This is a genomic window from Neorhizobium sp. JUb45, from assembly GCF_004343585.1.
In the GTDB taxonomy this organism is placed as follows: Bacteria; Pseudomonadota; Alphaproteobacteria; order Rhizobiales; family Rhizobiaceae; genus Neorhizobium.
The window spans coordinates 1-56,965 of the sequence record NZ_SLYW01000015.1; the positions used below are offsets into that span (position 1 = coordinate 1).

General features: G+C 58.5%; 54 protein-coding genes and 5 pseudogenes. 31 read left to right on the top strand and 28 right to left on the bottom strand.

The window, feature by feature from the left end; translation table 11 throughout:
* A partial coding sequence (locus tag EDF70_RS30120; RefSeq protein ID WP_165932168.1) for a hypothetical protein occupies positions 1–225 on the top strand: 225 nt, incomplete at its 5' end.
* A gap of 400 nt (positions 226–625) precedes the next feature.
* Here the strand turns inward: EDF70_RS30120 and EDF70_RS30775 are convergent.
* Positions 626–868 carry a hypothetical protein gene (locus EDF70_RS30775; RefSeq protein WP_132281005.1) on the bottom strand — a complete coding sequence of 81 codons (243 nt, stop codon included), beginning with the start codon at positions 866–868 and terminating at the stop codon, positions 626–628.
* Between the two features lie 220 nt (positions 869–1,088).
* Positions 1,089–1,250, bottom strand: a complete 162-nt coding sequence (locus EDF70_RS30125; RefSeq protein ID WP_165932167.1) for a hypothetical protein — start codon at positions 1,248–1,250, stop codon at positions 1,089–1,091.
* Positions 1,251–1,299: 49 nt separating this feature from the next.
* Here EDF70_RS30125 and phrB point away from each other — a divergent pair, with 49 nt between their 5' ends.
* The 4 genes and pseudogenes from phrB to EDF70_RS30520 form a co-directional block, all read left to right on the top strand.
* Positions 1,300–2,823: a (6-4)DNA photolyase gene (gene phrB, locus EDF70_RS27935; RefSeq protein ID WP_132281007.1), complete on the top strand. Its 1,524-nt coding sequence runs from the start codon at positions 1,300–1,302 to the stop codon at positions 2,821–2,823.
* Between the two features lie 47 nt (positions 2,824–2,870).
* Positions 2,871–3,023, top strand: coding sequence for a DUF2256 domain-containing protein (locus EDF70_RS27940; RefSeq protein ID WP_132281010.1), 153 nt, complete (start codon positions 2,871–2,873; stop codon positions 3,021–3,023).
* 87 nt (positions 3,024–3,110) lie between these two features.
* Positions 3,111–3,803, top strand: a complete 693-nt coding sequence (locus tag EDF70_RS27945; protein WP_132281184.1) for an SDR family NAD(P)-dependent oxidoreductase — start codon at positions 3,111–3,113, stop codon at positions 3,801–3,803.
* Between the two features lie 41 nt (positions 3,804–3,844).
* A pseudogene (locus tag EDF70_RS30520) lies at positions 3,845–3,946 on the top strand (TrmO family methyltransferase); the annotation flags it as partial.
* 307 nt (positions 3,947–4,253) lie between these two features.
* Here the strand turns inward: EDF70_RS30520 and EDF70_RS27955 are convergent.
* The gene (locus EDF70_RS27955) at positions 4,254–4,583 is read right to left on the bottom strand and encodes a hypothetical protein (protein WP_132281016.1); all 330 of its coding nucleotides are present in this window, start codon (positions 4,581–4,583) and stop codon (positions 4,254–4,256) included.
* 202 nt (positions 4,584–4,785) lie between these two features.
* Between EDF70_RS27955 and EDF70_RS30130 the strand changes: the two genes are divergently transcribed.
* From EDF70_RS30130 to EDF70_RS27965, 3 genes are all read left to right on the top strand, one after another.
* On the top strand, positions 4,786–4,947 hold the full coding sequence (locus tag EDF70_RS30130) for a hypothetical protein (RefSeq protein ID WP_165932169.1): 162 nt from the start codon (positions 4,786–4,788) through the stop codon (positions 4,945–4,947).
* A gap of 296 nt (positions 4,948–5,243) precedes the next feature.
* Complete coding sequence (locus EDF70_RS27960) at positions 5,244–5,783, top strand: hypothetical protein (protein WP_132281020.1); 540 nt, start codon at positions 5,244–5,246, stop codon at positions 5,781–5,783.
* 43 nt (positions 5,784–5,826) lie between these two features.
* Positions 5,827–6,336: a lipocalin family protein gene (locus tag EDF70_RS27965; protein WP_245519411.1), complete on the top strand. Its 510-nt coding sequence runs from the start codon at positions 5,827–5,829 to the stop codon at positions 6,334–6,336.
* A gap of 210 nt (positions 6,337–6,546) precedes the next feature.
* Here the strand turns inward: EDF70_RS27965 and EDF70_RS27970 are convergent, their stop codons facing one another.
* Entirely contained in the window at positions 6,547–7,779 is a 1,233-nt protein-coding gene (locus tag EDF70_RS27970) for a Xaa-Pro peptidase family protein (RefSeq protein ID WP_132281026.1), read from the bottom strand.
* On the opposite strand from EDF70_RS27970, the gene EDF70_RS27975 reads away from it, so the two are divergent.
* The 3 genes and pseudogenes from EDF70_RS27975 (at position 7,759) to EDF70_RS27985 (ending at position 10,490) form a co-directional block, all read left to right on the top strand.
* Positions 7,759–8,073 carry a hypothetical protein gene (locus EDF70_RS27975; RefSeq protein WP_132281029.1) on the top strand — a complete coding sequence of 105 codons (315 nt, stop codon included), beginning with the start codon at positions 7,759–7,761 and terminating at the stop codon, positions 8,071–8,073. The two genes, EDF70_RS27970 and EDF70_RS27975, sit on opposite strands and share 21 nt — an antisense overlap.
* Positions 8,074–8,160: 87 nt before the next feature.
* Positions 8,161–8,972, top strand: a pseudogene (locus EDF70_RS27980) (aminoglycoside phosphotransferase family protein).
* A 375-nt stretch (positions 8,973–9,347) separates the two neighbouring features.
* Positions 9,348–10,490 carry a Fic family protein gene (locus EDF70_RS27985; RefSeq protein WP_132281032.1) on the top strand — a complete coding sequence of 381 codons (1,143 nt, stop codon included), beginning with the start codon at positions 9,348–9,350 and terminating at the stop codon, positions 10,488–10,490.
* A 235-nt stretch (positions 10,491–10,725) separates the two neighbouring features.
* On the opposite strand, the pseudogene EDF70_RS30525 reads toward EDF70_RS27985, so the two are convergent.
* A pseudogene (locus tag EDF70_RS30525) lies at positions 10,726–10,914 on the bottom strand (TetR family transcriptional regulator); the annotation flags it as partial.
* Here EDF70_RS30525 and EDF70_RS27995 point away from each other — a divergent pair.
* Positions 10,891–11,415 carry an FCD domain-containing protein gene (locus EDF70_RS27995; protein ID WP_245519407.1) on the top strand — a complete coding sequence of 175 codons (525 nt, stop codon included), beginning with the start codon at positions 10,891–10,893 and terminating at the stop codon, positions 11,413–11,415. The pseudogene EDF70_RS30525 and the gene EDF70_RS27995 sit on opposite strands and share 24 nt — an antisense overlap.
* A 452-nt stretch (positions 11,416–11,867) precedes the next feature.
* On the opposite strand, the gene EDF70_RS28000 is transcribed toward EDF70_RS27995, so the two are convergent.
* The gene (locus EDF70_RS28000; protein ID WP_132281038.1) at positions 11,868–14,150 is read right to left on the bottom strand and encodes a molybdopterin-dependent oxidoreductase; all 2,283 of its coding nucleotides are present in this window, start codon (positions 14,148–14,150) and stop codon (positions 11,868–11,870) included.
* Between the two features lie 19 nt (positions 14,151–14,169).
* Complete coding sequence (locus tag EDF70_RS28005) at positions 14,170–14,862, bottom strand: FCD domain-containing protein (RefSeq protein WP_207908349.1); 693 nt, start codon at positions 14,860–14,862, stop codon at positions 14,170–14,172.
* A gap of 167 nt (positions 14,863–15,029) precedes the next feature.
* Between EDF70_RS28005 and EDF70_RS28010 the strand changes: the two genes are divergently transcribed.
* From EDF70_RS28010 to EDF70_RS28035, 6 genes are read left to right on the top strand one after another with little or no spacing between them, the layout of a single operon-like run.
* Positions 15,030–16,517, top strand: coding sequence for an ABC transporter substrate-binding protein (locus tag EDF70_RS28010; protein WP_132281041.1), 1,488 nt, complete (start codon positions 15,030–15,032; stop codon positions 16,515–16,517).
* Between the two features lie 6 nt (positions 16,518–16,523).
* Positions 16,524–17,363 (top strand): ABC transporter permease, encoded by an 840-nt coding sequence (locus EDF70_RS28015; RefSeq protein WP_132281044.1) that lies wholly within the window; start codon positions 16,524–16,526, stop codon positions 17,361–17,363.
* 3 nt (positions 17,364–17,366) lie between these two features.
* On the top strand, positions 17,367–18,287 hold the full coding sequence (locus tag EDF70_RS28020; RefSeq protein ID WP_132281047.1) for an ABC transporter permease: 921 nt from the start codon (positions 17,367–17,369) through the stop codon (positions 18,285–18,287).
* Entirely contained in the window at positions 18,284–19,633 is a 1,350-nt protein-coding gene (locus EDF70_RS28025; RefSeq protein ID WP_132281050.1) for a M20/M25/M40 family metallo-hydrolase, read from the top strand. The genes EDF70_RS28020 and EDF70_RS28025 overlap by 4 nt, the downstream gene beginning before the upstream one ends.
* Positions 19,630–20,613, top strand: coding sequence for an ornithine cyclodeaminase (locus tag EDF70_RS28030; protein ID WP_132281053.1), 984 nt, complete (start codon positions 19,630–19,632; stop codon positions 20,611–20,613). The genes EDF70_RS28025 and EDF70_RS28030 overlap by 4 nt, the downstream gene beginning before the upstream one ends.
* Before the next feature lie 25 nt (positions 20,614–20,638).
* Entirely contained in the window at positions 20,639–21,460 is an 822-nt protein-coding gene (locus EDF70_RS28035) for a rhodanese-like domain-containing protein (RefSeq protein WP_132281056.1), read from the top strand.
* A gap of 51 nt (positions 21,461–21,511) precedes the next feature.
* Here the strand turns inward: EDF70_RS28035 and EDF70_RS28040 are convergent, their stop codons facing one another.
* On the bottom strand, positions 21,512–22,213 hold the full coding sequence (locus EDF70_RS28040) for an SDR family NAD(P)-dependent oxidoreductase (protein WP_245519408.1): 702 nt from the start codon (positions 22,211–22,213) through the stop codon (positions 21,512–21,514).
* A 24-nt stretch (positions 22,214–22,237) separates the two neighbouring features.
* Entirely contained in the window at positions 22,238–24,082 is a 1,845-nt protein-coding gene (locus EDF70_RS28045) for an ABC transporter ATP-binding protein (RefSeq protein ID WP_132281062.1), read from the bottom strand.
* 172 nt (positions 24,083–24,254) lie between these two features.
* Between EDF70_RS28045 and EDF70_RS28050 the strand changes: the two genes are divergently transcribed.
* On the top strand, positions 24,255–25,259 hold the full coding sequence (locus EDF70_RS28050) for a D-cysteine desulfhydrase family protein (RefSeq protein WP_132281065.1): 1,005 nt from the start codon (positions 24,255–24,257) through the stop codon (positions 25,257–25,259).
* Positions 25,260–25,370: 111 nt separating this feature from the next.
* Here EDF70_RS28050 and EDF70_RS28055 read toward each other — a convergent pair whose 3' ends face one another.
* The 5 genes from EDF70_RS28055 to EDF70_RS28075 form a co-directional block, all read right to left on the bottom strand.
* A complete protein-coding gene (locus EDF70_RS28055; protein WP_132281187.1) occupies positions 25,371–26,693 on the bottom strand; it encodes an FAD-binding oxidoreductase in 1,323 nt (440 codons plus the stop codon).
* Positions 26,694–26,725: 32 nt separating this feature from the next.
* Positions 26,726–28,558, bottom strand: coding sequence for an ABC transporter ATP-binding protein (locus EDF70_RS28060; RefSeq protein ID WP_132281068.1), 1,833 nt, complete (start codon positions 28,556–28,558; stop codon positions 26,726–26,728).
* Positions 28,558–29,376 (bottom strand): ABC transporter permease, encoded by an 819-nt coding sequence (locus EDF70_RS28065; RefSeq protein WP_245519409.1) that lies wholly within the window; start codon positions 29,374–29,376, stop codon positions 28,558–28,560. Before EDF70_RS28065 ends, EDF70_RS28060 begins: the two co-directional genes overlap by 1 nt.
* Before the next feature lie 11 nt (positions 29,377–29,387).
* Positions 29,388–30,335 carry an ABC transporter permease gene (locus EDF70_RS28070; RefSeq protein WP_132281074.1) on the bottom strand — a complete coding sequence of 316 codons (948 nt, stop codon included), beginning with the start codon at positions 30,333–30,335 and terminating at the stop codon, positions 29,388–29,390.
* Between the two features lie 118 nt (positions 30,336–30,453).
* Positions 30,454–31,983, bottom strand: coding sequence for an ABC transporter substrate-binding protein (locus EDF70_RS28075; RefSeq protein WP_132281077.1), 1,530 nt, complete (start codon positions 31,981–31,983; stop codon positions 30,454–30,456).
* Between the two features lie 418 nt (positions 31,984–32,401).
* Here EDF70_RS28075 and EDF70_RS28080 point away from each other — a divergent pair, with 418 nt between their 5' ends.
* The 3 genes from EDF70_RS28080 to EDF70_RS28090 all read left to right on the top strand — a co-directional run bounded on the left by EDF70_RS28080 (position 32,402) and on the right by EDF70_RS28090 (position 36,973).
* Positions 32,402–34,453: a hydantoinase/oxoprolinase family protein gene (locus EDF70_RS28080; protein WP_132281080.1), complete on the top strand. Its 2,052-nt coding sequence runs from the start codon at positions 32,402–32,404 to the stop codon at positions 34,451–34,453.
* Positions 34,453–36,093 carry a hydantoinase B/oxoprolinase family protein gene (locus EDF70_RS28085; RefSeq protein WP_132281083.1) on the top strand — a complete coding sequence of 547 codons (1,641 nt, stop codon included), beginning with the start codon at positions 34,453–34,455 and terminating at the stop codon, positions 36,091–36,093. The genes EDF70_RS28080 and EDF70_RS28085 overlap by 1 nt, the downstream gene beginning before the upstream one ends.
* Positions 36,094–36,223: 130 nt before the next feature.
* Positions 36,224–36,973: a helix-turn-helix domain-containing protein gene (locus EDF70_RS28090; protein WP_132281086.1), complete on the top strand. Its 750-nt coding sequence runs from the start codon at positions 36,224–36,226 to the stop codon at positions 36,971–36,973.
* 643 nt (positions 36,974–37,616) lie between these two features.
* Here the strand turns inward: EDF70_RS28090 and EDF70_RS28095 are convergent.
* Genes EDF70_RS28095 through EDF70_RS28120 form a run of 6 tightly spaced genes read right to left on the bottom strand, consistent with a single transcriptional unit; the run spans position 37,617 to position 44,031 of the window.
* Positions 37,617–38,495 (bottom strand): ribokinase, encoded by an 879-nt coding sequence (locus tag EDF70_RS28095; protein WP_132281089.1) that lies wholly within the window; start codon positions 38,493–38,495, stop codon positions 37,617–37,619.
* Positions 38,492–39,367 carry a MurR/RpiR family transcriptional regulator gene (locus EDF70_RS28100; RefSeq protein ID WP_132281092.1) on the bottom strand — a complete coding sequence of 292 codons (876 nt, stop codon included), beginning with the start codon at positions 39,365–39,367 and terminating at the stop codon, positions 38,492–38,494. Before EDF70_RS28100 ends, EDF70_RS28095 begins: the two co-directional genes overlap by 4 nt.
* The gene (locus EDF70_RS28105; protein WP_132281095.1) at positions 39,364–40,338 is read right to left on the bottom strand and encodes an ABC transporter permease; all 975 of its coding nucleotides are present in this window, start codon (positions 40,336–40,338) and stop codon (positions 39,364–39,366) included. The genes EDF70_RS28100 and EDF70_RS28105 overlap by 4 nt, the downstream gene beginning before the upstream one ends.
* The gene (locus EDF70_RS28110; protein WP_132281098.1) at positions 40,331–41,869 is read right to left on the bottom strand and encodes a sugar ABC transporter ATP-binding protein; all 1,539 of its coding nucleotides are present in this window, start codon (positions 41,867–41,869) and stop codon (positions 40,331–40,333) included. The genes EDF70_RS28105 and EDF70_RS28110 overlap by 8 nt, the downstream gene beginning before the upstream one ends.
* A gap of 58 nt (positions 41,870–41,927) precedes the next feature.
* Positions 41,928–42,989, bottom strand: a complete 1,062-nt coding sequence (locus tag EDF70_RS28115; RefSeq protein WP_132281101.1) for a substrate-binding domain-containing protein — start codon at positions 42,987–42,989, stop codon at positions 41,928–41,930.
* A gap of 52 nt (positions 42,990–43,041) precedes the next feature.
* Positions 43,042–44,031, bottom strand: a complete 990-nt coding sequence (locus tag EDF70_RS28120) for a sugar phosphate isomerase/epimerase family protein (protein ID WP_132281105.1) — start codon at positions 44,029–44,031, stop codon at positions 43,042–43,044.
* A 455-nt stretch (positions 44,032–44,486) separates the two neighbouring features.
* Between EDF70_RS28120 and EDF70_RS28125 the strand changes: the two are divergent.
* A pseudogene (locus EDF70_RS28125) lies at positions 44,487–44,705 on the top strand (SOS response-associated peptidase); the annotation flags it as partial.
* Positions 44,706–44,841: 136 nt separating this feature from the next.
* Entirely contained in the window at positions 44,842–45,945 is a 1,104-nt protein-coding gene (gene dinB, locus EDF70_RS28130; protein ID WP_132281108.1) for a DNA polymerase IV, read from the top strand.
* A gap of 265 nt (positions 45,946–46,210) precedes the next feature.
* Here the strand turns inward: dinB and EDF70_RS28135 are convergent.
* Both EDF70_RS28135 and EDF70_RS28140 read right to left on the bottom strand, forming a co-directional pair.
* Positions 46,211–47,110, bottom strand: a pseudogene (locus EDF70_RS28135) (3'-5' exonuclease); the annotation flags it as partial.
* A 273-nt stretch (positions 47,111–47,383) separates the two neighbouring features.
* A complete protein-coding gene (locus tag EDF70_RS28140) occupies positions 47,384–47,692 on the bottom strand; it encodes a hypothetical protein (RefSeq protein WP_132281114.1) in 309 nt (102 codons plus the stop codon).
* A gap of 137 nt (positions 47,693–47,829) precedes the next feature.
* Between EDF70_RS28140 and EDF70_RS28145 the strand changes: the two genes are divergently transcribed.
* From EDF70_RS28145 to EDF70_RS28160, 5 genes are all read left to right on the top strand, one after another.
* The gene (locus EDF70_RS28145; protein ID WP_132281117.1) at positions 47,830–48,300 is read left to right on the top strand and encodes a hypothetical protein; all 471 of its coding nucleotides are present in this window, start codon (positions 47,830–47,832) and stop codon (positions 48,298–48,300) included.
* 51 nt (positions 48,301–48,351) lie between these two features.
* Entirely contained in the window at positions 48,352–48,564 is a 213-nt protein-coding gene (locus EDF70_RS30530; protein ID WP_132281120.1) for a hypothetical protein, read from the top strand.
* Between the two features lie 40 nt (positions 48,565–48,604).
* The gene (locus EDF70_RS30135) at positions 48,605–48,748 is read left to right on the top strand and encodes a hypothetical protein (RefSeq protein WP_165932170.1); all 144 of its coding nucleotides are present in this window, start codon (positions 48,605–48,607) and stop codon (positions 48,746–48,748) included.
* 218 nt (positions 48,749–48,966) lie between these two features.
* The gene (locus EDF70_RS28155; protein ID WP_132281123.1) at positions 48,967–49,470 is read left to right on the top strand and encodes a ferritin-like domain-containing protein; all 504 of its coding nucleotides are present in this window, start codon (positions 48,967–48,969) and stop codon (positions 49,468–49,470) included.
* A gap of 58 nt (positions 49,471–49,528) precedes the next feature.
* Entirely contained in the window at positions 49,529–49,696 is a 168-nt protein-coding gene (locus EDF70_RS28160) for a DUF2934 domain-containing protein (RefSeq protein WP_132281126.1), read from the top strand.
* A 185-nt stretch (positions 49,697–49,881) separates the two neighbouring features.
* Here EDF70_RS28160 and EDF70_RS28165 read toward each other — a convergent pair whose 3' ends face one another.
* Entirely contained in the window at positions 49,882–50,808 is a 927-nt protein-coding gene (locus tag EDF70_RS28165) for a manganese catalase family protein (RefSeq protein WP_132281129.1), read from the bottom strand.
* Between the two features lie 100 nt (positions 50,809–50,908).
* Positions 50,909–51,301, bottom strand: coding sequence for a hypothetical protein (locus EDF70_RS28170; RefSeq protein WP_132281132.1), 393 nt, complete (start codon positions 51,299–51,301; stop codon positions 50,909–50,911).
* Here EDF70_RS28170 and EDF70_RS28175 point away from each other — a divergent pair, their 5' ends adjacent.
* A complete protein-coding gene (locus EDF70_RS28175) occupies positions 51,302–52,009 on the top strand; it encodes a Crp/Fnr family transcriptional regulator (protein ID WP_132281135.1) in 708 nt (235 codons plus the stop codon).
* 10 nt (positions 52,010–52,019) lie between these two features.
* Here the strand turns inward: EDF70_RS28175 and EDF70_RS28180 are convergent, their stop codons facing one another.
* Positions 52,020–52,520, bottom strand: coding sequence for a sigma-70 family RNA polymerase sigma factor (locus tag EDF70_RS28180; protein WP_132281138.1), 501 nt, complete (start codon positions 52,518–52,520; stop codon positions 52,020–52,022).
* 203 nt (positions 52,521–52,723) lie between these two features.
* Here EDF70_RS28180 and EDF70_RS28185 point away from each other — a divergent pair, with 203 nt between their 5' ends.
* The gene (locus tag EDF70_RS28185; RefSeq protein ID WP_132281141.1) at positions 52,724–53,257 is read left to right on the top strand and encodes a DUF4142 domain-containing protein; all 534 of its coding nucleotides are present in this window, start codon (positions 52,724–52,726) and stop codon (positions 53,255–53,257) included.
* Positions 53,258–53,436: 179 nt separating this feature from the next.
* Here EDF70_RS28185 and EDF70_RS28190 read toward each other — a convergent pair whose 3' ends face one another.
* The 3 genes from EDF70_RS28190 to EDF70_RS28200 are packed head-to-tail and all read right to left on the bottom strand — an operon-like array spanning position 53,437 to position 56,944.
* Positions 53,437–54,267: an SMP-30/gluconolactonase/LRE family protein gene (locus EDF70_RS28190; RefSeq protein ID WP_132281144.1), complete on the bottom strand. Its 831-nt coding sequence runs from the start codon at positions 54,265–54,267 to the stop codon at positions 53,437–53,439.
* Complete coding sequence (locus tag EDF70_RS28195) at positions 54,264–56,045, bottom strand: glycoside hydrolase family 15 protein (RefSeq protein ID WP_132281147.1); 1,782 nt, start codon at positions 56,043–56,045, stop codon at positions 54,264–54,266. Before EDF70_RS28195 ends, EDF70_RS28190 begins: the two co-directional genes overlap by 4 nt.
* Positions 56,045–56,944 (bottom strand): SDR family oxidoreductase, encoded by a 900-nt coding sequence (locus EDF70_RS28200; protein WP_132281190.1) that lies wholly within the window; start codon positions 56,942–56,944, stop codon positions 56,045–56,047. The genes EDF70_RS28195 and EDF70_RS28200 overlap by 1 nt, the downstream gene beginning before the upstream one ends.
* Between the last annotated feature and the right edge of the window lie 21 nt (positions 56,945–56,965).

Genomic DNA, 56,965 nt, shown 5'->3' on the forward strand with positions numbered 1-56,965 from the left:
ATAGGCATGGCCAAATACAGCTTGCAAATCGGCGTGGGCGGTATTGGAGATGATCCGCTTTTATCAGTCCAGCACTCAGTTGACTTCCATGCGGAGGACGACAGCAGTGCTGTCGCGCAAACTATGCAAACGATCGAAGCCGACAATGCATATATGGGCCCCGAGCGAGCTGTCCTCATCGCCGAAGACGGCAGTGTCATATGGTTCCGTCCGGCAGGTGGTTAAAATAGCAGCCAGAATCTACTACTTCGGGCATCCTACGCGGCTGCCGCATACCGCAGCGATTTATTAACCACGTACGTTTACCATCCGTGTTATGTCCTGAGAACCTGTCGCGCTTCTCTCAGGCTCTCCACAGCACTTATTCCGGCCCGCCTCGGCGGGCCTTAAGGTCCGGACGTTCTTGAGCCGGGCCCCCAATTCACAGGATATCTTCGAGCTACAGGCCTACTTCGCGGAAACGGGTCCATACCAGCGCCTCAGGCAGTACCAGCCGCCGGGACAGACGTACCGCCTTGGGGGATACCGGGATCGAGTAACTTTGGTGCTATACTAGCAGCACAGCTCACCCTACCTTAGGCCTTCGCCTCGCCTTTCGCGTCCGACTACTTCCGGCTCTCAAAACCTACCGGAATGCCTTCCAGCCTTCCGACCAACTCGACCGTCCGTACGCGGCCATCGGAATCAACATTACCGCCGCCGATACGGATGCCGAGGCGCACAGGCTGGCGACATGCCAGCAGATGTCCTTCGTCGGCATGTTCCGAGGCAGCCGCGAGCTCACCCTTCCGCCGATCGACGACATCGAGACCTTCTGGTCGCCGTCGGAAAAGGCCCAGGCAGGGAGGATGTTGGAAAGGTCGATCATTGGATCGCCCGAAACAGTCCGCAAGGGTATCGCAGCGGTAATAGCCGAAACTGAGCTGACGAGTTGATGATAGTCTCGGACGTCTTCGAGCACTCTGCGCGTGTGAGATCGCTTGAACTCATCGCGCAGGCAGCTGCCCAATGAAAAAATCATTGGGTTATCGTCAGAGCATGGCGAATGCGATCCCTCAAAGGCGTGCAACGCTCCAAACGTCGGCATTTCAGGCCTCGTACTTATAGAGCGCTGCCCGGTTGAACGGGCTGATCTTCAGATCGGCAATGGCGCGACGGGCTTCACCGCGCCAGTCGCTCGCGGTTTCGCACTGATCGAAACCAAGAAAAATTCGTAATTCAAGGCGCCAGCATTCAGTTTTGACGAACAAAATGCTCTTCTCACCTACAACGGAATGGAAATTCGGAAAGGCGGTGGTTTTGACAACCCTGGTATTAATTTTGGGCGATCAGCTCTCTCCGCAGATATCGTCGCTCGATGGCGCCGACAAGAAGCGCGACATCGTGCTGATGTGCGAAGTCATGGCGGAAGCAACCTATGTGGGCCACCACAAGAAAAAGATAGCTTTCGTCTTCTCGGCCATGCGTCATTTCGCCGAAGAGCTGCGAAACTCTGGATACCAGGTCCATTACACCAGGATCGATGACTGGGATAACTCGAATTCCTTCACCGGTGAGCTGAAACGCGCCATCCAACAGGTCAATCCGAAATCGATATGCGTTACCGAGCCGGGCGAGTGGCGCGTGCTCGATGAGATGAAACTTTGGTCCAAAACTTTGGGCCTTCCTGTCGATATCCGCCCCGACACACGGTTCCTCTGTTCCCACGAGGAATTTGCGCGCTGGGCTGTCGGCCGAAAGTCGCTGACCATGGAATTTTTCTACCGAGACATGCGGCGCAAAACCGGCCTGCTGATGCAAGGTAATGAGCCATCCGGTGGCAAGTGGAATTTCGATGCGGATAACCGGAAGCCGGCTGCGCCGGACTTACTGCGGCCAAGGCATCTTCGCTTCAAGCCCGATACGATCACGAGCGACGTCCTTGCCACCGTAGACAGAGTTTTTCCGGATAATTTTGGGACGCTTGATAATTTCGGCTTCGCCGTGACGCCCTCCGATGCTGAAAAGGTCCTGGACAGTTTCATCGCCGACTTCCTGGCGGGTTTCGGTGCGACACAGGATGCGATGCTGCAAGACGACCCGTTCCTCAACCATTCCCTCTTGTCGTTCTACATCAACATCGGGTTTCTTGACGCTCTTACCGTCTGTCGGGCCGCCGAGCGCGCCTATCTTGATGGCAGTGCGCCGCTAAATGCCGTCGAAGGCTTTGTCCGCCAGATCATCGGCTGGCGAGAATACATGCGCGGTATCTACTGGCATGCGGGGCCTAGTTACGTCGACAGCAACTTCTTCGAGAATACGCGACCCCTGCCATCGTTTTACTGGTCCGGGAAAACGGAGATGAACTGTCTTTCGACGGTGATCAACGAGACGATTGAACATGCCTATGCCCACCATATCCAGAGGCTGATGATCACCGGCAATTTCGCCCTGCTGGCGGGCATCGACCCCAAGGCGGTGCATATCTGGTATCTTGAAGTTTATGCCGACGCCTATGAATGGGTCGAGTTGCCCAACGTCGTCGGGATGAGCCAGTTCGCCGATGGCGGATTTTTGGGAACCAAGCCCTATGCGGCAAGCGGGAACTATATTAACCGCATGTCCGATTACTGCGGCACCTGCCGTTTCGATCCCAAAAAGAGGGTTGGCGAAGACGCCTGCCCGTTCAATGCACTCTATTGGGATTTTCTGGCTCGCAACCGGGGCAAACTCAGCTCGAACCGCCGCCTGGCACAGTCCTACTCCAGCTGGGATGGGATGGACAACGATACTCAACAGGCGTTGCGTCGACAGGCGGCGGGATTTTTGGCTGTCTTGAAGTGATCGAGCGTCAGCGTGTGCTGGGCATCGCAGAGACCTGAGGAGTATCCATGCCAAAACACATCAAGAAGCCCGACCTTCCGACCAAGCAGTGCGCAGCTTGCGGCTTGCCTTTCACGTGGCGACGTAAGTGGGAGAGAAACTGGTCCGAGGTCAAATTCTGTTCAGAGCGATGTCGCCGGACCCGCTCGGCGCTAAAATGATGCCTGGTCGAGCCGTTGGCCGCCGCTTACGGTCAGCCCTTCACAAAGCTAGAACTTAACACAACCGGTGGATTTTCGATGCAAGAGATGTCTTCTCTTCCCGACGGGTACAACGCTTTGTTGATCGGTGCGAGCGGCGGAATCGGCTCGGCCATGCGGAAACTTTTGGAAGAGGATCGGCGCTGCAGAGAGTTGGTCGCGCTTTCGCGAAAACACGACGGGCTGGACATTACCGAAGAGAACTCAGTAGCGATGCACTCGGAGAAGCTCTTGAACAAGAACTTCCATTTGCTGATCTGCGCGACTGGCGCCCTGACCATTGATGGCATTGGCCCGGAGAAAGCGCTGAAGCAGTTCGATCCGAATGCGATGGCAGCGCAGTTCCGTTTGAATGCGATCGGACCAGCCCTTGTGATGAAGCACTTCCTGCCGCTCCTCGATCGCAAGACCCATGCGATCTCTGCGTTTCTGTCGGCAAGAGTCGGATCCATCGGCGACAATCGTCTTGGCGGATGGATCTCTTATCGATCCTCGAAGGCCGCGCTCAACCAGATCATCCGCACGGCTTCGATCGAGCTGCGGCGTACCCATCCCAAGGCTATTCTTGTCGGCATTCATCCCGGAACAGTCGAAACTGACCTATCGGAACCGTTCTCGCGTGGGCATGATCGGATGCCGCCGCTGGGCGCAGCATCGAGGATGCTGAAGACGCTGGACCTGGTCACAAGCGATCAAAGCGGAAGCTTCATTGCCTATGACGGATCTTCAATTGAGTGGTAGTAATTGGGATCACGGGGCTGACGCGAGCTTTAGTGTATGCAACATTATCGCTGCGATCGCCTGTCAGACCGAACTCAATCGGCACTTCGATCGTCAAGCTCGAAGGCGTGAATGGCAATGTTCTTCTGCTGCGCGGCCTGGACTCCTCGAAGGCATGCCGCTTCTCGACCTGAGCGTCCTACCCCCTGCCAACCGGTTGCTCGAAGTTGACCGCTTGATGGGGTGTCGAACCTTCGGGCTCATAGCAGAAAACCCAAGACTCTCTTGGGAACTGGAGGGAAGATAGGTCTCAGGTCAATTGCCCAGCCGATTACACGACGCGAATAGCGGTCAAAGACGACAGCCAGATATGTGCGCAATAGCAGGCTGGAGACGCTGCAACTGCTGGCAGTCTGAAACAGAAAACCCCGCCATTTCTGACGGGGCTTCTGCGTTGTTATCAAGATCTGACTAGCGGATCATCAGCCGGAAAACAGACGGCGCGTAATAGTAGCCGTCGCTATGTTGGCGATAACCGCGGCGGTGCTCGCGATAGCCCCGGTGACCGTTCCAGTAACCGTGCCGTTCGCGCCTGTGTTCAGCGTGGTCTCTGCGATCCCTGCGGTCCCGATCGCGGCGGACATGCGGCCTGCGCTCTTCGCGGTACTGCGCGAGTTCGAAATTCGAGGCAATTTGCGCTGGCTGAACTCCGATTGGCGCGGCAGTCGCCATGCCGAAACTCGATGCCGTCATGATGACCGCGGCGACGGCTGCGCCGACACCTGAGAGAAATCTGTTCATGTTCACGCCTTTCCAGTGGTGAGGCGCGACCATGCTCTTTGGCCTATGAACTGAATATGAACCCTATTTGGGTCTGATTGCCAGCGTGCTGCTCGGTGCCACATTGCTTGAGAGACTGCGCGACCATACCCATATATAGGGTCTGAGAGGAGCTGTCGCCGCGTTCGGCGCGTGTCAGCCGCCTCATCTCAAGGAGCTACTTATGACAGAACAGCAAGGTGCTTCGGCGTCAACGCGAGCGTACGAACCCAAGATTCTGGCGAAAAAGCACAGGATCTCTGTCGAGGATGCTGCAAAGATCATCGCTGAGCATGGGTCGGACCGTAAAGCTGTAGACAAGGCTGCACGCCGGATCGCGGCGTAAAATGGAAAGTGCCGGATCGCAACCAGATACAAAAATCCGGCGCAATCTATCTGTTCGAAGGAAGTGGAAGGTCTGTTTCCGCCGCAAATTTCAGCTTATGCGAAACTAACTTTCCTTCTTGTGCGTAATAGTCTTTCACCAACCGGGCTGAGAGACCTTATGGATTTGACTTTCTCGCGCATCGTAAAAAATGGGCTTGTTACAGCCACCCGGACGTCGCGACGCGTCACACCTGGGATTGGCTTCTTGGCCTGTGGCTTCGTTGCCCGCAGCGGCGGCCGACTGGCTTTTACGCCATGACCAGCGCAGCGCGACCGCCACTCGATGCCCGAACGCGCATGACCGTCACGGTGGCCTGGGTGATCGTCATGAACAAGCCGTTTTATCCGATCTATGTCTGGTATCTGGTCGGGAATGGCGTGATGGCCTCGGTCGCCACGTTGGTTTCCGTGCCGTTCTTCCTGGCCATACCGCTCTTAGCGCGGCGGTTTCCTCTGTGTACGAGAACTACGCTCCCGCTTGTCGGAACGGTCGATACGCTGTTCGAAACCAAACTTTTCGGCCAAGGCTCCGGCACCGAGCTGTTTTTTGCCGCTTGCATGATGCTCGTCGCCCTTTCCTTCAGGCCGGAAGAAAAGTGGCTGCAGCGCGGTCTGGCTGTGTTCGTTTTCGCAGCCTTCGCCTTTTCTCGCAATTTCGTCGGCTTGCCATTTCACGCATGGGCGGAACTCGACCTGAAGATCCTTTTCAATCTGAATGCCTTCGCCGTCGCAAGCCTTATGGCATTCATCGCGCTCAACTCTGCCGGTATCGGCAGGGATTCCGAAATCCGATGACAAGACCTGCTTAACGGAGGACACGATGAGCATTTCTTTCAACATGAAGCGCATTCTAGTCGTCATACTCTTTCTGGGCGGCGCAGTTGGCGCATCTGCCGCGCCTGAAGTGGTGAAGGTCGGGCCGGACCATTACCGAGGGACCTGGCTGGAAATCGGAAGAACGCCGATGTTCCTGACTGACGGCTGTGTCGCAGGCTACTCGACATATCGCAAAGGCAAGGCGCCAAGGAAGGTGCTGGTCGAAGACGGTTGTCGCGTCGATACGCCCAAAGGTCGCCTCAAGACGATAAACGGGACCGGAACGATCCAGGACTTTGGATCTACGAATGCAAAAATGCGCGTCCGCTACCCGCTGCTGATCACGTTCAATTACTGGGTTCTCTACAAGGCGCCGGACAAGTCCTGGTTTATCAGTGCCAATCCGTCGATGACCGACCTCTGGATCTACTCGAGAACCATCCCCTCGAAGCAGAAGCTCCAGCGCATGATACGAAAAGCAAGCGAACTCGGTTATGACGTCCGCAAGCTTGAGTTTCCGCCAGCGCGCTGACCGCAGCCGAAGGAAAGCGGATCATAGAATCGACCTGCTTTCGATATCAAGCCAGATCAGCCAGCTCGTATGCGCCAAATCCCTTTAATTCGGCGCCTAAAATTGTTTGCAGGTTTTGGCAACGCCCTAAGTCAGCGTGAGCGGATCGACGAGACCGAACCGGTTGTACGTCTGAAACGAAGTATATCGAATGCAGTGAGATCTGATCGATCACCCCGCATCTATCTGCTGCAAGCCCCGAGGCAGGGTGTTCATGCATTCCACGCCGCCTGACGTAACAAGGAACTGGTCCTCGATCATCAGCGCACCTAGCCCCTGGCCGTAGAACGGCGCTTCCAGCGCAACGACCATATTCTCCTCGATGATTTCCGGATTGTCGGTGGAAAAGAACGGCCATTCCTCGATGCCGACGCTGCCGCCGACCGAGTGTCCGAAATGGCCGCGATAATATTCGCCGAAACCGTCCTTGCGCATCGAATGCAGCATGGCGGCATGCACGGCCCCAAAACTTTTACCGGGCCGGATCTGTTGCAACCCTGCCTCGAATGCGGTTTCGAGGGCATTGAAGACCTCGATCGCAAGACCTGATGGTCGACCAAACGTGAATGTGCGCGCGCCATCGGAAGAATAACCATCGATGAGCGTCCCTACATCCGCCTTGATGAGCGCACCGGGCGTGACGACCGCCGCCATGTCGGAAAGGTCGGGGCCAACCGAAATGTAATCCCAATGACCGCTGAGCGAAAAGCCACCCGCTGCAGCGGCGGCTTGCGCTCCGACCTTCCATGCGGACGAAAGTGCGGGCAGCGCTGCACCCGGACCGATGGCCTGCGCCATATGTCTCAAACCGGCTTCGGCCGCCTGCGCGGCACGGCGCAAGCGTTCGATTTCCACAGGGGTTTTCACTGCCCGCAACCTGCGCAGCACAGCTGAGCCATCCACCCATTCGGCCTGCGGGAGCGCGATCTTCAAAACCTCGAAATCGGCCGCAGGCATGAACTCGAGATCGACGCCGATGCGCGCATTAGAAAGGCCGCGCTCGTGAAGAAGGTCGCCCAGCAATCCGAAAACCGCTGCCCTGTCGAATGTTTCGGGGCGTGACCCGCCAGAACCGGAACCCCGATAGGCCTTGTCCACATCAGGCACCGTTTTGGCACCGCCCACGTCAACCATGTCGATCCAGATGCGATGAGTACGAATATCAGCATTCGGCATCTGTCGGCGAATAGCCGCGGCCGCATGATCGCTGACGATGGCAGCAAGCTGCGCGTCCACCTGTCCCGGCACGAGTGCGACCGCGGCCCCTGCCCGGCCCCACATGGTGGCGACGCCGGCGGGTGCACCGATCGCATAACGGAAGGCTTCGGGCTGGAAGAGGACAAGCGCATCAATACAAGCGTCATGCATCAGCCGGTTTGCACGGTGTCTATCGATGTCGCTCATGGCCTGTTCCAATCCCTGATGTCTATGAAGGACTTAATCGGAGCAGGTGCGAAGTTCCAGCACCAGAACGAAATTCTTCACCAGGTCGCGCGGATGAGCGGCACATTCCCTTCGCGCTGGGTTATTGCCGAAGTTGATGACTGGCCAGCGCCGATCTCGCACTTCATGCTGGCTTCGCCGACGCACAGCCCAATGGCGCTAAAAAGCCAAACTTCCGAGTATGATAATTACTTATTCGGCCCTACAGTGTCTTATAGAAAGCTGCCCCCCGCTGTTCAGATGTCGCTCGGCTAAACAGGGCTAGCACTCCACGACCAAAGCAATCGTCCCTTGGACTTCCTCACATGGCAGCCGAGTTCTTACTGGCTTATAGATGACGACATGTTTGAAACCTACTTGGCTCGTTGGAAATTACGCGTCGATGGCGACCCAATTTCCACCTCGACCGCGCATATCCTTCCTGTGCTGTGGCAGGAAAAGCCCGCAATGTTGAAGCTATCTTCTCAACCGGATCAGCAGCGGGGATCGGCGCTTATGGAATGGTGGGCTGGCGATGGGACAGCCGATATCTTTGCACGAGACGACAACGCACTGGTGATGGAACGAGCCATGGGTAAGCGGTCGTTGGCAGAAATGGCTCGTGTCGGTGAAGACGATGATGCATGCCGCGTTCTTTGTACCACGGGTAACCAACTGCATCGCCAGCGCTCAGGAGATCCGCCACCGTTGATCCCACTGAACATTTGGTTTCGTGATCTCGAGACTGCCGCTGAACAGTATGGAGGTATACTTTTGCGAAGTCGCAAGGCAGCAAGGGACCTGCTGGCCGAGCCGAGGGAGCAGTCAGTCCTGCTAGTGACCTCCACCACGACAACGTGCTCGACTTCGGTGAACGAGGCTGGCGCGCCATCGACCCGCATGGTCTAATCGGGGAGCGCGGGTTTGACTTCGCCAATATATTCTCCAATCCTGATCTTAGCGATCCAGCCCGCCCGGTTGCTACCAATCCGGAACGCTTCCGACGCAGGCTAACCGTCGTGGCGGATGCGGCATGCTTGGAACACTCCCGTTTACTTCAATGGATCCTTGCGTGGACAGGTCTGTCCGCAGCATGGTTTCTCGAGGACGATGATCCGCTGGCTGAAGTGGACATAGCTATCGCGACTTTAGCGGCTTCCGAACTTGATCTGTGACCGCCTGCGACGAGTGGCTACATCAGGCCGAGCTCGGATGTTGACCTCAGAGCTATTGATGGGAACCGAACCCGCAACATACTAATGGAAAATCGTAATGTTTCAGTAGCATAGCCCGCAGTAGGCTACTTACATTATTGGTCCGCCAGCATCTTCATCCCCACGGACCGGACCGTTGTGAGTTCGGCCGCCTCGAAGTAAGGCTCAGTCAACGGGTCGCATTCCTCAAAACTTGAGACATCAATCGCGTGTGGCTGAGCCGGCGCTGTTTGGCGCGCCCAAGTTAAGACGAGTGCGGAGATTACCGGTAACAATCTCCGCAATCATGCGGAGATTGGTCTTGCTATTCTCCGCAGATGAGCTCTATCGTGGGATATGACTTACATCTGGCAGTCCACACTATGGCCCAAGTTCGAGTGGCAAATTGACGGCCTCACATCGAGGATTGCGACCGTCCGCCTTGATCAAGGGCGACTTATTGGCCGCGTCGAGAGCTTGGGTTTTCGCACGCGCGAGGCGACATTACTCCGAGCATTGACGGATGACGTCGTGAAGTCGTCGGCGATCGAGGGCGAACAACTGGACGAGCAACAGGTTCGATCCTCACTCGCCAGGCGTCTTGGTATCGACATCGATGGATTTGTTACTCCAAACCGTTCAATAGAGGGCATCGTGCATATCACGCTCGATGCCACGATCAATTGCGCGGAGCCACTTACGGCAGAGCGATTGTTCCAATGGCATGCGGCCCTGTTCCCGACTGGCCGCAACGAATGGGGACATAAGCTTCGTGTCGGCGATTGGCGTAACGACGCTGGCGGTTGTATGGAAATCGCTTCTGGTGCATTTGGGCATGAGAAAGTCCACTATATTGCTCCGCCGGCAGACCGCGTGGAAGCTGAGATGTCGGCGTTTCTTGAGTGGTTTAACGGATCGCACCAACTGGATCCCCTCATTAAATCTGCTATTGCCCACCTCTGGTTTGTTGCGATCCACCCTTTCGGCGATGGCAACGGCCGAATAACTCGTGCAATAGCTGACATGACGCTTGCACGCGGTGGTGGCGGCGCGCAGCGGCTCTACTCCATGTCCGCAGCAATCGAGCGATCCCGCATCGGATATTATGAAGCTCTGCAATCAATCACCAGCAAGGAAGGCCTCGACATCACAAGCTGGATCGAGTGGCTCCTCGATCGTCTGGGCAACGCTGTTGGCGAGGCGCTGCTGACCCTCGACAACGTCATTCTGAAGAATGATTTCTGGCAGACGCATGCTGCAAGCGACCTTAATCCGCGACAAGCGAAGGTCCTCAACCGGCTTCTAGAGGGAAATTTCCAAGGCAAGCTTACATCTACAAAGTGGGCAAAATTGACGAACGCATCCCAGGACACTGCATCACGCGACATTGCAGACCTGATGGCGAAAGGCCTACTGCAAAAAGGCGAAGCTGGCGGACGCAGCACGGCCTACGAGTTGGTTTTAAACTTTTCTGCGAGCACCCCTCCTCGATCCGGATAACATCCAGCCGTCGGTGATGGTCGCAAGACCACATCTTCCGGGTAAGCCGCTCCGCGCTCTTATCAGAAGGACTCTGGCCCTTGAATGGGGGCAGATTGCCAGCCTATGGTTAACCGCTCTTGAAAAGAATCGAACCGTCGGCCCTGTCTTTAAGGCAGAGATTTCGAGAGCGAAATGAGCGCCATAAACGCCACGGGCTATAACCGATCGGGACCAACTGCGCCGGAGGGCCACGGACCGGCTGCGATCGCATGCGCGCGACTGCCACGTCGGCCAGAAGATCAGCAAGGTCGCCCCAACGGCGGTGAATGGTTGACGGCGTCACGCCGGCTTTTTCTGCGATCATCGGAACTGTCACTTCGGCGCGATCCATCGCCGTAAGAAGTTCCTGCACGGCGCCGTGCACTACTGTCTGGATCCGCACACTACACCCCCTGCCTCTCTACATGGTCGGCGTGATCTTCATGCTCGGCGCCGAATTCAACGCGGCGACCCTCAAATACGCAGCACGCTGGAGCCCGCCGGGCTGCTTCTGGGTAGCTTCCAGTTCGACCCGGGCGCGCTTGACCGCTCGCGGCTCGAACATCTCTATCTCGAGGAGCATCCTGATATTGCCAGCATCGATCCGCGACAGCTGTTCGAAACAGACGCACAGTTTCATGAGATGATTGCGGCCTTCAGCGGCAATATTTTTTTCCTCCAGGCCATTCAGCAGCAGAACCGGTTAAGACGGCTTCTGGAGTTCGGTGGCTATTCAAACCGTCGCCGCGTGCGTGACTGGTACCGCGAGCATCTTGTTATCATCGATTCTATTCTGCAGGGTGACAGAATCCAGGCCTCCAAGCTGATGGCGACGCACCTGAAGGCTGCGCGGGGAGCGGCCAGATTCTATCCGAAAAGCGATGTCAGAGCCGAGAATTTTTGAAAACACGTCCAGAAAATGAGAGTGAGGCGAAGCTGGCGTCACCCTCCTTCGCTGGGAGCAGCGTTTACATATAACGTTTCAGGAAACCTCTCTTTTTGCCGGGGCTTCGTAAGGAATCCAATGTGGATTGCCCATAATGTGAGGGTCAGGATCTTCTTGAGACAGGTCCGGAGAGATAAAGCGGCAAGGCACGAAGCATGATCAACCCGAGGAGATGCCTCGATGGTGATCAGACCGTCTGGCTCAAGGCGCGCTTGACCGCGCGAAAATGATCAGGCGATCCGCATCACAGATCTCATCGCCGCCAGCGGTCGATGACCGTGCTCAAATGCCGGGCATATGACTGCGGCGTCCGACGCCGATTCACGCGGAAAATCTCGCCAACCGGGCCGCTCCATATCTGAGTCAGACCCTGATATTGGTCACCGATAAGGGGCAACATTATGAGCTGATTAACAAATTTCCAACTCCGGCTGTGCAAACGCCTGCACAGAGGCCGCATAATCATCGTCGACCTTGCGAAGGCGCACCATACACGTTTGGGCGCTGCAACCTTGCGACAGCGATGATGACGGAACATCCAACGTCACAGTGTTGGGATTGCCATGGCGTTCCAGATTGCGCTCGTAGTCCATATCGAACCATGCGCCGGTCGAAAGCCTGACGACACTAGGCATTATGGCATCTGAAATCAGCACGGCGGAAATGAGCCGGCCACGCTCGTTATGTATCTCGACGAGATCTCCTTCGGCCAGATCGCAACGTTTTGCGTCCAACGTGCTGATAAGAACCGGCTCGCGACCTTTGATCTTTCCCGCCTTGCTGTGAGGGCTTGCATCGAGCTGACTATGCAAACGCCTGACCGGCTGGTCGGATATCAGATGAAACTCGTCTTCGCCTTTCCGATTGCCCAGCCATTCCGGCGGCTCGAACCAGGCGGGATGCCCAACGCAGTCTTCGAGATCAAAACTATCAACCGTCTCGGAGAAAATCTCGATCTTGCCGGTGGGCGTCGGAACCGGATGAGCATGAGGGGCTCCCCGAAACTCCTGCAACATCACCACAGGCAAGGCAGCGGGCTTGAGATCGAACAGACCGCCCTGCCAGAACTGATCGAAACTCGGCATCTCAACGCCCTTTTCGCGGGCATTGGCAGACGTTACGCCATAGAGACGCCGCAGCCAGCCTTCTTCATCGAGATTTTCGGAAAAGTTGACGTCCATGCGCAATGCCAGTCCGCAGAAAATATCGAAATCGTTACGCGCCTCGGCGTAAGGCTCGGACACCTTGCGCATCGCCACGATCAGGTCCTCGCCACCGGAAGCCGCAATATCGTTACGCTCAAGAGGCGTCGTTACCGGCAACACGATATCCGCAAGCTTGGCGGTCGGCGTCCAGTAGGGCTCGTTAATGATGATCGTTTCCGGCTTCTGCCACGCCTTCAGCAGCCGGTTCAGGTCCTGGTGATGGTGGAACGGGTTGCCGCCAGCCCAATAGACAAGCCGTATATCCGTGTAGCTGTAATCCTTGCCGTTATAGGTGAATCCGGCACCCGGATTGAGCAGCATGTCGGTTATGCGTGCCACCGGAATGAACGCCTTGACCGGATTTTCTCCTTGCGGAAAGGCACCCGACTTGAAGCGTACATTGTCGTGGCCGACGGAATTCAAAGCACCGTAGCCGACACCGAAGCCGCCGCCTGGCAATCCGATCTGGCCCAACATCGCTGCCAGCGTCACCAGCATCCAGAAGGGCTGTTCACCATGGACGGCACGCTGCAGCGACCATGAGATATTCAGCATCGTTCGATTGGACGCCATTTCGCGGGCAAGCAATGCGATGCGATCTGCATCGACGCCGCAGATTGCGGCGGCCCATTGCGGTGTCTTGGGCATCCCGTCGGCGTCGCCCATCAGATAGGCAGAGAAACGATCATATCCGACGCAATGGCTTGAGAGGAAATCTAGATCCGCCAGACCTTCGGCATGTAGAACATAGGCCAGCGCCAGCATCATCGCGACATCGGTATTCGGCCGGGCGGCGATCCACTCGCTATCCACCGGCATATTGTCCGAAACCGGACCGATATTGATGAAGCGCGTGCCGTTCTTTTCCATCTCGCGCATGCCGGCGACGACCCGGTGTCGCCCTGCCCCGCCCGCTGACATCTGCGCATTCTTTACCGGCACACCACCGAACGTGACGAACAGCTCGGTATGCTGCGCCATCACATCGAAAGATGTATGACGATCCAAAAGAAATTCAGTCGAGCCGATCGCATGCGGCAAGATTACCCGTCCGGCTGCGAGGCTGTAATTGTCGACCGATGACACATAGCCGCCGATCAGGTTGAGGAAACGGTGAACCTGGCTCTGCGCATGATGGAAACGCCCCGCGCTCGCCCACCCATAGGAGCCGCCGAAAATGGATTCGTTGCCGTGGTCGCGCCGCACACGGTTCAGTTCGGCGGCAAGCAGATCCAGCGCCGTATCCCAATCGACTTCGACGAAGGGCTCGCGCCCGCGCAAATGCGGATCGGAACCTGGCCCCTTTTCGAGCCAGCTTTTTCGGATTGAAGGTCGGCTGATCCTCACATCCGTCAGATCCTTTGCTGCCATGTGCAAGCCGATAGGAGACGGATCGGCATCTTCAGCAAAACCTTCAAGCCTCAGTTCGGCTTGGTCGAGGTCTACTTCATAAACGCCCCAATGGGCTGCCGTGAATGTCTTGCCCATTGATATTGCCGCCTTCTCTTTACTTGATCACAACCGGCTGCGCCTGGCGCCGCTGCAACGCGTCGATGACGATACGCGCACCGTCCTCTATCGCATGTTCGATAGCCTGACGCGCGGCATCTGCCTGGCGACCATGCAGCGCGGTCAGGAGATCGTCGTAATTGTGATGCTCTCCCGTGCCCGATTGGGTTTCCGGGTACAGGTAGTTGAACCCTGGCCCTGCCTTCAGCCAAAGCAGTTCGATCACGCCAAGAAGCGTTGGCATCCGGGCAGCAGCATAAAGCACAAAGCGGAACTCCTTGTTCAGCGTCAGGGCGAGATGCTGATCTTTTGCCGCCTTTGCGACCAGATAACGCGTGAGGAGATCTTTCATCGCCGCAATCTCTTCGGCGGTGATCTGCGATGCCGCATTAAATGCTGCGAGGCCTTCCACGGATTTGCGGATCTCGGATATCTCCGCATATTGCGCAACCGTCATCGTCGGCACTCTGAAGGATTGTGCCGGCTCGGCTGTCAGAACGCCGGAAGCGGCAAAACGCACGAGTGCCTCGCGCACCGGCGTGATGCTCATGCCAAGAGAATCCGCCAGTTCCTTGGTGACAAGCCGCGTGCCTGGCTCCAGCCGTCCCTCGACAAGAGCAGCGCGAATTTCATCCTCGACATGGGTGACCAAGCTCTTTCGCGGAGCCGCACTGAACAAAGCTGTACTCACTTGGACCTCACTTTTGGAAAAAATGCCCGTTTTTTGGTGCGGAAACGAAACTGCACATATCTTGCCCACTCAGAATATATCATATATCTTTAGGGATAATAATAGCCCCCCTGATGACTACACTGACAGGGTATCAAATACCAACTCCAGAGGAAGTGAAGGCCCACATGAAAAGACTCGCTGCCATTGCGCTCGCTGCAACCATGCTGCTGCCAATCACCACAGCCATCGCTTCGGCGGCCGACATCGTCGTTGGTCGCGGTGCCTCGACCACGGCGATGGATCCCGGCTTCCTCAAGGAAAGCGCAACGATCGTCGACAACATCTTCGACACGCTCGTCATGCGCGACAAGGAGATGAAGCTCGTTCCGGGTCTCGCCACCTCCTGGACGGCGATCGATGATACGACCTGGGAATTCAAGCTGCGCGAAGGCGTCAAATTTCACAATGGTGAAGCAATGGACGCGGAGGCGGTCAAGTTCACCATCGATCGCGTCATCGACCCCACCGCCAAGTCCCCGACCGTCTCCTATATCCGCACGGTGGAAAGCGTTGAGGTCGTTGATACGCTGACCGTTCGCATCAAGACAAAGGGCGCCGATCCGCTTCTGCCGACCCGCATGAGCCGTTACCCGGCCTATATCGTGCCACCGAAATATGTGAAGGAAGTCGGCAACGACGTCTTTGCGCGCAAGCCTGTCGGCACCGGTCCATATAAATTCGTCGAATTCGTTCCCGACCAGCACGTCATTCTCGAAGCCAACAAGGATTACTGGCGCGGCGCTCCGTCGATAGACAAGGTGACCTGGCGCGCAATTCCGGATGGCACGGCACGCATCACCGCGCTGCTGACCGGCGAAGTCGATCTGATCGAAAACGTGCCGGTCGATATTGCCCCGATGATCAAGGACAGCCCGGATTCCGATCTTGTTCAGGTCAAGAATGGTGGCCTTACCATTTATCTCGGCCTCGTAATGAGCGAAAAGCCGCTCGACAACGTCAAGGTCCGTCAGGCACTCAACATGGCGATCGATCGCCAGTCGATCGTCACCAACATCCTGCAGGGCATGGCGTCACCACGCGGCACGCAGGTCGGCGCCGCCGACTTCGGCTACAAGGATTTAGCCGTCACACCTTACGATCCGGCCAAGGCAAAAGCTCTTTTGACTGAGGCCGGTCTGCCGGACGGCTTCTCGATCAAGATGCAGTCCACCCATCGCTACATGAAGGACAGCGAAGTCGCCCAGGCGATTGCCCAGCAGTTCGGCGATATCGGCGTAAAGATCGATCAGGAAGTGCTCGACTGGTCCGTCTATACGCAGCAGGTACCGCGCAAAGGCCCGATCTTCATGCTCGGCTGGGGCTCAACCCAGACGCTTGATGCCGATGCCGCCGTCTATGCTATCTTCAAGACCGGTGAGCCCTATTCGACCGCCTCAATTCCGGAACTCGACCAGCTGCTCGATGAAAGCCGTACGATCGTCGACCCGGCAAAGCGCGAAGCGGTGCTTGCTCAGATCCAGGATCTCGCCGCAGAGCAGGTGCCGGTCATCCCGCTCTACCAGGAGGATGCTCTTTACGGTAAGGCTAAGTCCGTCACCTTCGAAGGACGTCCGGACGCCCGTATCCCCATCTTCGATATCAAGAAGCAGTAATCGCGCATGACCCGGTTCTGGAATGTCAGGGACAACGCAGATGCGATATTTGCCACGTTCCTTCTGATCGCGGTTCTGGTGCTTTGCGTCGTCGTGCCCCTTCTCTGGCCGATCGACCCTGTGCGCGGAACCCTGACCGCGACATTCAAACCACCGCTCTCCGTCATCGGCGGAGAGCTTCATCCTCTGGGAACAGATCAGCTCGGGCGGGATCTCCTCGCCCGTCTCGGCCTTGGCACGGCGATCTCGCTGTCGATCGTTCTTGCGGCCTCGGCCATCTCCGTCGTTCTCGGAACCACGCTCGGCATGATCGCCGGATATTACCGCGGCTGGTTCGACATCATCATCATGCGCGCCGTTGATGTGCAGCTCGCCATTCCCTTCATCCTGCTGATCCTGCTCATCGTTGCCGTCATTGGGCCGAGCATGGGCAATCTCGTCGTCGTGCTCGGGGTCACCGGATGGGCCGTGTTTGCCCGCGTCGCACGCGCCAAGACGCTAGAAATCCGCGAACTGGAATATATCGATGCGTCGCGATCCATCGGCCTGTCCGACATGGTCATCATCTTTCGCCATGTCCTGCCCAACATCACCGGGCCAATCACGGTGCTGATGACGCTCGACCTGCCCCGCCTCATCATTCTCGAAGCCTCCGTCGGCTTTCTCGGCCTTGGCGTGCAGCCGCCGACGCCCACCCTCGGCAATCTGATCGGCGAAGGCCGCTCCTTCATCCTTCTCGCCAACTGGCTCGTGCTCTATCCGGGCCTCGTCATCGGCGCAGTGGTGATCGGCTGCAATCTGATCGGTGACTGGCTCGTGCGCCGTGCAGACAGCAGGAATACATAAGACATGAAGACCTTGAGCTTTATAACAGGCCGCGCGCTTCAGGGCCTTGTCGTCATGTTCGGCGTCTCGGCCATCGTGTTCTTCGCGCTTTTCCTGACCGGCGATCCGGCTGCCCTCATGATGTCGCCCGAAGCGTCGCGCGAGGAGATCGAGGCATTCCGGCAGGCCATGGGTTTCAACGATCCGATCTGGGTTCAATACGGACGATTTCTGGCAAGCGCGATAACTGGCGAACTCGGTGTATCGCTGCGCTTCCAGCGCCCGGCGCTGGACCTACTGATCGAACGTCTGCCGGCAACCGCACTTCTGACCATGACTGCACTCGTCTGGAGCTCTCTCCTCGGATTCTTGCTCGGTACGATCGCTGCAGTGCGCAAAAACAGCGCTATCGATTTCGCAATACGCGTCATCTCGCTGCTCGGACAGGCCATCCCGGTCTTCTGGCTGGCGCTGCTGATGATCATCTTTTTCTCGCTGAAAATGCGCTGGCTGCCTTCAAGCGGCATCGGCTCGGCCTGGCATCTGATCATGCCGTCGATTGCGCTCGGGGCCTATTATCTCAGCGCCATCACGAGGCTGGTGCGGGCAAGCCTCATCGAGGTCTTGGGCGAAAACTATATCCGCACAGCCCGCGCCAAGGGCATCTCGTCATGGCGCATCATCGTGCATCACGCGTTGCGCAACGCGCTGATCCCCGTCATCACCGTGCAGGGCATGTATTTCGCCTCGCTGCTCGGTGGCGCGCTGGTGACGGAAATCATCTTCGCCTGGCCCGGCATCGGGCGGCTGGCGGTCGAAGCGATCCAGAACCGCGATTTCCCGGTCGTTCAGGCCGTCGTTCTGTTCGCTGCAGCAGTCTTCGTCATCGTCAATTTCCTTGTCGATCTCGCGTATGTCTGGCTCAACCCGAGGATCAGGCTGTGACTTCGGATGCCACCTACGAAGCGGCTCTCGACCTCACCCGAGAGTGGTGTAAAATCCCGTCGGTCAAGGGCGATGACCGACAGATCGCACGACAGGCGGACGCCCTCGCCACTTGGCTTAAGAACGAACTCGGCGCGACCATCGTCTCGGCGAGTTCCGCGAACGGACGCCCGCCGGTTATCCATGCCCGCATCGACGTCGGCGCTGAAAAAACCGTCATCCTCTACAACATGTATGACGTGATGCCCGCGTCGCCGGAGGGTTGGTCTGTCGATCCGTTCAAGGGCGGCATCGTTGACCTGGAAGGGATCGGTGAAAGCTTTGTTGCCCGCGGAGCTGAGAACAACAAGGGGCCGCTCGCCGGCATGCTTTTCGCGGTCAAGGCGCTGGCGGATGCCGGGAAACTGCGCGTCAATGTCGAGATTTTGGTTGATGGCGAAGAGGAAAGCGGCAGCGGCGCGATGCGCGACTATCTTGCCGCCCTGGATTGCCCGGTGCGCAACAGCGTTTCCGCGCTCTTTCCGTCCTTCTGCGAATATGGCGGCGGCGCACCACGCGTCTATCTCGGTTTTTCGGGCATCGCCAAGGGAGAGGTCCGGGTCGATGCTGGCGCATGGGGCGGTCCGAAAGCGGCCATCCATTCCAGCAACGCCCCGTGGATCGGCAACCCAGCAAGCCGGCTGGTCGAAGCCCTGTCCCTGATCGGCAAGCCGCCAACCGGAGAACTGGCAAGGACGGCAATCGACGCGGAAGCCGCCTCGATCATCTCGGAGCTCGCAAAAACCTTCGATCCGGCAGCCGAACTCCGCTTCCGCAAGACGGAAACCTTTTCTCTGGGAGGCAATGCGCAGGCGCTGCTGGAACACGTACTCTCGACCGCATCCTTCAACATATCGAGCCTCGAAAGCATGCCGCTTGGGTCCGACGGGGTGATCCCGCATGCTGCACGCGCAGCTTTCGAACTGCGCACACCGCCGTCCCTCAATCCGGCTGATTTCCTGAAACAATACCGGATGACGCTCGAAACGGCGCCGGGTGCGATCCTCAATGTTGCCGATAGCTATCCCGGATTCCGTTTTTCTGCCGATGCGCCTGGCGTCTTGGCACTCATAAAAAGCTACAAGACAACGGCCAATGCTCCACCCCAGATCTGGCCATGGGCAATCGGTGCAGCCCCCGCTTATGCTTTTGCCCGCCATGCAAGCTCCTTCTTGCTTGCTGGCGCCGGTCGCGGCGGCAACGCGCATGGCATTGATGAGTTCATGACGACTGAGGGATTTCGGCGCTTCATCCAGTCGATAACGCTCTGGCTCGAACACGTTGCAGACGAAACGGAGGCCGCGTGAGTACCATCCGCCATCTTTCCCGCCAGGATGCAATCGAAGCCGGCGCTCTGGATTGGGCCGCAGCAATCGAGGATGTCCAAGCCACGATTCAGCTCGTGGGCCGTGGCGAAGCCGGCATGGTCGCAGAAAGCGTCATGCCGCTCGGCACCGATCCCCGTAATAAGGCTTATGGCCTGCCCGCCTTCGTCGGTGGTTCGTATGATGCCGCCGGTCTGAAATGGACCGTGCATCGGGCAAAACCGATCGGCGACCTGCCGAGCATCAGCAGCACGACGATCATCAACCGCTTGTCTGACGGCGCACCGGTCGGCAGCGTCGAAAGCGCGCTTCTGACACGCATGCGCACCGCGACCGTCTCCGCGGCAGCGATCAGATCCCTGAAGCCCGCCGGCATAAGAACAGTTGCGCTGCTTGGCGCCGGCGCGCATGCGCAGACCCATCTGGACATGCTGCTCGCCCTCTTTCCGGACGTCGAAACGATCCATCTCTGGAACCGGACACGCGCCAACCTCGATCCCCTGATCGAAAAGGCTAGGCAGGTTTCCACCCAAATCCTCCCCCATGTCGATTGGCGTGATGCTCTGGCCGATACGGATGTCGTCATCTGCTGCACCTCCGCACCGCAGCCCTTTCTGGACAGATCCGCCGTGCGGCCCGGCCGGTTGATCATGCAGATCGGCTTTCATGAAGTCATGTTCGAAACGATCGCGGCGACCGATCTCGTCACCGTCGATCTCTGGGGCGATTTTGCCGAGAAGAGCGCCAAGAGCCTGTTCCAGATGTATCGCACTGGTGAGTTTTCGCCCTATCGCGTAGCAGCCGATCTCTCGGCCCTGCTGCTCGACGGATGGCGCCCCCCGGCTGACGCATCGCTCTATTTCTCCAGTTTTGGCCTCAACGTCTTCGACATCGCCTTTGCTGCGCGTGTGCTGGCCCGAGCCAACGACCTGAACATCGGCACTCTTCTGCCGTCCATCTGATACGCATTCCCGAAAGGATCCGGCCATGATCATCACTGCCGCCGAACTTATCAAGCGACTTCCGGAAGGCAAGTTCGTGCCCGTCGACGTGCGTCCCGAGGCGACATGGCGCGAAGCCACCATTCCCGGTGCGGCGAGCCTGAATGTCTACGATTATTTCATTCCTGAAAGTAACGAGGCAGGCATCACAGGCATGGCCGCCGGCGCCCGCGAAGCCTTCGACAGGCTGGACCTCGGCGGTGATCGTATCCCCGTCTTTTTCGAGGAACAGACCGGCATGATCTCGCCGCGCGGCCTCTGGTTTTACGAACTCGTGGGGTTGGAAGGCGGACTGATCCTCGATGGCGGAATTCAGGCGTGGAAAGCCGGCGGCGGCGACACCGCTTCAGGAATAGGCTTGCCAGAGGTGATTGCACAGTCAGATACCGGCGACGTCTCGTTCGATCGGACCTTGGTCGCCTCCACGGAGGACGTCTTGAACCATGCGGATCAGAATGCCGATATCTTCGACGTGCGCCGAAAAACGGAATTCGAAGGCACGTTCCACCACGCCTGCTGCGCCCGCCCGGGCCGCATTCCGCATTCGCATTTCGCTTTCTACGAGGATGTACTGAAGGATGGAAAATACCGCCCGGCCGAAGAGATCCGCCGGATCGCTGAAGAAGCAGGCCTGTCGCCGGATCGCGAGATCATCACCTATTGCCACCGCGGTGCACGCGCTGCGACCGCACTTTACGGGCTGAAACTCGCAGGTTTCGACAAGCTGAAAATTTATGTCGGCTCATGGCATGAATGGGCCGGCAATGCCGCCCTGCCAATCGAAATAGGTCCGGCCGAAGGGGTTTAACCCGCGTCAAGCCGGGCCGCATGATGCGGCTCGGCAAACGATCTCGGATCTTCAGTAGCAGTCTTCGACGGTGTAATGGACCGGGATCTCGGCAACGCTTGCCGTCTTCGGCAGTTCGAGAACCATGTGCACGATATTGGCAATGTCCTCCGGCTGCGTCAGTTCGGTGCTGTCGCGGCTTGCCAGCGCATTGCCCATGTCGGTCGCCACGAAGCTCGGGCAGATGATCGTCGAACGGACACCGTTCTCCTTGCCGCACTGGCGCAGGCCATGCCCGAGCGCCACTGCCGCAAATTTCGACATGGCATAAAGCCCTGAACCTGCGGATTTGACCCGCTTGCCCGAAAGTGATGCCAGTGTCACGATCCGTCCGTGCGGTGCCTTTTCGAGATGCGGCCAAGCCAGCTGACTGAGGCGCATCGGTGACTTGACGTTGACATTGAAGATCAGGTCGAAATCATCGTCACCGGCCTCAAGCACGCTCTTCGGCGTCATGATCCCGGCATTGTGCACCAGGCCATCGAGACGGCCGAAACGGGCAATCGTCTCTTCCATCCATGACCGCTCGCTGTGAGGATCGAGCGCATCGAAACGACAGACAAGCGCGTTGGCATTGTCCTTGAATGCTGAAGCTTCCGGGCTTCTGACGCCAAGGCTCACCGCCCAGCCTTCGGAAAGCAGCTTTTCCGCAATCGAAGCACCGATGCCGCGCGATGCGCCACTGATCATTGCCACCCGGTTCGACACCGTCATCATTCATTCCCTTGTCAATTCACATTACGCCGCTGCAGTGGCATTGCCCCACTCGTCACCCCAGGACTGCACGAGATGCCCCAGCGATACCTCGACATGATACCGCTTCGGCGGAACATAAGAGAGCGGCCGGATCGGGCTTTTGATCTCTTCGTTGCTCAAACCACGGCGAATGCCCCGGCGTGCCGGGTCAGGTATGGGAACGGCAGCGAGAAGCCTCTTTGTATATGGATGCTGCGGGTTTTCGAAAATAGCCTGCCGCGGACCGATCTCGACGATTTCGCCCAGATACATGACGGCAACGCGATGGCTCATCCGCTCCACCACCGCCATGTCATGGGAAATGAAGAGGTAGGAAAGCCCCATGCTTTCCTGCAGGTCGAGCATCAGATTGATGACCTGCGCCTTGATCGACACGTCGAGAGCCGATACAGCCTCGTCCGCCACGATAACCTGCGGCGCCATGGCGAGCGCGCGGGCAATACACAGGCGCTGCCGCTGGCCACCGGAAAACTCGTGCGGAAAGCGGCTGGCCATATCCGGCTGCAAACCGACCTTCATCATCAGATCCGCCACACGGTCGCGGGCATCGCTTCTGCTGGATGCGATACGATGCGCAAGCAGCGGCTCCGCCACCGCATCGCCCACCTGGATGCGCGGATTGAGGCTGGCGAACGGGTCCTGAAAGATCATCTGGATATGCCGGCGCATGGCGCGCATGTCCTGACCCGTCAGATCGAGCACCTCCTTGCCATCGAGCTTCACCGAGCCGGAAGTCGCATCCTGCAAACGGATGATCGTGCGGCCGGTCGTCGATTTTCCGCAACCAGATTCACCGACCAACGCCAGCGTTTCTCCAGCCTTCAAATCGAAGGAGACGTTTTCTACCGCATGGACGCGGCCGGATGTGGAACCGAGAAACCCGCTGCCGATATCGAAACGCGTCACCAGATCGCGCACCTGCAGAAGCGGTACCGGCTCTGCAGACACGGTGTCCTTCACCTCCGGCATATCCACCGGCACGCCCGTCTCGACATCCACCAGCGGGAACCGCGCCGGGCTGGCCTCACCCCGCATCGATCCGAGCTTCGGCACGGCAGATAGGAGCGCCTTGGTATATCCGCGCTGCGGCTGCGCAAAAATCTGCTCGGTCTCACCGCGCTCGATCGCCTCGCCCTTGTACATGACGAGTGTCCGGTCGGCGATTTCGGCAACCACGCCCATGTCATGGGTAATGAAGAGAACGGCCATGCCTTCCTCTTCCTGCAGCAGCTTGATCAATTCGAGGATCTGCGCCTGGATCGTCACGTCGAGCGCCGTTGTCGGTTCGTCGGCAATCAGCAGTTTCGGGCGGCAGGCAAGCGCCATGGCGATCATGATGCGCTGCCGCATGCCGCCGGACATCTGGTGCGGATATTCTTCGAGGCGCTTGGCAGCGGATGGGATGCGGACCTTGTCCAGCAGGCCGCGTGTTTCTTTCATCGCGTCCGTCAGGGTCAGGCCGCGATGTGCAATCAGGACTTCGGAAATCTGGTCGCCGATGGTCAGCGACGGATTGAGGCTCGTCATCGGCTCCTGAAATATCATTGCGATCCGGTCGCCGCGAACGTCGCGCATTTTTCGCTCGGGCAGCGTTGTCAACTCCTGGCCCTCGAGCTTGACGGATCCTTCGATCCGGCAGTTCTCGGCGCCATAGAGGCGCATGACAGACATCGCCGTCACGCTCTTGCCGGAACCGGATTCGCCCACCAGCGCCAGGGTCTCGCCTGCATGGATATCGAAGGACACGTCACGTACTACGGGAAGCCAGACACCCTTGCGGCGGAAGGAGGTTTTCAGGCCCGACACGGTCATCACAGGTGCGCTCATGGACGGGTCCTTTTTCTCTGAATTCAGGTCCGAATACAATAATTTGCCTCTTTATATTGCATGCCACAAATGAAAGCACGTTGCCAGTATCGATATAGGATATATTATATATCTAATGGTCATTAAGGGTCGCTTTCGACCCGCCGCACCTATGTTTCAAAAGGAAATCTGCATGAAACTCGAAGCGATCCCCCGGCTCTCCCTCGGCTATCTTCCGACGCCGATTGAAAAGATGGAGCGACTGAGCGCCGAGCTCGGCATTTCGCTTTCCGTCAAGCGGGATGACTTCACCGGCTTCGGTGGTGGTGGCAACAAGGTGCGCAAGCTCGAATACCTGATGGCCGATGCCGTCGCTCAAGGCGTCAAGGTTCTGATCACCACCGGCGGCCATCAGTCCAACCACGCCCGCATGACCGCTGCTGCGGCCCGCAAATATGGCATGAAGCCCATTCTCGTTCTGCGCGGCAATCGGCCGGATCTCTATCAGGGCAACCTCCTGCTCGACCATCTGTTCGGCGCCGAAATCGATTTCCTCGATCCCGACGCCTATTTTACGGAGATCAATCCGCGCATGGAGCACCATGCCGCCGAGGCAGAGGCGCGTGGCGAAAAGGCCTATATCATCCCACTCGGTGGCGCGAGCGCACTCGGCGCCATGGGTTATGTCAACGCGATCAAGGAACTCTCCGAGCAATATGCTGCAGCCGGCACGCCCGCGCCACGCTATCTCGTAGCCCCTGTCGGTTCGGGCGGCACGCTTGCCGGTATTCATATCGGTTGCTCGCTGTATTGGCCGGAAACAGAAGTCGTCGGCATTGCCGTAACCGGCAGCGCCGTTCCTTTCAGTGAACGTATCGCCGTGATGGCCAATGCGGGAGCGGAACTTCTCGACCTCGAAAAGCGCTGGACCGCCGACGATATCCGTATCGAGAACGACTATATCGGTCCCGGTTATTCCATCCCGTCGGATCAGGGCAATGCGGCCATCAAGCTCGCCGGCAATCGCGAAGGCATGCTTCTCGATCCGGTCTACACCGGCAAGGCTTTCGCTGGCATCATCGGTTGCGTTGAAAAGGGCAGCATCCAGAAGGGCAGCTCCGTGCTGTTCGTCCATTGCGGCGGCTCCCCTGCCCTCTTCCCCTATGCGGGTCTCCTGACGAACGATCTCGCCGGCTGATCACCAGCCAGGGTGTCGGACATCACGCCAAACATCCTCCCCAACTAAACCTCCCATATGCCCAGGCGCATGGGAGGTCTTTTTTTGACCGAACGGTATCAAAGACGACTGTCAGGCAGCAATCGCGAGCTTCGGCCGAAGTCTTGAAACGTGGAATGGCGCGGGATCGACCAGCGTATCCCCGCCCATAACGATATCGGCCATCAGATGGCCGGCCCCCGGCCCGATTCCGAACCCGTGGCCGGAAAAACCGGAGGCGATAAAGAAGCCCGGCGTCGAGGGCACATTGCTGATGACGGGAACCGCATCCGGCGTTACATCCATCATGCCGGCCCACTCATTGACAATGCGAGCCTTCGCGAAGGCCGGATAGGCACGTGACAAATTGGCGAGTGCCTTGCGGTTGAAGGACTTCGTCGGTAGCGGATCGAGCGTGCGGATCGCCTCGAATGCGGTCTTTTCATCGAGCTGCCAGCTTCGTGGCATAACCAGTTCATCGACGAAGGATTTGCCGACGCGGAGCTTCAGCTCCCGCCATGTTTGCACGAAGGACGGCATGTATTCGGCAAACAGTCGAAAACTGTCCGGCACGATATTGGCGATATTGGCGTTGCGCAGCGCCACCGAATAATCGCCGTCCAGCCGCTTTCTGTAAGCGAAGTCACCGGCGCCAACCGGCATGTCGGAAATGCCTTCGATACCGGTCACGCGGGCAACCGTGCCCATCACCTTCAACTGCGGAAAATCGATGCCCATATTGCCGGCGAACAGCCGCGACCAGACACCGCCGGCCAGCACGACCGACGAGCATGCGATCCGCCCACGTTCAGTAACTACCGCCGAAATCCTGCCGGCCGAACGTTCCACGCCACGCGCGGCGCACTGGGTCAGAATATGAGCGCCGGCCCGTCTCGCCGCATTCGCCATGGCGACCGTCGCCAGTGCCGGCTCGGCACGACCATCGCTCGGCGTGTGAAGACCGCCGATCAAGCCGCCCGACGATCCCGGCAGCAGCGCCTCGACCTGAGAGCCGGTCAGCATTTCGGAGTTAAGTCCGTAGGCCTTGCCCTTGTCATACCAGCCGCCCCAGATCTCCATGTCGCGCTTGTTGTAGCAGAGATAGGTGATGCCGGTGCGCCGCCAGCCGGTTTCCTCGCCTGTGCGCTCGTTCATCTGCGACCACAATCGAAGGCTTGCCATGGTCAGTGGAATTTCCGCCGGATCGCGGCCCATCTGGCGTGTCCAGCCCCAGTTGCGTGCCGACTGCTCGCCGCCGATCACACCCTTTTCGACCACCGCGACGGAGACGCCTCGTTCGGCCAGGGTAAGCGCCACGTTGATGCCGATAATGCCGCCGCCGATGACGACGACATCGGCATGCGCTGGCAGTTCGGCATCGCCTTCAAAAGGGGAAACGGGAATAGAAAGTGACATGGCTTTTGCCTCGATCGTCGATTTCAGAAAATTCAAGCTGCCCATTCCGGGTCGGCGTCCTGCACCAGATGGCCGGGCGATACCTCGCGATAGGTGCGCGCGGGCGGCACATAGTCGCCCGGACGCACAGCACTGCGGATTTCGCTGTCGGAGATCTTGTGGCGATCGAGCCGCCGCGACGGATCGGGAACCGGCACGGCCTCGATGAGACGGCGCGTGTAAGGATGGACGGGGTTGGAAAAGATCGCCGCCCGAGGTCCGATCTCGACGATTTCTCCCAGATACATCACGGCCACCCGATGGCTGATCCTTTCAACCACGGCCATGTCGTGACTGATGAAGATGAAGCCGAGTTGCATCTCCTGTTGCAGTTCCAGAAGTAGGTTGACGACCTGCGCCTTCACAGAAACGTCCAACGCCGACACCGCCTCGTCAGCGATGATCACGCTTGGCTTCAGCGCCAGCGTGCGGGCAACACAGATGCGCTGCCGCTGACCGCCGGAAAATTCGTGCGGATAACGCCTGGCAATCTCCGGCGAAAGACCAACACGGGTCAGCAATGAGGCGGCAATGTCGTCCCGTTCCTTTTCCGTGGCGATCTTGTGAATGCGCAGCGGCTCAGTGATCGCCCGGCCGACCGTCAGGCGTGGATTGAGGCTGGAAAAAGGGTCCTGAAAGATCATCTGCACCGAGCGGCTGAGCGATTGCCGCGTGTCTTTTCGCATCGGCTTGCCGCAGATTTCCACTGTGCCGGCAGTCGGATGGAGGAGGCCGGTGATCAGCTTGCCGGTGGTGGATTTGCCGCTGCCGGACTCGCCGACGATCGCTAGCGTTTCCCCGCGTGCAAGCGTCAGGCTGACATTCTCGACCGCATGCACACGCGCGGTAACCTTGCCGAAGATCGTCTGCTGCACCGGAAAGCGAACCGTCAGGTCCTTCACATCGAGCAGGATTTGCGACATGTCCACAGTCGATTTCAAAACAGAAGCTTCGTCGGCAAGACCGGTATTGATATCGTAGATGTCAAAAGGCTGCGGATCGTTTGAACCGCTCATCGATCCCAATTGCGGCACGGCGGAAAGCAGTGCCTTGGTATAGGGATGCCGGGAATTGGCGAAGATTTCGGTCGTTGCCCCCTCTTCCACCACGTCACCGCGATACATCACCACCATGCGGTCGGCGACTTCGGCCACCACGCCCATATCGTGGGTGATGAAGAGGACGGCCATGCCCTCCTCTTCCTGCAACTCCTTGATCAGGTTCAGCACCTGCGCCTGGATCGTCACGTCGAGTGCCGTCGTCGGCTCGTCGGCGATCAGCAGCGCCGGTTTGCAGGCCAGCGCGATGGCGATCATCACGCGCTGGCGCATGCCGCCGGAAAACTGGTGCGGATACTCACCGTAACGGCGCGCGGCGGATGGAATATGCACCTTCTCCATCAGCCGGATCGCCTCAGCCTTGGCTTCCGCCGTGGAAGTGCCGCGATGGGCGATGATGGATTCGGCAATCTGCTCACCGATGCACATTGTCGGGTTGAGCGACGTCATCGGCTCCTGGAAGATCATCGCGATCGCGTTGCCGCGCAACGCTTTCAGGTCTTTCGGCGAAAGAGACAGGAGTTCCCTGTCGCCCAGCCGGATCGAACCCTCGATACGCGTCGATTGCTGCGGCAACAGGCCAAGCACCGACAAGGCGGTGACGCTCTTGCCCGAACCGGATTCGCCGACGATCGCAACGGTTTCGCCCGGTGCTATATCGAAGCCGAGATTGCGCACGACCGACGTCCATCCGTCCTTGTTGCGGAAGGATATGTTCAGGCCGGAAATGGACAGGCCCGGCCTTGCTGTTGGGTCGGATGTCGACATCACTGCCCCCTGATCTTGCTGGATTTCGGATCGAGCCTGTCACGCAGGTCGTCGCAGAAGGCATTTAGGATGAGGATCATCGCCGTCAGCGCCGCACAGGGCCAGACCAGCAACATCGGTGCCTGTGCCAGCGTGGCGCGTCCGGTGCCGATCATCAGTCCGAGCGACGGCGCCGGCGGCAGTACGCCAAGCCCGAGGAAGGACAGGCCGGATTCCAGCACCACGGTCACTGCGACCGTGAACGAAAACTGGACGATCAGCGGGCCGGCAATGTTGGGCAGAATGGTTGAAAACATCACCCGCGCATTGCTCGCGCCCATGCTGCGCACGGCCTCGACATAATCCTGCGAACGGACGGACAGCACGCTGGCATGCGCGACGCGCGTAAAACTCGGCACGAAGACGATGGCCAGCACCGGAATGAGCGTTACCGGTCCCGGTCCGTAAAGCGTGACGGCCAGCATGGCGAGCAGAAGTGGCGGGAAACACAATACGATATCGATGAACCGCATCGCCAGCATTTCTGTCAGTCCGCGCGAGTAACCGGCCAGCACGCCGAGCGCCGTGCCGATGACACCCGCCAGAATGGCGGCGGCAAAGGCCACGATCAGCGAGTTTCGGATGGCGAAGATGAGGCGCACGAGAATGTCACGGCCGAATTCATCCTGCCCGAACAGATGCGCGCCTGATGGACCGGCAAAGCGGGCGGCGGTATCCATCTTCAGGGGATCTTGCAGCGGCAGAAGAGGAGCGAGAAGACTGACGACGAGCAACAGGGCGAGCAGATAAGCCGGGATCTGGCGTGGTGTGAATTTCAAGAAAGCTCCGTTCATTTGCGCACCCGCGGGTCGGTCAGGCCGTAGAGAACGTCGACCAGGAAGTTGAGGCCGATGAAAAGCGCCGAAATCACCAGAATGACACCGGTCACGGTCGGATAGTCACGGGCATTGACGCCGCTCACCAGCATTCCCGAAAGCCCCGGCCAGTTGAACACATATTCGACAAGCACGGTGCCGCCGAGAAGCGAGCCGATCTGCAGCGCGAAAATAGTGATGACGGGGATCAGCGCATTGCGAAGGATGTGGTGGAGTACGATGCGGCGATCGCCCAACCCCTTGGCGCGCGCGGTGCGCACATAATCGAGCGGAAGCACTTCCAGCGTCGAGGCGCGCGTGATCCTGAAAACGATCGCGGCAAGGCCGATGCCGATCGAAAGGGACGGCATCAACAATAACCCGATGTGCTTGCCCGGCGCCTGCGAAAACGCCACGAAACCGCCTGCCGATGTGAGTTTCAGCATCTGCGAGAAGACGAGGATGAGAAGCGTACCGAGCACGAAAACCGGAATACCCTGCGCAAAGCCCGCCAGATAGGACGCAGCGCGATCGAACGCTCTGCCGGTGTGAAGTGCGGCATAGATGCCGGCTGGAATGCCGATCACGAGGCTTATCAACGCCGCAAGCGCGATCAACTCCAGCGTGCGCGGCAGCCGGCGTGCGATTTCCGCAGAGACCGAACTGTCATCGACCATCGAACGGCCGAGATCGAAAGAGGCAAGGCCTTTCAGCTTCTCAACATACTGCTCGACGATCGGACGGTTCAGCCCGAGGTCTTCACGGATCATCTGCACGGTGGCCGGATCGGCCGAACCGCCATCCTGTGACAAAAGCAGCTCGACGGGATCACCGGGCACAAAATGGATGGACATGAAAACCAGCGTGACGATCACCCACAGCATGATCAGACTGGCAAACCCGCGTCTCAGAAACCAGAACATATAGCCCCTATTCTCTTATCGTCACGGCACAGGCCGCCGCAGTCATGCGGCCGGAGCCAATGCCATTACCGCTTCCGCCTGCAGTAAAACGCAAGCGGAAGCGCCGGGGGAAATGGTGTCAGGCAAGCGCCAGCTTGTCGAACAGCGTTGCCGAGAAGGGCGACATCTGGTCCGGCAGCAGTTCGAGATTGCTGACGGCCTTGGATCGGGCAAAACCGGTTGCGCGATAGGCAAGGCCGCAGAAGCTGGTATTGTCGCAGACGAGCTTGTCGACTTCGGCGTAGAGCGCGATGCGCTTGGCCTCGTCGCCTTCCTGGCGGCCGCGCTGCAGCAGGTCGGAGAGACCCGGAACCTCGAAATTGCGGCTGCGAAGGAAGGTCTGGGTCAGCGACGGATCGATGACGGTTGCCGCCGAATCCGGATCGAGCGTATCGATGCCGATACCCTGCACCGCGAAGTCGCCGATGCCGCGATTGCCCATGGTGACGCGCGTTGCCCAGTCCGGCATGGTCAGGTTCACCTTGATGCCGATTTCGGCGAGATGCGATTGCACCAAGACGGCAATGCCGGAATGCATCGTGTATTGCGAGGTTGCCAGCAGCGAGACCTCAAGACCGTTTTCATGGCCGGCCTCCTTCAGCAGCGCCTTTGCCTTTGCCGGGTCGTAAGACCAGTAATTGGCCAGCTCCTTGTTGTAATAAGGCGAGACGGTAGGGCGCGGAACACCGGAAAGCGGAGCACCTCGGCCATAAAATACGCTGTTGACGATTTCCTCGCGACGAATGCCGAAGGCAACAGCCTGGCGCAGCTTCGGGTCCTTGAACACGCCCGAACCGTTGAAGCTCAGATACATGAAGGCACCGGAAGCCATGGCGTCGAGCTTGAGATTGGCATCCTTCTCGATCGTGTCCATCGCGCTCCACGGCACGTAATCGATCAGGTCGACATCGCCGGCGGTGAGTGCCGCAACGCGCAGGTTTTCATCCGCATAAGGGGTGATCTGCACATCCTTGAAGGACGGAAGACCTTCCTTGAAATAATGCTCCGACGCGGTGAGCGAGATGCCGACGCCCTTTTCGGCGGAAACGATGGTGAAAGGTCCGGCACCGATCCCCTGCTCCTGGCTGTCGGTGGACCCGGCTGCAAGAATGGCAAGGAAAGGATAGGCCATGACGGAAGGAATGGTCACGTCCGGTGCCTTGGTGACGAGCTTGAAGTTGCGATGATCAACGACCTCCACCGAGGCGATCTGGGTCACCGGATCACGCATATAGGCGCCGGAACCTTCAGCCGCGATCTTTTCGAGCGTCCACTTGACGTCGGCCGAGGTCACCGGCTGGCCATTGGAGAATTTGACGTCCTTGAGCACAAAAGCCCAGGTCAGGTCGTTTTCGCGCTTCCAGCTTTCCGCCAGTTCGCCGACCAGTTGGCCCTTGGCGTCATAGGTGACGAGGTTGCGATTGATCAGCGCGGATACGAGCTGGCCGGCATAACCGACATTGATCCACGGGCGAAAATGCGACGGATAGGTCGACAGACCAACCCGCAGAGTTTTCGCTGCCGGTGCAGCAAAAAGCTGACCGGGAAGTGCTGCGGCGGCGCTGGATATGGCGAGATATCTCAGGAGATCCCGGCGATTAACAATCATAGCAGTTCCCTCTTTTATGGTCTGTCTGTTTCTGGCTTCAAGGCACGGCGCGCATGTTTTCATGCTTTCGCGGACGCCTTGTTGATCAAGCATCAACCTGTCCTGCCGCGCTTCTCACATCATCTTTTCCACCCGATGATGGATCCGCGGCCTCCATGAACGTCAGCTAAGAACCAGAAATGAAAATCGTCAAGCTAATTCCAATAAAAGGGCCTAATAATTGTCTTTGTCCCTATTATAGGAACATGCGGCAGTTTTTCCACTCAAAACACGTCGCCGAATTGCCTTTTATTCCTATATTCGGTTTTTTATAATTTATATGGTCCTTTTATTGGAATTAAGTTGACAGTTTTTTTCTCCGGTTCTTACATGACGGCACCTCGGGGCGGCACAGCCTCAAAACAAGAAGGGGAACTTCATGGTCTGGCGCATTGGCGTGGATTCCGGCGGTACGTTTACCGATGTATGTCTGTTTGAAGAGAACACCGGCGAGGTGAAAATCTGGAAAGTGTCGTCCACGCCGGACGATCCTTCGCGCGGCATCACGCAAGGCGTGGAAGAAGGCATTCGCGAAGTCGGAATCACCGCTGCCGACGTTGCGTTCCTCGGCCACGGCACCACCGTCGCCACCAATGCGCTCATTCAGGGTCGCGGTGTGGAGACCGGCCTCATCACCACTGACGGTTTTCGCGATCTTCTTGAAATCGGTCGCCAGAAGCGTCCCGACCTCTATGACATCCAGGCCGACAAGCCGGATACGCTGGTCAGCCGCGATCTGCGCATCGGCGTCAAGGAACGCATCCTGTCCAACGGCGAAACAGAGACCTCGCTCGACGAGGAAGAGTTCCGCTCAGCCGTACGCGAATTGAAAAAGGCCGGCGTCAAGTCGGTCGCCGTCTGCTTTCTCTACAGCTTCCTGAATTCAGAACACGAAGCAATCGCCGGACGCATTCTCGAAGAAGAGTTCCCGGAAGCCTTTTCCGCCCTGTCGCACAAGATTGCTCCGGAATTCCGCGAGTTCGAGCGCATGTCGACGACGGTCGTCAATGCCTATCTCGGCCCGGTGATGAAGGGCTACGTCAATGCCCTCAGCGGCAAGCTGAAGAACCTCGGCATTTCGGTCGCACCGCAACTGACCCAGTCGAATGGCGGTGTCATCGGTTTTGACGCAGCAGCCGACCTGCCCGTTCGCACTGTTCTGTCCGGCCCGAGCACCGGCGTCGTCGCCGCACAGGCGATCGGCCGGATGACCGGCATCGAAAACCTCATTACCTTCGACATGGGCGGCACGTCGAGCGACGTGGCGCTGCTGACCGGCGGTAAATGCCAGGTCGTCAACGAATCCGTCGTGCATGGTTATCCGATCAAGGCGCCGATGCTCGACATCCATACGGTCGGCGCCGGCGGCGGCTCGATCGCCTATGTCGACAATGGCGGCTTCCTGAAGGTCGGCCCGCGCAGCGCCGGCGCAAATCCCGGCCCATCCTGCTATGGTCTCGGCAACCCGGAACCGACGGTGACGGACGCCAACGTGCTTCTGCAGACGCAGAACCCGCATTACCTGCTCAACGGCCGCATGAAGATCAATCAGGAGCTTTCACACGCGGCTATTCAGACGCTGGCCGACAAGCTCGGCATGGGCGTTCTGGAAACGGCAAACGGCATTCTCGATATCGTCGCCGCCAACATGGCCAAGGCCATCCGCGTCATCAGCGTGCAGCGCGGCCACGATCCGCGCGAATATACCATGGTCGCTTTCGGCGGCGCAGGTCCGGTTCACGCCGCACGTTTGGCAAAAGAACTCGGCATGAAGCGCATCCTCATCCCGCGCACGCCCGGCGTCCTTTGCGCGCTCGGCCTGTTGATGACCGATCTGCGCACCGATTTCTCCTCCACCCAGCTGACGCGACTGGACGAAGCGAGCACCGGCGGCATCGGCGAAATCTACGCAAGCCTCGAATCCAAGGCCTATACCTGGTTCGAAAGCGAAGGCATTGCCCCTCAGGCACAACAGATTTCCCGCACGGTCGACGTGCGTTACGCCGGCCAGAATTACGAGATTTCCGTACCTGTCATGGCCGGACCTGTAACGGCGGCAACCTTTGCCGCCATCGAGGAAGCCTTCCTGAATGCCCATCGCCAGCTCTACGGTTTTATCGCTGAAGGCGAACCGGTGCAGATGGTAACCTTCCGCCTTGCGGCCAGCGGGCTTGTCGAAAAGGCGCAGTTCCAGCCGGCCGAAATCGAAGGCCCGGATTCGTCTGCGGCGATCACCGGTTCGCGCGAGGTCTGGATGATGGAAGCCGGTGGCTTCGTCACGGCAACGCTTTATGACCGCGCCAAGCTGAAGGCCGGCAATGTCGTAGAGGGTCCTGCCATCATCGACCAGATGGATACCACCACCGTTGTGCCTATGGATACGACCGCGACCGTCGATGCCTATCTCAATCTCATGCTTGAGGCGAAGTGATGCTGAACGTCAATCAGGAACAAACCACGGCCATCAACCCGATTACCGTCGAAGTGATTGCCAGCGCTTTTGCCTCAACCGTGGAGGAAATGGGTGAGGCACTCGTCCGCGCCAGCTATTCCACCAACATCAAGGAACGCCGCGACTGCTCGACGGCGCTGTTCGATGCCCATGGCGCGATGCTCTGCCAAGCCGAGCACATCCCCATGCATCTCGGCAGCTTCATCGGCTTCATTCCCTATCTGATGAAGACGCCGGGTCTCGAAAACATCAAGCCCGGCGATATCTTCATCGGCAACGATGCCTATGAGGGCGGCGGCACCCACCTGCCGGACATCGTCATGGCATCGCCGATCTTCGTCGAGGGACGTTTAGTGGCCTGGGCCATCAACACCGCCCACCATTCCGATTTCGCCGATCGCGGCCATGCGCATATCTATCAGGAAGGCCTGCGTATTCCGCCGGTCCGGCTCTACCGCGAAGGCGTGTTGCAGGAGGATATCCAGCGCCTGTTCCTGCTCAATTGCCAGGTTCCGCACGAGCGCATTTCCGACTTACGCGCCCAGATGGCGGCAAACCGCCTCGGCATTACGCGCGTCAACGAACTGTGCGAAAAATATGGTCTCGATACGGTTCTGGCGGCCGGTTCCGAACTGATGAACTATGCGGAACGCAAGATGCGCCTCGGCATCGCCGCCATTCCCGACGGCACTTATTCCTTCAAGGATCGCTTCGACAGCGAATCCCTTGTCGGCGAACTGGAATTCGGCGTGACGATCGAAGTCAGGGGCGATGAAATGCATCTCGATTTCGTCAGCCCGCCGCAGGTACGCGCCGGTCTCAACGTCGTTTATACCGCGCTTCTGGCCACCGTCTATTATGCGGTCAAATCGATCGTCGATCCGACCATCCTGCCGAATGCCGGTCTGGCGCGCCCGATCCATGTGACGGCGGAAGAAGGCAGCCTGCTGCGCTGCGGCCACCCCGCAGCCGTTGATGGACGTATCACCGCTTGCCAGCGTGTGGTCGATCTGGTCCACGGCGCGTTTGCGCAGGTCATCCCGCACCGGGTGACGGCCGCCTCCAACGGCTCGGTCGGCGTCGCGAGTTTCAATGGCACACGGCCCGACAAGAGCCTCTGGGTCTATCTCGAGACCATCGGCGGTGGTTCCGGCGCACGCTGGAACAAGGATGGTTTGGACGGCGTGCACGTGCACATGACCAACACCTCGAACCTTCCCGTCGAAGCACTTGAAAACGAATATCCGATCACACTGCTGCGTTACGAACTGGTGGATGGTTCCGGTGGTGCGGGTACATTCCGGGGCGGCATGGGTCTTCGCCGTGTCTATCGTGCCGAGGCGGAGTGCCGCGTACAGGTCATGGGGTCACGCCTCATTTCCGCCCCCTGGGGTATCGATGGCGGACTTGAAGGTGCGCGCGGTTACTTCTCGCTCAACGGCAACCGTGACGTTTTCGTCGACGGTTCGGTCGATCTCACCACCGGCGATCTTCTGGAAATCGTCACGCCTGGCGCGGGAGGTTATGGAGTTCCCTCGGGCCGTGAAAAGAATGCGGTCTCGCGCGACATACGTGAAGGACGATTGACGGCCAGGGAAGCCACCGAGCTTTACGTTTAAGGCATCTTTATGGTTGCATTCCACCCGGAATTGACAAGCTCGGTGGAAACGTTTCACAGCTTTAGCTCGTATCAGCCTGCACCGTAGCCAACGGTGCAGGCTGATATATTGCCTTTGGAGGACTTGGGAATTGAGCGCGGAAAAGAAATCGTCGAGCAATGTCATGCGCGCGGCCGAGATCCTCATGGCACTCGGTGATGCCAACCCGCCGGGACTGACATTGTCCGATCTCGCGACGCAACTGGGCGATGCCAAATCCGCTGTCCACCGCGCGCTTGTGGCGCTCAGCCAGTTCGGCCTCGTCGAGCAATCGGGGCGACGTGGGGCCTATCGCCTCGGGCCTGGCATCTATGCGCTGGCGAACAAGTCGCACAGCATCAACGACATGGTGAACTTCTATCGTCCGGCGCTGATCAGCATCAGCGCCGAGACGGGCCTGTCGAGCTATCTGATGGTGCGGTCCGGCCTCGATTCCGTCTGCCTAGATTTCGCGCTTGGCACGCTTCCCATTCAGGCCATGTTCGAAGGTGTGGGCGGGCGCCTGCCGCTTGGCGTCGGCCTTGGCGGTATCTGCGTTCTGGCCCAGATGGATGACGCTGCCCGCGACAGGATTATCGAGATCAACACCGAACGCTACGCGCGATGGGGTGTGGACACCGAAACGGTAATGCAGGAAATCGCCATGCTGAAGACGGAAGGCTACGTCTTCGGCACGAGAAAACATGGCGGCGGTGGCGAGATAAAGACGATCGCCTTCCCCGCTGAGAAAGCCAATACCTTCAACAGTCAGGCCGCGATCTCGCTTCTTTTGCCAACCGATACCGATAGCTCCGACCTTAAGGCTTTTTTAAAAGCCTACAAACGCATCTCGATTAGCTGATAGGCCAAGCGCGGCCCCTCAACTGTAAAATTTTCTGAAAATCTTTCCGGTGAAGCAATTTCCGGAAGATGTTGTTTACGGCGGTTGATTTCGCGGAGACTTGAAAACTCCCTGGTCTTGAAGGGATACGAACCGGCGACCCGTCATTTCTCATCTGCGGATTAATTTGGGTTCCACCGAACAGGACTTCCAAGGACACAACCCCGCCCCTTAGAGCAAATGCGATCCGAGAGACTACCCAATCGTTCATTGCAGTATGCAGATCATCAAGATCTGCCGCCTTGGGTATTGAAACTCCGGTCGGCAAAATCCTGCGGTGACGAGATAGGCGAGGGTTGGGGGAGGAGGCCTAAACGTCATCCAAATGGGCCACAACCATAGCCGCATTTCGCTGATCCGCTCTGATAGTTTCGCTCATGTCGTTTAGCAGCTGTGTAAGTCGGTCCAGCCCGACGCATTTTTAACTGACTTTCAAACATGCGCGATAACATTGCGTCCGCAGACCCGATATGACGTCCAATCGCATGCCGGCTCAATCTCCACCGGCAACGCCAGCATCAACGGCAAACCGCCTGGTCCGCACGTGAATGATGCCCCACGATGTTGACAGTCGCTCTCTATCTGTCTGTTGACCAGAGAAGTTTCAACGCAGCGAGCTCACAAGGATCGCAGCGGCCTGATTGGCCGCAGAAAGCGCTGCCTTCATACCCTCCCCTCGCAGCAATTGCGCCGCCAATACGCCGATAAACTCATCACCTGCGCCATGCGTGCTGACGAGCTTGATCTTGATCGCCGGGATCGTCGCCTCTTCGCCGTCGCGCGTCGCATAGGCAACGCCCGCACCGCCAGCCGTCACGACAGCCACCGGGAATGATTTTGCAAGAACGCGTGCTGCCGCAATCGCATCGTTGAGCGTATCGACCTCGGCACCACCGGCAAGCGCTTCCGCCTCGACGGCATTGACGACCAGAACGTCGATCAACCCTGCCAGTTCAGGCGAAAGAGCTCTCACCGGTGCGGCATTCAGAACAACCTTGCCCCCTGCCCTCTTCATCGCTGAAGCCGCAAGCACATTTGCCGGATCCGGCACTTCGTTTTGCAGGACGAGGATATTGCCCGCCTGAAACAGCGATGCCGCCTGCTGCACATCTGTTTGCCCGAGCTGAAGATTGCTGCCCGAGACGATAACTGCGCCATAATCGCCTTCGGCATCGAAAATTGCCACGCTCATGCCGGAAGCGGCGCCTTCGATCACCCTGACATGATCCAGTTCGACCGCGTTTGCGGCAAGATTGGCGGTCAGCGTGCCGCCAAAATCATCGTCACCCACGGCACCGATCATCGCAGACCGCACGCCGGCCTTCGCTGCAGACACCGCCTGGTTTCCACCCTTGCCGCCGCAGGCCGGGTTCCACGCCGAACCGGTCACCGTTTCGCCCTTTCGCGGGCGCGCCGGGCCTTTGACGATGATGTCGTAATGCAGGCTGCCGAAGACGACGACGGCGGGGGTGGATGCAGTCATAGGAATTTGTCTTTCCGTTTGGAGGCGACGGCCGCCATGGTCTTTTCGAGATGGTTTTCGGCGGCGGTGTAATCGCGCTGCGCAACAGCCACGAATACCGCGTCGAGAATATTGAGCTGGGCGATGCGGGCGGCCGCATTCTCGCCCATCAGCGGCGAACCCTGCGCTGTCGAACAGAGAACGACATCGGCATGCTGTGCCAGCGGAGATTCATTGTAATTGGTGATCGCAATCGTGCGGGCACCGTTGCGTCTGGCAGTCTGCATTGCCTCGATAACCGCCATCGTATTGCCGGAATGCGAGAACCCGACGGCAATATCGTCATTACCAAGCAAGGAGGCGGACATCAGCATCATGTGCGAATCGTCGTAGACGCTGGCGCGTACGCCGATCCTCAGAAATTTGTGGGCCGCGTCGCGGGCGATCTGCGCCGAACCGCCGACACCGTAGAAATCGCGCTGACGCGCACCATGGATCAGGTCGGCAGCACGATCGAACGCTTTGACATCCATGATCGACAGGGTTTCTTCCAGCGCCTGGATCGAAGTCCGGAACACTTTCTGTATGATTTCCTGGGACGTGTCCTCGATGGACAGTTCCTGGTGCATTTCCGCCGTCGGCAACCGGTTATACTGGGAAACCGCATTGCGGAATTCGCGATAGCCCGCGAATCCCAGTTTCTTGGTGATCTTCACGACCATGGCTTCCGAGACGCCGGCATCGGTTGCGATTTCCTTCAGCGACGTGTCGTCATTGAAGCTGCGCAGTGCAAAGACGGTCTCGACCACCCTTGCTTCCAGCGGCGTCAGCAGCGGCAGGCGCATGCGAATGCGCGGGCCGACTGCCTTCGGATCCATGTTGTCGGAATTCATCCCCGTCCCCTTGTCGCGCGATCAATCATCATTGCGACAAGAATTATAAGGCCGGTTGCGAGAAGTTGATAGAAAGCCTGAACGTTCATCAACGTCAAACCGTTGCGCAGGGCACCCAGAATGATGGCGCCGAGGATGGTGCCGACGATCGATCCCTTGCCGCCCATCAGCGACGCACCACCGATGGCGGCAGCTGCAATCGCATCGAGTTCCCACAGATTGCCGAGGATAGGCTCTGCCGCACCGAGGCGACCGATCAGGATGAAGGATGCAAGCGCCGCCAGAACACCGGAGATCACATAGGCAGTGATCTTGGTGAGCGCGATAGGCACACCGGCCACATAGGAGGCTTCTTCATTGCCGCCGACGGCGAGCAGATATTCACCAATCGGCGTCTTCTTGAGCAGGACCCAGGCTCCGAAGGCTACAACCGCAACGATGATGACCGAGTTCGGAATGCCGGCAACATTGCCATTGAACAATGACCGGAAGCTCTGCGGCACACCGAGAACCGGATTGCCACCCGTATAGATCAACGCGATGGCGCGGTAAGTGCTGAGCGTTCCGAGCGTGACGATGAACGGCTGAAGGCCGACATAGGCGACCAGCACGCCGTTGACGAGACCGCAGAAGGCACCAATGCCGAGACCGGCAAGAAGCGCCACCGGCACGGGCACGCCCGTCACCAGAAGAGCAGCCGTCAGCACGGCGGAAATCGCAGCCGTCGGGCCGACCGAGAGGTCGATACCACCGGAAATGATGACCAGCGTCATGCCGAGCGCGATGCAGGCATTGATGCTCGACTGCTGCAGGATGTTGATGAGGTTGCGCTCGGACAGGAAGCCCGGCACCAGCGCCGCAAACACGGCCATGATGATGATCAGGCCGATGAGCGTACCGGCATCACGCAGCGAGAACGAGCTGAAAAGTTTCGAGGAACGCTTGGGCGTTTCGGCGGCGATATCAGACATGGGTGTGCTCCTGCGTCGAGGAATGGGTATTTGGCTCGGCATCGCCGACGGCGTGCGAGACGATGGCCTGTTCCGTCAGCTCGTGTCGTTCCAGCTGGGCGGCGATGCGGCCGTTGCGCATGACGATGACCCGGTCCGACAGCCGGATAACCTCGGGAAGTTCCGAGGAGACGACGATGACGGACTTGCCTTCGGCGGCGAGGTTTTCGATCAGATGATAGATTTCGGACTTGGCACCGACATCGATGCCGCGTGTCGGTTCGTCGAACAAGAGGATTTCAGATCCGGCGGCCAGCCAACGGGCGATGATCGCCTTCTGCTGGTTGCCACCGCTGAACAGCTTGATCGGACGATCGATCTGGAACGGCCGCAGGTTGACCCGCTTCAGCAATGTTTCGGCAGTATTGTTAACCGTCGAATGGCGAACGACGCCGACCTTTACGAATTTCCGCAAGGACGGCAGCGCCATGTTCAGCGACACCGGGCGCATGGGAATGATGCCCTCGCGCTTGCGCTCTTCGGGCAACAGACCGATCCCGGCAGAGATGGCGGAGCGCGGGTTTGTCAGCTTCAGCGCACGGCCGTCGATGCTGATCTCGCCGGATCCGATCTTGTCGACGCCGGCCAGAAGACGCAGAAGCTCGGTACGGCCGGAGCCGACCAGGCCGGCAATGCCGACGACTTCGCCGCGTCTTACTGTGAAGGAGACGTCGCGGACATGCGTGACCGCGGAGGAAAGGCCCCGCACTTCAACGCGAACGTCATCCTTCACAAACGAATTGTGTTCTTCCTGCATCAGCTCGCGGCCGACCATCATCGCGATCACGTCCGACTGTGCGGCGGTGCGCAGGTCAACCGTGCCGACCACGTTGCCGTCACGCATGACGGTGCCCTGGTGGCAGATGCGGAAAACCTCATCCATCTTGTGCGAGACATAGATGATCGCCACGCCGGAGGCCGCCATCTTCTCGATGATGACCGCGAGGCTCTCGAATTCGGCCGGCGTCAGGCTGGACGTCGGTTCGTCCATTGCGACGATCTTGGCGTTTTCCAGCAGGGCGCGGGCGATCTCGACGATCTGCCGCTGCGCCACCTTCAGGTTCTTGATCGGCGTCGAAGGGTCGATCGACGGGTCGATCATGGCAAGCGCTGCGGCCGCGCGCTTTTCCTGTTCGCGACGATTGACCAGCAAGCCGCCGGCAGTCTTCAACGGATGGCCGAGAAACATGTTCTGCGCGACAGTCAGATTGGGGATCTGCTGCAACTCCTGATGGATCATGGCGATGCCGGCGCGGCGGGCATCCTCGGGGCTCTTGAACGTGGCAAGCTTGCCATCGACGTAAAACTCGCCGCTGGTCTGGCGCGACACACCGGACAGAATGCGCAGCAGCGTCGATTTGCCGGCGCCGTTTTCGCCGAGAAGAGCGTGAACTTCACCGGGCTTTATGGAAAAGGTCGCGTCCGAAAGCGCCTTGACGCTTGGAAAGGTCTTGGTGATGCCCTCGAACTTGAGGCGAGCCGTTGTCGTCATCTCGGTGCTTTCATCAAAGGAGGGGAGCCGGCCTCGGGAGGACCGGCTCCTGTTGCGATTACTGCGCGGACGCAGCATCCTTCATCAGCACGGCGCGGACATCGACGCCGTCGCCCTTGTACTTGGCAAGGTTGTCCTTGGTGATCAGCGCCTGCGGCGTGGCGACGACACGTGCCACCTTCTGGCCTGCGACGAGACGAAGTGCCGTTTCCATCGCCACTTCACCAGTCAGGATCGGAAAACTGTCGACCGTACCGGTCAGTTCTCCGGCTTCGATCGACTTGTAGGCGTCGGAAATGCCATCCGTGCCGAACACGGCGACCTTGCCGAGCAGGCCCGCAGCCTTGACCGCCTCGATGACGCCGAGTGCCATGCCGTCATTGTTGCAATAGAAGCCGACGAGATCGGGGTTCTGCTGCAGAATGTTGGTGGCGGCATCGTAGGACTGCTGGCGATCCCAGTTACCCGGAACGCTGGCAACGACCTGGAACTTGGAGTTCTCGCCGATGGTGGACTTGAAGCCCGCCGTGCGCTGGACAGCGGCAAACACGCCGGCCTGGCCTTCGATGATGGCGACCTTGCCGCCTTCCGGACGGTTGTCGATGAACCATTTGGCAACACGCACACCGTTATCGCGCTGGACGTTGCCGACATAGTGCTCGGCCTGCGGCACGACGGCATCGTTGACGTTGACGACGGGGATGTTGGCTTCCTTGGCCTGCTCCATGACCGGCTGCAGGTTGGCATCGGTCTGCGGCGACACGAGAATGACGTTGAAGCCGGTGGTGACCATGCCTTCTGCAATCGTCAGCTGACCCAACTGATCGCCTTCGCTCTGCGCTGCCTGATAGGCAACGGTCGCGCCGGCCTTCTCACCGAACTTCTCGTAACCTTCGCCGAGCGAACGCCAGTATTCGTTGGTGAGCGTCTTGGAAACGCCACCGGCGCGCGTGCCTTCCGGAATTTTCGGAAACGCGCCGTACTTCGCTTCAAGCTGCGACCAGTCAACCCGGTCCTTTTCGGTATCCGAGTTGAGCGGTGCAAGCTCCTGCGCGAAGGCCGCGCTTGCCATCAGCGCCAGCGCCATGCCGGCAAACGCGGATTTCAGGTGTCTGTTCATAGTATCCTCCCAGGTGTGGTTGTTGGAATAGAAGATGTCTCTTGGAGCTCCCTCAAGCGACGTCGCCAAGCATTGCCTCCTGAATGATCGACTGCGCGGTGACGGCATCCTGACGGTCGATCGCGCTGCCGAGGCGGTTGTCGCCTTCGAGACGATCGACGACCTTGAGCATGCGCTTGACGGTCTGAATGTTGACTTCGCATTCATGAACCGGATCGAGGCCGGTCATGTCCGGGAAGGTGTCAAAATAGATCGCGCCATCGTAACCGTCGCGACGGATCTGGCGCAGCAGTTCGATGGTCTGGATCGAGTGCACCGCACCGACCATCAGGCCATCATCGCGCTTGGCATAACCGTCATTGAGGTGAACGCCGAGCAGACGGCTGTGGCGGGCGATCATGGCGGCGGCGAAAGCCGGCTGTTCGTCGGCATAAAGCACATGCGCGAAATCGAGCGTGACGCCGAGATTGGCACAGCCCGCTTCCTTGATGGCCAGAAGCGTGGTGGCGCAGTCCGGCATCAGACTGTAGGAGCGCGGCTCGTTGGGCTTGTATTCGATCGAGATCAGGCAGTCGGCGTCATGTTCGCAAACTTCACGAATTCCATCGATTTCGTGTTGCCACATGCGATCATAGTCAGCCTGGAAGGCATAATCGAAGCCGTCCTGACCGAGCCAGATGGTCATCAGGTTGGAACCGGCTTCGCGGGCTGCATCGATACCGGCCTTGGTCAGGTCGATCGCTTCACGGCGAACCGATTCGTCGGGATGGGTGAAGGCGCCGAGCTTGAAAGCCGGATTGGTGTAATAGCGCATGGCAAAACCGTTGATTGCCAGGCCCATATCTTCCAGCTTACGCTTCAGTTCTGCAGGCTTTTCACCGACGTGATCGGGATAATTGAGGTCCAGATCCGTCAAGCCATCGACCTTGGCGGCACGCGCCGCCATCTGCAGGACCGTCGGCTTGCCCTTCAGGTCCGGCCATTCGCCGGCAGGGTTCGAAGCGAAGGAGTTGAGGCGGGTGGCAAAACGGAGGTTCGACAATGTCTTCGGCCCTATCGAAAATGATCAGATGCCGCAACTTCACAAAATCATTCTCTCTTGTAAAGTAAAATAGTTATTGCAACGCACCATGGGCGAACAGGCCGCATCGCCCGGATACACCACTTGCCTTAAAATCAAGCAGTCTTCTGCGGCGTGGCGTGCCCACTCTCGGCTTTTTGCGGGTCATAGCTTGCCACTGTTTGTCTAAGTCACGAGAGCTATGCGTTGAGCTCATATCCTTGCGATATTGTCACTGAAAATTCCGCGCCTTAACCTTCAGCGTATCGATAGCCGAGATCGAGTTTCGCGCCTGGATGGCCGACGGCAAGCTGCGCCATGCGGCCTACAAAGGTTTGCGGGAGCGGCAGGACAATGCCGATGTTTCCAGCTCGACTAGCGGATCGCTGGCGATGCGCTAGATTTCCTCATCGGTCTGAGCGGAGGGATAGCCTGCAATGTGCGCTCTTTATCGGATGGAAGACAAGGACTGGGTCTCGAAGTGGGCCCAGGACGCCGAGAGCCTAATCAACCTCATGCCCGCCTACCAGATGAACCCCGATCAGATGGGGCCGATCGTTCGCAACACGGCCGACGGCAAAACGCAGCTGGTGCATGCGCGCTGGGGCCTTCCTTCCCCGATATTCGTGCAGAAGAAGGCCGCCGAGGCACGCGCGGGTAGCCTCCTGTAGCCGGGCAAGGGCATCCGACAGTTCGGTGCACTGAAGCAGCTGTTTGCGATCGGCGGGAACGGTGATATGTTCACTATCCGTTCCAACTATCGAGCCTCAACCCGGACCTTCCGGCAGCACCATGACAGACACGATCCCGGCAGAGACCTTCCGCAAAATCATCCATGTAGACATGGATGCGTTCTATGCGTCGGTCGAGCAGCGGGACAATCCGGAGCTGCGCGGCAGGCCGTTGGCCGTCGGCGGTGCTGCCGCCCGCGGCGTCGTGGCGGCCGCCAGCTATGAGGCCCGCAAATTCGGGGTCCATTCGGCTATGCCGTCGGTCACGGCGGCGCGTAAATGCCCGGATCTGATTTTTGTGAAGCCAAGGTTCGAAGTGTATCGTGCCGTTTCGCAGCAGATCCGCGAGATTTTTGCCGAATACACGCCTCTTATCGAGCCCTTGTCACTGGACGAGGCTTATCTCGACGTGACGGAAAACCTGAAGGGCATGCCGATCGCCACAGAGATCGCGCTGGAAATCCGCGCAAAGATCAAAGCGACGACCGGCCTCAACGCATCGGCCGGGATTTCCTATAACAAGTTCCTGGCCAAGATGGCGTCGGACCTCAACAAACCCAATGGCCAAGCCGTGATCACGCCGAAGAACGGCCCGGCTTTTGTCGGAGGCCTCGCCGTCAAGAAATTCCATGGTGTCGGGCCGGCCACCGCCGAGAAGATGCATCGGCTCGGTATCGAGACCGGCGCAGATCTCAAGGCGCAGTCTCTCACTTTCCTGACACAGAATTTCGGAAAGTCCGGTCCCTATTTCTACGGCATCGCCCGCGGCATCGATAATCGTCAGGTTCGGCCCGACCGCGTGCGAAAATCCGTTGGCGCCGAAGATACGTTCAGCCAAGATATCGACGATCTTGATCTGGCGACGAGCGAATTGAAGCCGTTGGCGGAGAAGGTCTGGAGCTATTGCGAGGGAAAAGGTTTCAGCGGCAAGACCGTCACCGTGAAGATCAAATATTCCGACTTCACCCAGGCGACGCGCAGCAAGACCACCGCCCTTCCCTTTGCCAACGGCAACGAGATTCTTGAAGCAGCAACAGGGCTTCTCGCGACCGTCTATCCGTTCAAGCTGTCGGTGCGGTTGCTTGGCGTGACCCTATCCTCGCTAACGAACGATCAGGGCGAAGATGGCGATGAGGATCAGTCGCAATTGGATTTCGGGATGTAGGTAGAAACGAAAAAGCCTGCGCAGGAGGAGTGCGCAGGCTTTTCGAAATCATTGGACACCGGCTGGGAGGAGGAGTGCCGCTGTCCATTCATGCTACCCTTGGGAGGAGGAGTGGGCCGCATGAAACCCGAAGCTCTGTGGGAGGAGGTACATCGCTTCGTTGGAGTTGTTATATACGATCCCTCACGCCGGGTCAGAGGCTGTGTCGCAGCCCAGCTATGCGCAATATGCAAATCCGAAAATTCATCTTCCTCATTTCGAACCGCTAGGCGCGGAAACGGTTAAAGGCGGTCAGATACTTGATGGGCGGATCTGCTTCCGGATATCGGTAGATTTCGGTGCGCAGATAGTGAAGCTCGTCGGCAAGATCGGGCTCGTCCACTTCGACCCACCATGATTTCGGCCGTCCTTCGCTTCCATCCGACCATCGGTATCCACGCGCCTTCAGGTGATCCTTCAGGTCGAATGGGCTGTTTTCGGCAAAAATGCGTACGCGGGATTTCAGACTGGCTCGGTAGAGTTCTGAAAACGCCGTCTCCGCGCCTTCGTTAGGTTTTCGATCCATAACCTCCAGCAAGGCGAAACAGTCATCGAGCGCTCTGTGGCCGTCATGGAAATAGCCGGCCTGACCGATGAGATATCCAAGCTTCGTTCCCTCGAAACCGCGCGCCGACCAGTCAATCTCCGCATTCGAGCAGGCCCAGGCCTTATCCGAGAATATCGGAGAAAACGCTTCACAGAACGGGCGGTCAAAGCTGGCATTGTGCGCGATCACGAGATCGGCGGGCGCGACAAGTTCGTTGACACGCTGCATATCAATCGCCTGACCGGTCACCATTTCGTCTGTCATGCCGGTCAGCTTGGTAATCTCGGGCGGGATGGATTTCTCGGGCTGCCGGAGACCACCATAGCTGCCCGTTATGTCGCCAACCGCACCGGCATGATCAAACGTGAAGGCGATCAGGCCTATCTCGATAATCTCTTCCTTGCGAGGGCTGAGCCCGGTTGTCTCGGTATCGAGGATGATGCCTCTCAATGGAAATTCGGGCCGGATTATTGCTGCGATCTCGCGTTGCTCAAGTTTTTGCAGAATGCGGAAGCGCCCGGTACCGGACAGATGTGCGACCATCTCCGCCTCGGTCATAGTCTTGCTTGTTGACTCTCGGACCGGTTACCGGCGATCAGACGATGGCGACGCAGACAGATTGTCGGAAAACATATCGAACTGGGTGGGCAAATCTGACTGTCCTATCGCAGAGCACGCGAACGGCTACCACGATGATCGATTTCAGTCATGCAGTGACTGAGTCTTGAGCAGATTCGAACCGACGATCCATAGTTGGATCGCAATAAACTACCGAGGTTTTTGGCTTTTCATCTTCAACGCATTGATGTGCAAACGAGCGGGGCCGGCACTATGCCGGCCCCACAAAACTTTTCAGCGTCCAGACACGCGGATCGCGCCCGCGTCACCGAGGCTGCGTTGAACAGCCGCAATCTGGTCAGAAGCGATATCAGCCGAGACCTCGATTTCCCCTTCGAGCGGGGCGTCATTGCGTGATCCGCCCTCGTGCGACGCGTCGCCACCGGAAGGCTTGGAGCCTATTGTGTTTCGATCGGTCGCAGACTGGATGAAGATGTCTGGGCGCGAAACCCCGTGTTGCTGCACTAGATGCTCGACGGCAAGGTCTGCTGCTTCGCGCGTATCAAACGTAGCGCGGATGGTGGTGGTGCTATCGTCGGCCATGAGGCTGTCTCCTGTTTCAAGAGGTCACAACTACAAACGCAGGGAATTGCGGCTGGTTTCGTTGACCGACGATGATTGAAACAAACGGAACCTTACGCCTCAGCAAGTGTTCGTGGATGGAACCCAGGAGGACACCGATGACCCCGCCGAAATCCCCAGCAGTCGAGGCTCTTGAACAAGAACAAGCGCGGCTATCCCAAGGCACCGAATCCGAACTCGAGGCTAGTCTGAAAGGCTCATTCCCGGGCTCCGACCCGGTCTCGGCGACAACAACACCCGTTCCAACCGGGATCGTGCCGTCTCTCCCAAAGGAGGTTAGCTTTGGCTCAGACGCGCCGCTCGTCGATAAGGCTCTGGCAGCGACGAGGGAGCCCGAGCAGACCGATGCGGCGACATTTGCATCTTCCCGCGAAGAGCTTGAAGCTCTGAAGGCGGAGGTGGCACGCCTGCGGGAGAGCGCCAGCGAGATCGGTTCGGCGGCAATGCGCGTCGCGAAGGCGCAAGCGTCTGATGTACTCGTTGACCTAAAGGAGCGCATCCGCGCCAAACCATTGCCGGCGGTTGGTATCGCCGCCGTCATCGGCTTCGTCTGCGGCATGAACCGTTGATGTGACCTCAAGAGCGCAGACCGCTCAAAGTGAACCAAAATGGAGGAAAAAATGGCCAACCCGGAAGACGATGCAAAAGGTCGATACGCGCCGTCCCAGGCGGATCCACATGCATCCGGCGTCCACAGCGCCAAGCCAACTGTAATAACTGGATCCGAGGACGTTACCGAGCGTAAGGTCCCGCTCGGTCAGAAAGGCCCCAATAAGGATTGGGACATAAATTTTGATCCCGCAGAAAGCAGTTCGGAAAAAACGCTAGGTTAAGAACTAGATTCCGAAACGTTCGACGGAAGAGGACGCCACTGTGACCGACGACACTCCAGACCCGACCAGCGATGCTGCGCGCAGCGACCCCGCAGTCGCGGACAAAGATCGCGAGAAGCTAAAGAAAGCGGCGGAGGATGGGCTGCGTAACGCTGAGGGCAAATTACCCAAGGACGAAGTCTAGATCCCCGCGAACCGAAAGCGGCCGCTACTCGACAGACCGAATCCGGCTTGTCGCCCGTCGTCATAGAAGCTTGCAACGGCCAAAAACTGACTTTCGTACGACACCGTACCGTCGACACAGCGTCCGTATCACGACGGAACGACGTCTGCGAGATCACGTTATCGGCCCGCACACCGCAGGGCATCGACATGCCCGGCTTCCCGTAACTCAGGAGAACAATCATGGCAGAGAAGAAACTGGACGACCTGTTTCTCGATACGCTGAAGGACATTTACTTTGCGGAGAAGCAGATCCTGAAGGCATTGCCGAAAATGGCCCGCGCTTCGCAGTCCGAGGAAGGCAAGGCAGCTTTCCTGAAGCACAAAGAGCAGACGGAAGGCCAGATCGAGCGCCTCCAGCAGGTGTTCGAGCTGATCGGCAAGCCGGCGCGCGGCAAGACCTGTGAAGCCATCCAGGGCATCATTGCAGAGGCCGAAGAGATCATTGACGAGTTCAAGGGTTCGGTTGCGTTGGACGCCGGCCTGATTTCATCCGCGCAGGCCGTCGAACACTACGAGATTGCCCGCTACGGCACTCTGAAAAGCTGGGCGAAACAGCTTGGCCTGACCGAAGCCGTGGAACTGTTCGACACCACCTTGCAGGAGGAGCTCGAGACCGATCAGCTTTTGACCCAGCTCGGCGAAGCATCCGCGAACCCCAAGGGCTCGAAGAAAGCCGCGTAATGTAAATGGGGCCGCGCAGGAGAGCGCGGTCCCGCTACAAGCCACAAAGGGAGGAAGCATGGAATCCGAACGTGACGACTGGATTACCCGCCGGGCGTACGAGCTGTGGGAACAGGCCGGAAATCCGGATGGGCAGGAGCATCAGCATTGGACGCAAGCGAGCGCCGAGTGGGACGACAATAATGCGACGTCGCCCACGAGTTCCTGGGATGACGAAGCCGAATAAACGCTGTGAACGTCCCTAATGACGTCACCTGACATAAAATAGGCCCTTCGAGTTTTTAACTCGGAGGGCCTGTTTTATGTGACATTCCAAGAGCTTCCTGCTTACACACGACCAGGGCACCCAAATCCTTGATACAGAAAAGCCCGCCAAGGCGGGCTCCTTTAGTCTGTGATACTTATCAAGGCTCAGCGAGACTTCTTGTAAAGTTTTTCGGCGATCTCGAACATTTCCTCGGGAGCATAGTCCGGCGTGAAAGCTGATGGTACGCCGACAAGCTGCTGGATCTTACCGCCGTCCGGCATTCCATCGACCACCTCAAGTTCGCCTGGAGGATCACCCGGCAGCGCGACTTCGTCGTTGCTCCAGATCCCCGCGATCTCTTTATAGTCGTTCGGGCTCCAGGTGTAGAGGCGCCGATGCGAACCCTCGTCGAGATACTTCTGGCATTCGGGAATGTTGGCGAGCGGGATGTTTGGGGTCGGCAGGAATTTCTTCACGTCCACTCCGGTGATTTTCTCCAGCGCCAGCGCGTACGCATGCGCATGCACCGAACCGCGAACAAGAAGATAGCCGCAGACCTCGCGGCCTGTAGGATCGGTCACAGTCTCGTAGACCCGCAGCTTGTGAAGCCGGGCGCCGCATTCCAGGTGAAAGTTGTGCAGCAGATCGAGAACGACGTTGCCAGTCGTGGTGATGAAGTCGTTGTTCCAGGACTGGCCGTTGCTGTTGATTGGCATCGCGCCGCCGCCACCCGATAGAAAACTCGCGGCCAAACGGATATCTGCCATATCCTTGAACGGAGCACCGGATATGTCTCCACCGTCGCCTTCGTCACCGTCAGGAATGTCAGGCCCATTATTCAGCATCGCGACGCCGTTACTGACGAGCTCAACATGCCCGAGCTCTTCTGCCGTGATGCTGGCAACCAGGCTGTAGAAGGGCTTGAGCTTCGATTTCGAGCGGAAGTTGAACGACTGGAACATATAGTTTCCCAGCGTAGACATTTCCCCGTATTTACCGCCGAGCAATTCTTGAAGGGCGGCTGCAGCATTTGGGTCAGCGGCTTTCGGTGCGGGCAGCTCCGCCTGGAGCTGGTCTACTCTCATGAACATGAGATTTCCTTTCGGTTTGAGACAAGCGCCCAACCTCATGGCATCGCGATAGTTCCTCAGCTTTCACGACCGTGCGGTATCGTACCGGTTCCCGTTCACGTCACTCCAGACGCATGACATCCTTGAAACGCACGATGACAGCAACCGTCCCGTCTTCGCTCGTTAGCTCGAACGCCTGACCGTCCACGACGTCGCCACGCAGGATACGTTGTGAGAGAAGTTCACGCGCGGAATTGATCGCTTCCTTCCGCGCGGCCTCCAAGCTTTCGAATTCCGCGCCCTCCGGATCTGCTGCGAGATCCTGTCCGTCGCGGAGGTGAAAATAGAATTTCGGCATGCTGGCGCTCCCCGGTTTCGAGCTACCAACCTTGAAACTGGCCACAGGTTTCCGCAGCTCGAACAATTTTTGCGACATGACGAACTGGACCTTGCCTCCTTTCGCCTTATCTCGGGCGAAGCTCCCATCCTCGAACAGTTCAGTCAGGAACCGCATATGTCGTGGACCAAGAATCGACTTCTTTCAATTCTTCCGCAGCCCGACGCGGCGTTGCTGCGCCCAAGACTGGAACCTGTCAGCCTCGCGCAGGGCGAAATGCTGTTCCGATCCAACGAGAAGATCAGCCATGTCTTCTTCTTCGAGGGAGGACTTTCCTCAGAGATCGCTGGCAGCGATGAAACGAAGAAAATCGAAGTCGGATGCATTGGGTACGAAGGGTTTTCGGCAGTGCCCGCCGTCCTCGGGGTCGATAGCAGTCCGCACTACGCGTTCATGCAATGCGCGGGTCCGGCATTGCGTATCGGTATTGAAGAGCTGCGCGCGGTAATAGACGAAAGCCGCTTTATTCGGGACCTCCTGCTGAAATACGCGCATGTCTTTCTAATTCAGGTCGCTGCCACAGCTCTGGCCGACGGCCGCTACGACATCGAGCAGAGGCTGGCCAGATGGGTCCTGATGAGCCAGGACAGGATTGGCGACGAACTCCCGCTCACGCACGACTTCCTGGCGCTTATGCTCGGCGTCCGTCGGTCGAGCGTGACTGATGCGCTGCATCGACTGGAAGGTTCGTTGGCGATCAAGGCTGAGCGCGGTCTGATTTCAGTCAGGGATCGCGAAACCCTCAAGGCCGTAGCAGGCCCGTCCTATGGCATGCCCGAACAAGAGTACGAAAGGCACCTCGGACAAGACTGGCGGGTACGGTGACCGCCCGCGGTCAATCATCCTGCCCCATGGAAATCGCAAGTTGGTGGCGAGCACGGTTGACCCTACTCTTTATCGTCCCGATGGCGCAGCCCGATTGCTTAGCTGCATCCTCATAGCTAAGCGCATCGATCAGAACCATTACCAAGGCGTCAGATTGGTGTCTTGGAAGTACGGCGATCGCCTTCTCCAGTTCGTGGCCCCGAATGCTCCATTCCTGCGTTGGCAAGGTGACCATCCTGCCGCTCGCATCGTCCTCGATCCCAACCATCTCCCGCTTCGAGCTAGCAAACTTGGTGCAGAAGCGATTGCGCATGATGGTGAACATCCACGACCGAAGCCTGGACCCGGGATGGAACTTGTCCGCGCTGGCCATAGCCCTCATCAGGGTGTCCTGAACGAGATCCTCCGCATCGGGACCATTCCGGTGAAAGCGCCGCGCGAAAGTACGCAGGGCTGGGACTTCTACGAGCATTTCGGCATGCGAAAACCCTGCAGTCGGAGCAACGACCATTGTAGTCTCCCTTTAGGACAATAACAGTCGGCGACTGCCTCGCGTTCCGCATTTCGTCCAGAGGGTACGATCCCGTACGGTCTGGGGAAGACGCTCGGCCAGCTAGCCGTGTGTTTCTCTTTCGGCTTCAAATCAGCTCTCCCCACGACGGAACTTCCCCGGTCGGCGGCTGTTAAGCGGTCCCACGAACAGGAGTTGCACCCATGATCAAGACCAGCCTAACCGCCGCAAGCCTTGCATTGCTTCTAGCATCCTCTGCCATGGCCCAGACCGCCGCCGAAAAGAGCGGCGTGAACTCGGTCCTTGGAGTGGCGCCGAAGACGGAAGACTTCGTTGCCGAAGCCGCCACGAGTGACATGTTCGAAATCGAGTCCAGCAAGCTCGCCATCGAGCGCGCCGATTCCGCAACGAAGACATTCGCGCAGCAGATGGTGGCTGACCACACGAAGACATCCGACGAACTCAAGGCGCTTGTGTCTTCAGGCAAGGTGAAGGCTGCCGTCCCCGCCGAAATGACCTCCTCGCAGCAGAGCATGCTCGACAAGCTGAAGGGCCTTCAGGGGGAGGATTTCACGAAGCAGTATCATTCTGACCAGGAAGATGTTCACGAGGATGCAGTCGACCTGTTCAAGCGCTACGGTGAAGAAGGCGAAAATGCTGATCTGAAGGCCTGGGCAGCGACAACGCGACCCGCGCTGGAACACCATCTGATGATGGCGAAGGACCTCAATAAGTAGTCTTCCAGACAATGTTAGAGCGCCAGCACGCACCGAGTCGGTGCGTGCTGGCGCTTACGGGTCTACACCTTGTCCATCTACTTAGTATCTGTTGCTCCCAAATTACCTTTGCGGCGTCGGGAAAAGCATCGTCGGGGGACCGCCGCAAAACCAAAAAATGAAAGTTTTTGCCCACCTAACTACTTACAATAGCTGTCGATAACGAAGACTTGCCCCGAGAGTGGGAACCTTTGCCGCTGTTCATTGTCCAAACCATCAAAAGCCGTGGTGATGAACAACGCGTTTCCGGCCAATACGCAGCTCGTCGGATTTGGAACCGGCAGATCTAGCCGCTCAAGCAGGTCACCCCGCGGAGAAAACACGTTCAGACTGGAGCTCCCGTACATTGCAGCTATGACGTTGCCGTCATTGTCCAAACACAGGCCATCCGGACTGTTCTCCCCCGTTTTGACGAACACGCGCTTATTCAGGGCGACACCGGTTTCACTATCGTAATCGTATTGCCAGATCGTGTTTCGGGCCGTGTCCGCGTGATACATGACACGTCCGTCCAGGGACCAGGCTTTGCCATTGGCGTTAGCGTAGCCCCCCTCGACTTCTTCCAGATGATCGCCGCGAAGGAGGTAGAGCGCTGCTGTCGGCGAAGGATCGTCAGCGGTGTTGATCGTACCAACCCACAGCCTCCCTTGGGGATCAAGCTTGCCGTCGTTGAGCCGGTGATCCTTTGGAAGGTCCAGCAAAGCGATGGGCGTCTCCTCCCCGCTTTCGAGATCGAGATGATAAACGCCATCGGCCATGCACAGAACAAGCCGTCTGTCTTTGGGATAGGCAAAGCTGACTTCCCTCGATACCACCCAAGTCTGATGCGCTCGCTTATCCGGGGAGTACCGATGCACCGAGCGCCCGATGATATCCACCCAGTACAGGGAGGCGGTTGGCGCATCCCAATAAGCACCTTCACCCAGTTGGCATGCCGGCAAGCGCGCGTCGAGAATTCGAACATCCATCATGTGTTCTCCTGGAGCGAGAATATCGCGTGAAGCAAAGCGAGGTGGCTTAAGCCCTGCGGGAGGTTGCCCAGCCCTCCCCCGGTTGCGGGGTCCATCTGTTCGGTGAGAATACCGAAATTGTTGCCGAGTTTTTCAAGCAGCTGAACGAGCATATCCTCGGCGCGATCGACCTCCCCGAGAAATGCATAGGCTTCGACCAGCCAGCAGCAACAGGCGACAAACGCCCCCTCTTCTTCGCTAACCCCGCTGTAACGATAAACAAGCGGCCCGACAGCGAGCTCTCGCTCAATTGCGTCCCTTGTCCTGCGCAAACGATCATCATGCTCGAAGCCGAAACGTGTTGTCAGCAGGAGTGCGGCATCAAGATTGTCGGTTCCCGCATAAAACGTGTAGGCCTGCTGCGCCTCCGACCAGCAGTTTGCGTCGATCCACGCCCTGACTCGACGACTTTCAGCATCCCACCGATCCGCATCGCCAGCGATATGCCCAGCCCTCGCCATCTCCGCAGCCTTCGCTAGGGCGAGCCAGCATCCAATCTTTGAGAATGTGTAATGCTGCTGATCCTCGAGCTCCCAGATGCCGGCATCTTTTTCTTGCCAGCGATCGACGACCTGTTCTGCCAGTCGCGTTAACAGCTTGCTCGTCCGGGGATCCAGGACATGTCCCATATCAGCAAATAGGGCAGCGGTTTCCAGCAGGTCGCCATAGCAGCTCAATTGGACCTGCGTTTTGGCACGGTTGCCGGTGCGTACCGGTGACGACCCCTTGTAGCCGGGCACATCAATAATCTCTTCGTCTGGAACCTCACCGCCTGCCAGCGTGTAGACAACCGACGGTGTCGGCCCGTCATCGTCGATTGTGCGCACCAGCCAGCCAAACGCAGCGATCGCCTCGGAAAGAGCGCCAGCCCGCAGGAAGGCCTTGATCGTGTAAGCTGCATCACGGATCCAGGCGTAGCGATAGTCGTAGTTCTTGTCCCCTCCGATGCGCTCCGGCAGTCCGGAGGTTGCCGCGGCCGCGATTGCGCCGGTCTTCGAGTAAAGCAGGAATTTGAGCGACAGCGCACAGCGGATGAAGTCTGTTTGGAATGGACCATCATAGCTGAGTTTCTCCGACCAGCGCCGCCACTCGTCATCGCTGAAATCGATCCGCGCATCGATCTCCGACAGTTTGGGTATCGCCAGCGGGGCTTTGTCAGCCACTAGATAGGCGATGCAGGTTCGCGATCCATCTGTTGCCGTATACCGCGCGTTCGTCCGCTGATCTTCGTCGGCCGTGATTACCACATCGTCCGAGTGGCAGAATGTCGTCGTCAGATCGCCGATGTAACGAACCGCCGCATTGGGATGATCAATCCGCCTCACCTCTCCCTGCGCACAGATCGGGTTGACCACGATCTCGAAATCCACGGTGCCAGCCAGCCCTTCTATGCGACGGGCCAGCTCGCACCACGGCAGCCTGCCACCAGCGCCGCTGTTCAAGGACTCGGTCACTCGGGCTCGGCCGGTATCGGTAATGAAGATGGTCTCCAGCACATTGCTGTCTTTGCAATACTGGCGCTCGATCTTAAATGGCCGAACCGGCGTCAGCGAAAACCGTCCTCCATCTTCGTCATGCATGCGGTTAAACAGGGGCGGCGAATCCATATCGGGCGCGCACCACCAGTCGACCGAACCATCCGCTCCGACAAGGGCCACCGAGCGACCCTCACCGATCGCGGCGTAATGCTCGAGCGGCAAAAAGCCGCCCGAGCGCACAGGCTCCAGAGATTTGAGCATCAGGGCAGCGTGTTACCGCCGGTGACGCCAAAGACCTCGCCGGTGATGAAGCTCGATTCCTGCGTTGCGAGAAACACGTAAATTGGAGCACATTCCGCGGGCTGGCCGGGCCGCTTCATCGGAACCTCGCTGCCAAACTCGACGATCTTGTCCTGCGGCTGGCCGCCAGACGTTTGCAGCGGTGTCCAGACTGGACCGGGTGCGACGACATTGACGCGGATCCCCTTCGGCAGGATCTGCTTAGACAAGGCTTTGCTGAAAGCAACGATCGCGGATTTTGTCGGGGCATAGTCAAGCAAGCTTTCCGATGGCTGGTAGGCTTGGATTGAGGCGGTGTTGATGATCGTGGAGCCCTCCGGCATCAGCGGAATTGCGGCCTTGCAGATCCAGAACAGCGCATAGACATTGGTCTTGAACGTCTCGTCGAACTGATCCGTCGTAAGATCGGCGATCGTTTCAACCGACTTCTGACGGCCAGCTACATTGACCAACAGATCAAGGCCGCCGAGTTCGGCGTTCGCCTTTGCGACCAATTCCTGGCAGAAGCTCTCGCTTTTCAAGTCGCCGGGAATGGCGATAGCCTTGCTGCCCTCGGCCTCAATTAACTTGATGACCTCGTCGGCATCCGCCTGCTCTTCCGGAAGATAGTTGATAGCGACATCCGCGCCTTCGCGAGCATAGGCGATCGCAGCCGCACGCCCGATACCAGAGTCCCCGCCTGTCACAAGCGCCTTACGGCCCTTCAGTCGGCCGAAACCCTTGTAGGTTGTTTCGCCGTGATCCGGGACAGGCTGCATTTTTCCGGCAAGGCCCGGGACGGGCTGAGGTTGCTCGGGGAACTTTGGCTGAGGGTATTGGGTCAGCGGATTCTGGATGTCGAACTGATTGGCTGAAGCCATTGTTTTTCTTCCTTTCGCGTT

What these genes read in the sequence shown, in the direction of transcription:
- EDF70_RS30775 (WP_132281005.1), bottom strand. Translation starts at nt 868, where the DNA reads ATGATCGACCTTTCCAACATCCTCCCTGCCTGGGCCTTTTCCGACGGC.
- EDF70_RS27940 (WP_132281010.1), top strand. Translation starts at nt 2,871, where the DNA reads ATGCCAAAACACATCAAGAAGCCCGACCTTCCGACCAAGCAGTGCGCA.
- EDF70_RS27945 (WP_132281184.1), top strand. Translation starts at nt 3,111, where the DNA reads ATGTCTTCTCTTCCCGACGGGTACAACGCTTTGTTGATCGGTGCGAGC.
- EDF70_RS27955 (WP_132281016.1), bottom strand. Translation starts at nt 4,583, where the DNA reads ATGAACAGATTTCTCTCAGGTGTCGGCGCAGCCGTCGCCGCGGTCATC.
- EDF70_RS30130 (WP_165932169.1), top strand. Translation starts at nt 4,786, where the DNA reads ATGACAGAACAGCAAGGTGCTTCGGCGTCAACGCGAGCGTACGAACCC.
- EDF70_RS27960 (WP_132281020.1), top strand. Translation starts at nt 5,244, where the DNA reads ATGACCAGCGCAGCGCGACCGCCACTCGATGCCCGAACGCGCATGACC.
- EDF70_RS27965 (WP_245519411.1), top strand. Translation starts at nt 5,827, where the DNA reads ATGAAGCGCATTCTAGTCGTCATACTCTTTCTGGGCGGCGCAGTTGGC.
- EDF70_RS27970 (WP_132281026.1), bottom strand. Translation starts at nt 7,779, where the DNA reads ATGAGCGACATCGATAGACACCGTGCAAACCGGCTGATGCATGACGCT.
- EDF70_RS27985 (WP_132281032.1), top strand. Translation starts at nt 9,348, where the DNA reads ATGACTTACATCTGGCAGTCCACACTATGGCCCAAGTTCGAGTGGCAA.
- EDF70_RS28000 (WP_132281038.1), bottom strand. Translation starts at nt 14,150, where the DNA reads ATGGGCAAGACATTCACGGCAGCCCATTGGGGCGTTTATGAAGTAGAC.
- EDF70_RS28010 (WP_132281041.1), top strand. Translation starts at nt 15,030, where the DNA reads ATGAAAAGACTCGCTGCCATTGCGCTCGCTGCAACCATGCTGCTGCCA.
- EDF70_RS28015 (WP_132281044.1), top strand. Translation starts at nt 16,524, where the DNA reads ATGACCCGGTTCTGGAATGTCAGGGACAACGCAGATGCGATATTTGCC.
- EDF70_RS28020 (WP_132281047.1), top strand. Translation starts at nt 17,367, where the DNA reads ATGAAGACCTTGAGCTTTATAACAGGCCGCGCGCTTCAGGGCCTTGTC.
- EDF70_RS28035 (WP_132281056.1), top strand. Translation starts at nt 20,639, where the DNA reads ATGATCATCACTGCCGCCGAACTTATCAAGCGACTTCCGGAAGGCAAG.
- EDF70_RS28040 (WP_245519408.1), bottom strand. Translation starts at nt 22,213, where the DNA reads ATGACGGTGTCGAACCGGGTGGCAATGATCAGTGGCGCATCGCGCGGC.
- EDF70_RS28045 (WP_132281062.1), bottom strand. Translation starts at nt 24,082, where the DNA reads ATGAGCGCACCTGTGATGACCGTGTCGGGCCTGAAAACCTCCTTCCGC.
- EDF70_RS28050 (WP_132281065.1), top strand. Translation starts at nt 24,255, where the DNA reads ATGAAACTCGAAGCGATCCCCCGGCTCTCCCTCGGCTATCTTCCGACG.
- EDF70_RS28055 (WP_132281187.1), bottom strand. Translation starts at nt 26,693, where the DNA reads ATGTCACTTTCTATTCCCGTTTCCCCTTTTGAAGGCGATGCCGAACTG.
- EDF70_RS28060 (WP_132281068.1), bottom strand. Translation starts at nt 28,558, where the DNA reads ATGTCGACATCCGACCCAACAGCAAGGCCGGGCCTGTCCATTTCCGGC.
- EDF70_RS28070 (WP_132281074.1), bottom strand. Translation starts at nt 30,335, where the DNA reads ATGTTCTGGTTTCTGAGACGCGGGTTTGCCAGTCTGATCATGCTGTGG.
- EDF70_RS28075 (WP_132281077.1), bottom strand. Translation starts at nt 31,983, where the DNA reads ATGATTGTTAATCGCCGGGATCTCCTGAGATATCTCGCCATATCCAGC.
- EDF70_RS28080 (WP_132281080.1), top strand. Translation starts at nt 32,402, where the DNA reads ATGGTCTGGCGCATTGGCGTGGATTCCGGCGGTACGTTTACCGATGTA.
- EDF70_RS28085 (WP_132281083.1), top strand. Translation starts at nt 34,453, where the DNA reads ATGCTGAACGTCAATCAGGAACAAACCACGGCCATCAACCCGATTACC.
- EDF70_RS28095 (WP_132281089.1), bottom strand. Translation starts at nt 38,495, where the DNA reads ATGACTGCATCCACCCCCGCCGTCGTCGTCTTCGGCAGCCTGCATTAC.
- EDF70_RS28100 (WP_132281092.1), bottom strand. Translation starts at nt 39,367, where the DNA reads ATGAATTCCGACAACATGGATCCGAAGGCAGTCGGCCCGCGCATTCGC.
- EDF70_RS28105 (WP_132281095.1), bottom strand. Translation starts at nt 40,338, where the DNA reads ATGTCTGATATCGCCGCCGAAACGCCCAAGCGTTCCTCGAAACTTTTC.
- EDF70_RS28110 (WP_132281098.1), bottom strand. Translation starts at nt 41,869, where the DNA reads ATGACGACAACGGCTCGCCTCAAGTTCGAGGGCATCACCAAGACCTTT.
- EDF70_RS28115 (WP_132281101.1), bottom strand. Translation starts at nt 42,989, where the DNA reads ATGAACAGACACCTGAAATCCGCGTTTGCCGGCATGGCGCTGGCGCTG.
- dinB (WP_132281108.1), top strand. Translation starts at nt 44,842, where the DNA reads ATGACAGACACGATCCCGGCAGAGACCTTCCGCAAAATCATCCATGTA.
- EDF70_RS28140 (WP_132281114.1), bottom strand. Translation starts at nt 47,692, where the DNA reads ATGGCCGACGATAGCACCACCACCATCCGCGCTACGTTTGATACGCGC.
- EDF70_RS28145 (WP_132281117.1), top strand. Translation starts at nt 47,830, where the DNA reads ATGACCCCGCCGAAATCCCCAGCAGTCGAGGCTCTTGAACAAGAACAA.
- EDF70_RS30530 (WP_132281120.1), top strand. Translation starts at nt 48,352, where the DNA reads ATGGCCAACCCGGAAGACGATGCAAAAGGTCGATACGCGCCGTCCCAG.
- EDF70_RS28160 (WP_132281126.1), top strand. Translation starts at nt 49,529, where the DNA reads ATGGAATCCGAACGTGACGACTGGATTACCCGCCGGGCGTACGAGCTG.
- EDF70_RS28165 (WP_132281129.1), bottom strand. Translation starts at nt 50,808, where the DNA reads ATGTTCATGAGAGTAGACCAGCTCCAGGCGGAGCTGCCCGCACCGAAA.
- EDF70_RS28170 (WP_132281132.1), bottom strand. Translation starts at nt 51,301, where the DNA reads ATGCGGTTCCTGACTGAACTGTTCGAGGATGGGAGCTTCGCCCGAGAT.
- EDF70_RS28175 (WP_132281135.1), top strand. Translation starts at nt 51,302, where the DNA reads ATGTCGTGGACCAAGAATCGACTTCTTTCAATTCTTCCGCAGCCCGAC.
- EDF70_RS28180 (WP_132281138.1), bottom strand. Translation starts at nt 52,520, where the DNA reads ATGGTCGTTGCTCCGACTGCAGGGTTTTCGCATGCCGAAATGCTCGTA.
- EDF70_RS28185 (WP_132281141.1), top strand. Translation starts at nt 52,724, where the DNA reads ATGATCAAGACCAGCCTAACCGCCGCAAGCCTTGCATTGCTTCTAGCA.
- EDF70_RS28190 (WP_132281144.1), bottom strand. Translation starts at nt 54,267, where the DNA reads ATGATGGATGTTCGAATTCTCGACGCGCGCTTGCCGGCATGCCAACTG.
- EDF70_RS28195 (WP_132281147.1), bottom strand. Translation starts at nt 56,045, where the DNA reads ATGCTCAAATCTCTGGAGCCTGTGCGCTCGGGCGGCTTTTTGCCGCTC.
- EDF70_RS28200 (WP_132281190.1), bottom strand. Translation starts at nt 56,944, where the DNA reads ATGGCTTCAGCCAATCAGTTCGACATCCAGAATCCGCTGACCCAATAC.